Annotated in this window: 50 protein-coding genes, 1 rRNA gene and 1 riboswitch (1 of these 52 cut by a window edge); of the genes, 26 read left to right on the forward strand and 25 right to left on the reverse strand. The window is 56.3% G+C overall.

Features of this window, described 5'->3' with window-relative positions:
* On the reverse strand, positions 1-963 hold the 5' portion of the coding sequence (gene rhaB, locus ACOTXC_RS17995) for a rhamnulokinase (protein WP_421767875.1). Its footprint begins 507 nt before the window's first position; 963 of the gene's 1,470 nt are visible here — the first part of the coding sequence; the start codon lies at positions 961-963; the stop codon falls past the left edge of the window.
* 301 nt (positions 964-1,264) lie between these two features.
* Between rhaB and rhaS the strand changes: the two genes are divergently transcribed.
* Both rhaS and rhaR read left to right on the forward strand, forming a co-directional pair.
* A complete protein-coding gene (gene rhaS, locus ACOTXC_RS18000) occupies positions 1,265-2,101 on the forward strand; it encodes an HTH-type transcriptional activator RhaS (RefSeq protein WP_022649815.1) in 837 nt (278 codons plus the stop codon).
* A 73-nt stretch (positions 2,102-2,174) separates the two neighbouring features.
* Positions 2,175-3,023 (forward strand): HTH-type transcriptional activator RhaR, encoded by an 849-nt coding sequence (gene rhaR / locus ACOTXC_RS18005; protein WP_063146856.1) that lies wholly within the window; start codon positions 2,175-2,177, stop codon positions 3,021-3,023.
* On the opposite strand, the gene rhaT is transcribed toward rhaR, so the two are convergent.
* Positions 3,024-4,058, reverse strand: coding sequence for an L-rhamnose/proton symporter RhaT (gene rhaT / locus ACOTXC_RS18010; RefSeq protein ID WP_320680331.1), 1,035 nt, complete (start codon positions 4,056-4,058; stop codon positions 3,024-3,026).
* Positions 4,059-4,346: 288 nt separating this feature from the next.
* On the opposite strand from rhaT, the gene sodA reads away from it, so the two are divergent.
* Both sodA and yiiM read left to right on the forward strand, forming a co-directional pair.
* Positions 4,347-4,967, forward strand: a complete 621-nt coding sequence (gene sodA, locus ACOTXC_RS18015; RefSeq protein ID WP_003861999.1) for a superoxide dismutase [Mn] — start codon at positions 4,347-4,349, stop codon at positions 4,965-4,967.
* Between the two features lie 66 nt (positions 4,968-5,033).
* Positions 5,034-5,708: a 6-hydroxyaminopurine reductase gene (gene yiiM / locus ACOTXC_RS18020; RefSeq protein WP_038416933.1), complete on the forward strand. Its 675-nt coding sequence runs from the start codon at positions 5,034-5,036 to the stop codon at positions 5,706-5,708.
* 99 nt (positions 5,709-5,807) lie between these two features.
* Here yiiM and cpxA read toward each other — a convergent pair whose 3' ends face one another.
* Together cpxA and cpxR are read right to left on the reverse strand one after the other, a co-directional pair.
* Positions 5,808-7,181 (reverse strand): envelope stress sensor histidine kinase CpxA, encoded by a 1,374-nt coding sequence (gene cpxA / locus ACOTXC_RS18025; RefSeq protein WP_022649811.1) that lies wholly within the window; start codon positions 7,179-7,181, stop codon positions 5,808-5,810.
* On the reverse strand, positions 7,178-7,876 hold the full coding sequence (gene cpxR / locus ACOTXC_RS18030) for an envelope stress response regulator transcription factor CpxR (protein ID WP_421767876.1): 699 nt from the start codon (positions 7,874-7,876) through the stop codon (positions 7,178-7,180). The genes cpxA and cpxR overlap by 4 nt, the downstream gene beginning before the upstream one ends.
* A gap of 150 nt (positions 7,877-8,026) precedes the next feature.
* On the opposite strand from cpxR, the gene cpxP reads away from it, so the two are divergent.
* The 6 genes from cpxP to ACOTXC_RS18060 all read left to right on the forward strand — a co-directional run bounded on the left by cpxP (position 8,027) and on the right by ACOTXC_RS18060 (position 14,149).
* On the forward strand, positions 8,027-8,533 hold the full coding sequence (gene cpxP, locus ACOTXC_RS18035) for a cell-envelope stress modulator CpxP (RefSeq protein WP_023305089.1): 507 nt from the start codon (positions 8,027-8,029) through the stop codon (positions 8,531-8,533).
* A 153-nt stretch (positions 8,534-8,686) separates the two neighbouring features.
* Positions 8,687-9,571: a CDF family cation-efflux transporter FieF gene (gene fieF, locus ACOTXC_RS18040; protein ID WP_421767877.1), complete on the forward strand. Its 885-nt coding sequence runs from the start codon at positions 8,687-8,689 to the stop codon at positions 9,569-9,571.
* A 184-nt stretch (positions 9,572-9,755) separates the two neighbouring features.
* Positions 9,756-10,718 carry a 6-phosphofructokinase gene (gene pfkA, locus ACOTXC_RS18045; RefSeq protein ID WP_003862009.1) on the forward strand — a complete coding sequence of 321 codons (963 nt, stop codon included), beginning with the start codon at positions 9,756-9,758 and terminating at the stop codon, positions 10,716-10,718.
* Between the two features lie 208 nt (positions 10,719-10,926).
* Positions 10,927-11,916 carry a sulfate ABC transporter substrate-binding protein gene (locus ACOTXC_RS18050; protein WP_421767878.1) on the forward strand — a complete coding sequence of 330 codons (990 nt, stop codon included), beginning with the start codon at positions 10,927-10,929 and terminating at the stop codon, positions 11,914-11,916.
* 111 nt (positions 11,917-12,027) lie between these two features.
* The gene (locus tag ACOTXC_RS18055; protein WP_032626946.1) at positions 12,028-12,771 is read left to right on the forward strand and encodes a CDP-diacylglycerol diphosphatase; all 744 of its coding nucleotides are present in this window, start codon (positions 12,028-12,030) and stop codon (positions 12,769-12,771) included.
* Between the two features lie 73 nt (positions 12,772-12,844).
* On the forward strand, positions 12,845-14,149 hold the full coding sequence (locus ACOTXC_RS18060) for an SLC13 family permease (protein WP_421767879.1): 1,305 nt from the start codon (positions 12,845-12,847) through the stop codon (positions 14,147-14,149).
* Between the two features lie 47 nt (positions 14,150-14,196).
* Here ACOTXC_RS18060 and tpiA read toward each other — a convergent pair whose 3' ends face one another.
* Positions 14,197-14,964 carry a triose-phosphate isomerase gene (gene tpiA, locus ACOTXC_RS18065; protein ID WP_003862019.1) on the reverse strand — a complete coding sequence of 256 codons (768 nt, stop codon included), beginning with the start codon at positions 14,962-14,964 and terminating at the stop codon, positions 14,197-14,199.
* A 111-nt stretch (positions 14,965-15,075) separates the two neighbouring features.
* Positions 15,076-15,672: a DUF1454 family protein gene (locus ACOTXC_RS18070; protein WP_022649805.1), complete on the reverse strand. Its 597-nt coding sequence runs from the start codon at positions 15,670-15,672 to the stop codon at positions 15,076-15,078.
* 112 nt (positions 15,673-15,784) lie between these two features.
* Between ACOTXC_RS18070 and ACOTXC_RS18075 the strand changes: the two genes are divergently transcribed.
* Positions 15,785-16,204, forward strand: a complete 420-nt coding sequence (locus ACOTXC_RS18075) for a DUF805 domain-containing protein (protein WP_022649804.1) — start codon at positions 15,785-15,787, stop codon at positions 16,202-16,204.
* On the opposite strand, the gene fpr is transcribed toward ACOTXC_RS18075, so the two are convergent.
* The 4 genes from fpr to ACOTXC_RS18095 form a co-directional block, all read right to left on the reverse strand.
* Complete coding sequence (fpr, locus tag ACOTXC_RS18080) at positions 16,205-16,951, reverse strand: ferredoxin--NADP(+) reductase (RefSeq protein WP_022649803.1); 747 nt, start codon at positions 16,949-16,951, stop codon at positions 16,205-16,207.
* Between the two features lie 96 nt (positions 16,952-17,047).
* A complete protein-coding gene (glpX, locus tag ACOTXC_RS18085) occupies positions 17,048-18,058 on the reverse strand; it encodes a class II fructose-bisphosphatase (RefSeq protein ID WP_395036507.1) in 1,011 nt (336 codons plus the stop codon).
* Between the two features lie 136 nt (positions 18,059-18,194).
* Complete coding sequence (gene glpK, locus ACOTXC_RS18090) at positions 18,195-19,703, reverse strand: glycerol kinase GlpK (protein WP_022649801.1); 1,509 nt, start codon at positions 19,701-19,703, stop codon at positions 18,195-18,197.
* Positions 19,704-19,724: 21 nt separating this feature from the next.
* Entirely contained in the window at positions 19,725-20,570 is an 846-nt protein-coding gene (locus tag ACOTXC_RS18095; protein ID WP_022649800.1) for an MIP/aquaporin family protein, read from the reverse strand.
* Between the two features lie 400 nt (positions 20,571-20,970).
* Here ACOTXC_RS18095 and zapB point away from each other — a divergent pair, with 400 nt between their 5' ends.
* Positions 20,971-21,210 (forward strand): septal ring assembly protein ZapB, encoded by a 240-nt coding sequence (zapB, locus tag ACOTXC_RS18100; RefSeq protein ID WP_022649799.1) that lies wholly within the window; start codon positions 20,971-20,973, stop codon positions 21,208-21,210.
* Between the two features lie 584 nt (positions 21,211-21,794).
* Here zapB and rraA read toward each other — a convergent pair.
* From rraA to priA, 7 genes are all read right to left on the reverse strand, one after another.
* A complete protein-coding gene (rraA, locus tag ACOTXC_RS18105; protein ID WP_015569946.1) occupies positions 21,795-22,280 on the reverse strand; it encodes a ribonuclease E activity regulator RraA in 486 nt (161 codons plus the stop codon).
* Between the two features lie 92 nt (positions 22,281-22,372).
* Positions 22,373-23,299: a 1,4-dihydroxy-2-naphthoate polyprenyltransferase gene (gene menA, locus ACOTXC_RS18110; RefSeq protein WP_088581795.1), complete on the reverse strand. Its 927-nt coding sequence runs from the start codon at positions 23,297-23,299 to the stop codon at positions 22,373-22,375.
* 62 nt (positions 23,300-23,361) lie between these two features.
* The gene (gene hslU, locus ACOTXC_RS18115) at positions 23,362-24,696 is read right to left on the reverse strand and encodes an HslU--HslV peptidase ATPase subunit (RefSeq protein WP_022649796.1); all 1,335 of its coding nucleotides are present in this window, start codon (positions 24,694-24,696) and stop codon (positions 23,362-23,364) included.
* A gap of 9 nt (positions 24,697-24,705) precedes the next feature.
* Positions 24,706-25,236: an ATP-dependent protease subunit HslV gene (gene hslV / locus ACOTXC_RS18120; protein WP_022649795.1), complete on the reverse strand. Its 531-nt coding sequence runs from the start codon at positions 25,234-25,236 to the stop codon at positions 24,706-24,708.
* A 94-nt stretch (positions 25,237-25,330) separates the two neighbouring features.
* Positions 25,331-26,299 (reverse strand): cell division protein FtsN, encoded by a 969-nt coding sequence (gene ftsN, locus ACOTXC_RS18125; protein WP_017383099.1) that lies wholly within the window; start codon positions 26,297-26,299, stop codon positions 25,331-25,333.
* Between the two features lie 92 nt (positions 26,300-26,391).
* The gene (cytR, locus tag ACOTXC_RS18130; RefSeq protein WP_022649794.1) at positions 26,392-27,417 is read right to left on the reverse strand and encodes a DNA-binding transcriptional regulator CytR; all 1,026 of its coding nucleotides are present in this window, start codon (positions 27,415-27,417) and stop codon (positions 26,392-26,394) included.
* Between the two features lie 119 nt (positions 27,418-27,536).
* Entirely contained in the window at positions 27,537-29,732 is a 2,196-nt protein-coding gene (priA, locus tag ACOTXC_RS18135; protein WP_171936294.1) for a primosomal protein N', read from the reverse strand.
* Between the two features lie 200 nt (positions 29,733-29,932).
* On the opposite strand from priA, the gene rpmE reads away from it, so the two are divergent.
* A complete protein-coding gene (gene rpmE, locus ACOTXC_RS18140) occupies positions 29,933-30,145 on the forward strand; it encodes a 50S ribosomal protein L31 (RefSeq protein ID WP_003862040.1) in 213 nt (70 codons plus the stop codon).
* 48 nt (positions 30,146-30,193) lie between these two features.
* Here the strand turns inward: rpmE and metJ are convergent, their stop codons facing one another.
* Positions 30,194-30,511, reverse strand: a complete 318-nt coding sequence (metJ, locus tag ACOTXC_RS18145; protein ID WP_006179183.1) for a met regulon transcriptional regulator MetJ — start codon at positions 30,509-30,511, stop codon at positions 30,194-30,196.
* A gap of 275 nt (positions 30,512-30,786) precedes the next feature.
* Between metJ and metB the strand changes: the two genes are divergently transcribed.
* The 4 genes from metB (at position 30,787) to katG (ending at position 37,868) form a co-directional block, all read left to right on the forward strand.
* Entirely contained in the window at positions 30,787-31,947 is a 1,161-nt protein-coding gene (gene metB / locus ACOTXC_RS18150) for a cystathionine gamma-synthase (RefSeq protein ID WP_017383102.1), read from the forward strand.
* Between the two features lie 2 nt (positions 31,948-31,949).
* The gene (locus ACOTXC_RS18155) at positions 31,950-34,382 is read left to right on the forward strand and encodes a bifunctional aspartate kinase/homoserine dehydrogenase II (RefSeq protein WP_023298896.1); all 2,433 of its coding nucleotides are present in this window, start codon (positions 31,950-31,952) and stop codon (positions 34,380-34,382) included.
* Positions 34,383-34,652: 270 nt separating this feature from the next.
* Positions 34,653-35,543: a methylenetetrahydrofolate reductase gene (metF, locus tag ACOTXC_RS18160; RefSeq protein ID WP_022649792.1), complete on the forward strand. Its 891-nt coding sequence runs from the start codon at positions 34,653-34,655 to the stop codon at positions 35,541-35,543.
* Positions 35,544-35,687: 144 nt separating this feature from the next.
* Positions 35,688-37,868: a catalase/peroxidase HPI gene (gene katG, locus ACOTXC_RS18165; protein ID WP_023298895.1), complete on the forward strand. Its 2,181-nt coding sequence runs from the start codon at positions 35,688-35,690 to the stop codon at positions 37,866-37,868.
* Positions 37,869-37,959: 91 nt separating this feature from the next.
* Here the strand turns inward: katG and gldA are convergent, their stop codons facing one another.
* The 5 genes from gldA to argE form a co-directional block, all read right to left on the reverse strand.
* Positions 37,960-39,063, reverse strand: a complete 1,104-nt coding sequence (gene gldA / locus ACOTXC_RS18170) for a bifunctional L-1,2-propanediol dehydrogenase/glycerol dehydrogenase (protein WP_023307182.1) — start codon at positions 39,061-39,063, stop codon at positions 37,960-37,962.
* Between the two features lie 12 nt (positions 39,064-39,075).
* A complete protein-coding gene (gene fsa / locus ACOTXC_RS18175) occupies positions 39,076-39,738 on the reverse strand; it encodes a fructose-6-phosphate aldolase (RefSeq protein ID WP_317579383.1) in 663 nt (220 codons plus the stop codon).
* 128 nt (positions 39,739-39,866) lie between these two features.
* Complete coding sequence (locus ACOTXC_RS18180) at positions 39,867-40,631, reverse strand: helix-turn-helix transcriptional regulator (protein ID WP_023298892.1); 765 nt, start codon at positions 40,629-40,631, stop codon at positions 39,867-39,869.
* Positions 40,632-40,733: 102 nt separating this feature from the next.
* Positions 40,734-43,385 carry a phosphoenolpyruvate carboxylase gene (gene ppc / locus ACOTXC_RS18185; RefSeq protein WP_022649787.1) on the reverse strand — a complete coding sequence of 884 codons (2,652 nt, stop codon included), beginning with the start codon at positions 43,383-43,385 and terminating at the stop codon, positions 40,734-40,736.
* Between the two features lie 306 nt (positions 43,386-43,691).
* Positions 43,692-44,843 (reverse strand): acetylornithine deacetylase, encoded by a 1,152-nt coding sequence (gene argE, locus ACOTXC_RS18190; protein WP_015569956.1) that lies wholly within the window; start codon positions 44,841-44,843, stop codon positions 43,692-43,694.
* Positions 44,844-44,931: 88 nt separating this feature from the next.
* Between argE and argC the strand changes: the two genes are divergently transcribed.
* The 4 genes from argC to oxyR all read left to right on the forward strand — a co-directional run bounded on the left by argC (position 44,932) and on the right by oxyR (position 49,421).
* On the forward strand, positions 44,932-45,936 hold the full coding sequence (argC, locus tag ACOTXC_RS18195; RefSeq protein WP_023298889.1) for an N-acetyl-gamma-glutamyl-phosphate reductase: 1,005 nt from the start codon (positions 44,932-44,934) through the stop codon (positions 45,934-45,936).
* A gap of 6 nt (positions 45,937-45,942) precedes the next feature.
* Entirely contained in the window at positions 45,943-46,719 is a 777-nt protein-coding gene (gene argB, locus ACOTXC_RS18200; protein ID WP_094948456.1) for an acetylglutamate kinase, read from the forward strand.
* 105 nt (positions 46,720-46,824) lie between these two features.
* Positions 46,825-48,198, forward strand: coding sequence for an argininosuccinate lyase (gene argH, locus ACOTXC_RS18205; protein WP_126490455.1), 1,374 nt, complete (start codon positions 46,825-46,827; stop codon positions 48,196-48,198).
* Between the two features lie 305 nt (positions 48,199-48,503).
* Complete coding sequence (oxyR, locus tag ACOTXC_RS18210) at positions 48,504-49,421, forward strand: DNA-binding transcriptional regulator OxyR (RefSeq protein ID WP_022649783.1); 918 nt, start codon at positions 48,504-48,506, stop codon at positions 49,419-49,421.
* On the opposite strand, the gene sthA is transcribed toward oxyR, so the two are convergent.
* A complete protein-coding gene (sthA, locus tag ACOTXC_RS18215) occupies positions 49,404-50,804 on the reverse strand; it encodes a Si-specific NAD(P)(+) transhydrogenase (RefSeq protein ID WP_003862057.1) in 1,401 nt (466 codons plus the stop codon). The genes oxyR and sthA overlap by 18 nt on opposite strands.
* A 196-nt stretch (positions 50,805-51,000) precedes the next feature.
* Between sthA and fabR the strand changes: the two genes are divergently transcribed.
* Both fabR and ACOTXC_RS18225 read left to right on the forward strand, forming a co-directional pair.
* On the forward strand, positions 51,001-51,639 hold the full coding sequence (gene fabR, locus ACOTXC_RS18220; RefSeq protein WP_003862059.1) for an HTH-type transcriptional repressor FabR: 639 nt from the start codon (positions 51,001-51,003) through the stop codon (positions 51,637-51,639).
* A 9-nt stretch (positions 51,640-51,648) separates the two neighbouring features.
* Positions 51,649-52,008, forward strand: a complete 360-nt coding sequence (locus tag ACOTXC_RS18225) for a YijD family membrane protein (RefSeq protein WP_017383113.1) — start codon at positions 51,649-51,651, stop codon at positions 52,006-52,008.
* 90 nt (positions 52,009-52,098) lie between these two features.
* On the opposite strand, the gene trmA is transcribed toward ACOTXC_RS18225, so the two are convergent.
* Positions 52,099-53,199, reverse strand: coding sequence for a tRNA (uridine(54)-C5)-methyltransferase TrmA (gene trmA, locus ACOTXC_RS18230; protein WP_421767880.1), 1,101 nt, complete (start codon positions 53,197-53,199; stop codon positions 52,099-52,101).
* A gap of 104 nt (positions 53,200-53,303) precedes the next feature.
* Positions 53,304-53,479, forward strand: a riboswitch (cobalamin riboswitch).
* Positions 53,480-53,545: 66 nt separating this feature from the next.
* Between trmA and btuB the strand changes: the two genes are divergently transcribed.
* The 3 genes from btuB to ACOTXC_RS18245 form a co-directional block, all read left to right on the forward strand.
* Positions 53,546-55,393 carry a TonB-dependent vitamin B12 receptor BtuB gene (gene btuB / locus ACOTXC_RS18235; RefSeq protein ID WP_023330102.1) on the forward strand — a complete coding sequence of 616 codons (1,848 nt, stop codon included), beginning with the start codon at positions 53,546-53,548 and terminating at the stop codon, positions 55,391-55,393.
* Positions 55,338-56,189 (forward strand): glutamate racemase, encoded by an 852-nt coding sequence (gene murI / locus ACOTXC_RS18240; protein WP_023298885.1) that lies wholly within the window; start codon positions 55,338-55,340, stop codon positions 56,187-56,189. The genes btuB and murI overlap by 56 nt, the downstream gene beginning before the upstream one ends.
* A gap of 384 nt (positions 56,190-56,573) precedes the next feature.
* Positions 56,574-56,793: ribosomal RNA gene (locus ACOTXC_RS18245) — 16S ribosomal RNA — on the forward strand; the annotation flags it as partial.

Below are 56,793 nucleotides of genomic sequence, written 5' to 3' on the forward strand. Positions count from 1 at the left end.
TTCCGCGATAAGCGCGGGCAGGTCGGTGATGTTCTGCTCTTTCAGCACCCGCTGGAGCAGCCACAGCCCCATGATGTTCTTCAGCACCCGGTAGCGGCCTTCGGCACCGCCTTCGTTGGTGATGTTCGCCGCCATCGCGGCATCGCTGTTGTACGGGGTTTTGCTCTCGAAGCCCATCAGCGACCAGGTGCCGGAAGAGAGATAGGCCGCATCTTTGTCGGCGAGCGGCGAGGCAATGACCGCGCTCGCGGTGTCGTGACTGGCGACGGCGACAACAGGGATTTCATTCCCCTGCGGGCAAAGCCAGTGACCGATCACATTGCCCGGATGGGTTGGCGCGCCGAACCAGGACGGCGAGGCGCCCGTCCAGGCCAGCAGATGTTCATCCCAGTTATCGGTGTTGATGTTGACCAGCTGCGTGGTGGTGGCGTTGGTGTATTCCCAGTTCATATTGCCGGTCAGACGGTAGCTTAAGTAGTCCGGGATCAGCAGCGCATGCGCCACCTTTTCGACCAGCTCAGGCTGTTGCTCAACCAGCGCACGTAGCTGATACAGCGTGTTAAACGGCAGGAACTGGATGCCACTGCGACCATAGATGTTCTCCTTGCCAAGCTGCGCGATGGCGTGTGCCATCAGCCCATCGGTGCGGCTGTCGCGGTAGGAGACCGGCAGGCCGACGCGTTCGCCGTGACTGTCCAGCAGCACGTAATCCACACCCCAGGTATCAATGCCGATACTGTCGATGCGAATACCGTCTTCGCAGACGTTGTGAAGTCCGGTGCGGATCTCTGCTTCCAGGGCGTCGATATCCCAGGTAACAAAACCGTCCTGTTTTTGCAGACAATTGGCGAAACGGTGCATTTCGCGAAGCGTAAGGGTGTGCAGGTCGCAGTCCCAGGTGGCGAGCATTACACGGCCGCTGGATGCGCCTAAATCGACAGCCACACAATGGCGAAAAGTCATGGTCGGGTCCTTTCTTAAGTCATTAGCGAAGAGTGTAAGAAAGGGAAGAAATAGCCACCTTCTCGCCACTGACAGCCCAAATCTCGCGCTGGCAAGAAAGCAAAGATGAACGTGAGGGAGTTCACAGTTTCCAGTAATCGCGGGGTTTGCAGGCAGTGTGACGCTGACCGCATTTCCCGATCTTTCCGCCTGTTTCTTGAAAAACCGGCAGCTTTTGCGCGGTTTGCTGTCAAAAATTTAAGGTGAGCGGGGAAGGCCTTAATTACTATTTTGAGAACTTTTCTCATTGGTAGAGGCCGTTATGACCGTACTGCACAGCGTCGATTTTTTTCCTTCGGGGGCTTCGCCGGTTGCGATTGAGCCACGGCTGCCTCAGGCTGCGTTCCCGGAACATCATCATGATTTTCATGAAATTGTGATTGTTGAGCACGGAACGGGCATCCACGTGTTTAATGGTCAGCCGTATACCATCAGCGGCGGTACGGTGTGCTTCGTGCGCGATCACGACAGGCACCTGTATGAACATACCGATAACCTGTGCCTGACCAATGTGCTCTATCGTTCTCCGGATGCGTTTCAGTTTCTCTCCGGGCTGAATCAGCTGTTGCCGCAGGAGAAGGACGGCCACTACCCGTCGCACTGGCGGGTGAATCAGTCCACGTTGCAGCAGGTGCGTCAGCTGGTAAGCCAGATGGAGCAGAGCGAGGATGGACAGGAGACGCACGCCATTGCTACCCGCGAGATGCTGTTTATGCAGCTGCTGGTGCTGCTGCGGCGCAGCAGCCTGGTGGAAGGGCTGGAAAATAACGACGCGCGCCTGAATCAGCTGATGGCCTGGCTGGAAGATCATTTTGCCGAAGATGTCTGCTGGGAAACGCTGGCGGATGACTTTTCGCTCTCGCTGCGCACGCTGCATCGTCAGCTCAAGCAGCATACCGGGCTGACGCCGCAGCGCTACCTCAACCGTCTGCGCCTGATCAAAGCGCGTCACCTTTTAAGACACACGGATGAAAGCGTCACGGATATCGCCTATCGCTGCGGTTTCGGCGACAGTAACCACTTTTCAACGCTGTTTCGTCGGGAATTTAGCTGGTCGCCGCGCGATATCCGTCAGGGGAAAGACGCGTTGCTTCAGTAACGCGAGGGCAGTCACCGTTTTTTTACCGCAGAAAGGCTAATAATGTCCGGTTATTCGCCGTCGAGGTTGTGGTGTGGCTGCTCAGTTAATTCTTCGTAAAGATGATTTTTTTGCCTCCGCGAGTCAGGCCGTCGCGGTGGCGGACCGCTATCCGCAAAACGTCTTTGCCGAGCATACCCACGAGTTCTGCGAGCTGGTGCTGGTGTGGCGGGGCAACGGCCTGCACGTCCTCAACGACCGTCCCTACCGCATCACGCGCGGAGACCTGTTCTACATCCGCGCCGAAGATAAACACTCTTACGCCTCGGTTAACGATCTGGTGTTGCAGAACGTCATCTACTGCCCTGACAGGCTTAAACTGAATGTCGACTGGGCGGGCAATATCCCCGGTTTTCATGATGCCAGAGGCGAACCGCACTGGCGCTTAAGCAGCAACGGCATGGCTCAGGTGCGCCAGACGATTTCCCAGCTGGAGCAGGAGAGCCAGAAGAGCGATCCGGTGGCAAACCAGATGTCGGAGCTGCTTTTTGCCCAGCTGGTGATAACCCTGAAGCGCCATCGTTACGCTACGGATAATCCCTCTGCCACCACGCAGGAAGCGCTGCTGGATAAGCTCATCACCCGGCTTGCGGGCAGTCTTAACAAGAGTTTCGTGCTGGAAAAATTCTGCGAGCAGGAGCAGTGCAGCGAGCGCGCGCTGCGCCAGCAGTTCCGCACCCAGACGGGGATGACGGTAAACCACTATCTGCGCCAGCTGCGCATCTGCCACGCTCAGTATCTGTTACAGCATACGGAGCTGATGGTGAGTGAAGTGGCGATGCGCTGCGGCTTTGAGGACAGTAACTACTTTTCGGTGGTGTTTAACCGTGAGGTGGGGATGACGCCGGTTCAGTGGCGTCATCGCAGTCGAAAGGCAGCGTAATCAGTTCGCCATGCCTAGGCCGACGATATTGGCCGCAATAATAATCACCACGCAGCCCAGGCTCAGCACGCCAACCGGACGACGCCCGGCGTTGTTCCACTCTTTCAGCACCAGCCCAACCAGCCCGCCGCACAGCACGTAGAAGCTCATGTGCAGCATCCAGCTCATGTAGTCATACTGCGCCGGAATACTGGCGTGACCCCAGGCGTAAAAGAAGAATTGCAGATACCACATCAGACCGCCGAGGGCGGAAAGCAGGACGTTGGTGACGATCAGCGGTTTTGCCAGCGAGAAGTCGGCTTTTACCGACAGATTCTTCACTTTTGCCAGACGAATGAAGCAAAAGCCGAGGTTTACCAGTGCGCCGCCGCCCATGATCACCACGTAGCTTGGCAGGGCAACGTACAGCGGGTCGACGCCCAGCGCCGCAGCGGCGTCGTGCATCGGTTTGGCGGTGTTCATCGCGAACGACATGCCCGCCGAGAAGACGCCGCACATCACCGCCAGTAGCAGCCCTTTCTTCAGGTTGAACTCTTCGGCTTTGATGCCCATCTTGCGTTCTTTCAACTGGCCCGCGCGGGTGACAATTCCCACGCCGATCACCGCTACCAGCACGCCCAGCAGCGTCATTCGCCCACCCTGGGTGTTGATCAGCACATCGAAGTTGCCGTTGAGGATTGGCGTCATCAGGGTGCCAACAATCAGCGTAATGCCGATCGCGATGCCAATCCCCATCGACATTCCGAGGTAGCGCATGGTGAGGCCGTAGTTGATATTACCGATACCCCACATCGCGCCGAACAGGAATACCGGCAGCAGGGTGGAGGCGTTGAAGGAGGAGAAGTAGCCCCAGAAATCGGGCAGCAGCATGGCGCTGATTGTCCACGGCAAAATCAGCCAGGACACGGTACCGCCAACGGACCACATGGTTTCCCATGACCAGCCTTTCACCTTTTTAAACGGGGCATAGAAACAGGCTGCACTGGCCGCGCCTATCAAATGCCAGAAAATACCCATCGTAATCGCATGATTCATTTTTACATCCTCATCGTTTTTATAGCCGGAGGCTTCCCGCCGACTTGATGAGTGTAAAAATTAGGCGGTTTGGGAACCTTCAGAAGGTTGCCGCACTTTTGTTTTGAATGGCAATCAGCACGTTAACCGCGTGAGCAGACTCACAATTCCTTCATTTCTTAAAAACCGAATAACCTTATAAAAACTACGGCATTGATAATCATTTTCAATATCATTTAATTAACTATAATGAACCAACTGCTTACGCGGCATTAACAGCTGTGCCGCCCGACAATAATGGAGAGGATTATGAGTTATACACTGCCATCCCTGCCGTATGCCTACGACGCACTGGAACCGCATTTCGACAAGCAGACGATGGAAATCCATCACACTAAACATCACCAGACCTACGTGAATAACGCGAATGCTGCGCTGGAAAGCCTGCCAGAGTTCGCTAATCTGCCTGTTGAAGAGCTGATCACCAAACTGGACCAGCTGCCAGCAGACAAGAAAACCGTGCTGCGCAACAACGCGGGCGGTCACGCTAACCACAGCCTGTTCTGGAAAGGCCTGAAAACCGGCACCACCCTTCAGGGCGACCTGAAAGCGGCTATTGAGCGTGACTTCGGTTCCGTTGACAACTTCAAAGCGGAATTCGAAAAAGCCGCTGCAACCCGTTTCGGCTCTGGCTGGGCGTGGCTGGTCCTGAAAGGTGACAAACTGGCGGTCGTTTCAACCGCAAACCAGGACTCCCCGCTGATGGGTGAAGCTATCTCTGGCGCATCCGGCTTCCCAATTCTGGGTCTGGACGTGTGGGAACACGCTTACTACCTGAAGTTCCAGAACCGTCGCCCTGACTACATCAAAGCCTTCTGGGATGTAGTGAACTGGGACGAAGCAGCAGCGCGTTTCGCCGCTAAAAAATAAGGTTGCATTGACGCCTGTGAGAAGCGAGTCTGATGACTCGCTTTTTTTGTATCTGAAGGAGTGGAGATGCATTACCCGGTGAATGTGTTTACAGGCAAGGTAAGGGAGTACGAAGGCAGTCGCCCGAGCGCTATCGCCAAAGTGCAGGTCGACGGTGAGCTGACGCTTACCGAGCTTGGTCTGGCGGGCGATCAGCAGGCCGAAAAGAAAATCCACGGCGGGCCCGATCGCGCGCTGTGCCACTATCCGCGCGAGCACTATCAGCACTGGAAAACCGAATTTCCTGAACAGGCGGACCTTTTCGTCGCCCCCGCGTTTGGCGAAAATCTCTCAACGGAAGGGCTGACGGAGAAGAACGTCTTTATTGGCGATATTTATCGCTGGGGCGATGCTCTGATTCAGGTCACCCAGCCGCGCTCGCCGTGCTTCAAGCTTAACTACCATTTTGGCATTCAGGATATGTCGGCCCAGCTGCAAAACGCGGGTAAAACCGGCTGGCTGTATCGCGTTGTGCAGGCGGGACAGGTTTCGGCGGATGCGCCGATTGAGCTGGCTTCGCGCCTGAGTGAGGTGTCGGTATTCGAGGCCTGTGCCATTGCCTGGCATATGCCGTTCGACGATGAACAGTTTCACCGCCTGCTGTCAGCGGCAGGATTATCCACCAGCTGGACCAGAACGATGCAGAAGCGGCGGATAAGCGGCAAGATCGAGAGCAGTTCGCGGAGATTGTGGGGGAAATAATTGCCCCTCACCCCGGCCCTCTCCCCAAAGGGGCGAGGGTGAAAAGACCGCACCGAGCCGTCCCCTCTCCCCTATGGGGAGAGGGTTAGGGTGAGGGGATTACGAACGCTTATACAGCGGCAGCCACAGCGTTAGCCGCAGCCCGCCCAGCGGGCTGTCATCGGCTTTCACCCAGCCACGGTGCTGCTGCATGGCGGTTTCAACAATCGCCAGACCCAGCCCCGTACCGCCAGATTCACGGTCGCGCGCCTCGTCGGTACGGTAGAACGGACGGAAAATCTGCTCACGATCTTCCGGGCTGACGCCTGGACCGTCGTCGTCCACGATGATAGTGATCCCGTCTTTATCCACCGAAAACGCCACTTCAATCTTCGTGTGCGAGTAGCGCAGGGCGTTACGCACGATATTCTCCAGCGCGCTTTCCAGCGTGTTGGGGTTACCGTACAGCGGCCACGGGCCCGGCGGGAAATTGACGGTGAAGGATTTGCCCATCTGTTCCGCTTCGAAGGCCGCGTTGTCCAGCACCTCATGCCAGAGGTGATTGGCTTTCACCGTTTCGCTCACCAGCGCGTTTTTCTGCTGATTGCGCGACATCACCAGCAGATCGTTGATCATGCTGTCCAGGCGATGCGCTTCCGTCTCAATACGCTCCAGCTCCTTGCTCTCACCGCTGCGACGGCGCAGCAGGGCGGTACCCAGCTGTAAACGCGTGAGCGGCGTTCGCAGCTCGTGGGAGATATCCGACAGCAGACGTTGCTGGGCCGTCATCATTCGATCAAGCGCGCTCACCATCTGGTTAAAACTGGTTCCGGCGGCCAGGAACTCCTGCGGCCCGGATTCCAGCTCCGGATGCTGCCTCAGGTTGCCCTGCGCCACTTCGTCCGCCGCGTTTTTCAGCTTACGCGCCGGTTTCGCCAGGCTCCACGCCAGCCATAACAGCAGCGGGGAACTAACCAGCATGGTGACAATCAACAGCAACAGCGGACGGTCAAACAGCAGGTTGATGAAGTCGGACTGGGAACTGCTCGCGGGGCGAATCAGGTAGAGCTGGTAGTTATCTTCCCCATCCCGCACCGAGAAAGGGCCCACCATTTCTACCCGACCATATTTCTTTTTCTGCGGGTGATCGGCGTTATCCGCCTGGCCAATAAAGTTGCGGATAATCTGCATTTCATTGCGATCGGCCCCAATCACGCGGCCTTCACTGGTGACCAGTAAAAGACGTTGTCCGGGGGGCGCCCACTTGTCGATAGCGCGAAACAGCCTGCGCCACCACATTAAATCGTTCGGCGGATCGTTTGCCAGCTCCGCTTCCACGTGCTGCTCGATCATCACGCCCTGACGTTGCTCGCTGTCGAGCAGCTCCGTCATCTGGCGTGAGTCGAGTTTTGGCAACATCAAAACGAGCATTAAAACCAGTGCCAGCGTCAGCCAGAAGATGGCGAAGATGCGGGCGGTTAAGCTGCCTATCATGAAGCGGAAACCATCAGATAACCGCGACCACGCAGGGTTTTAAACCAGGGGTGACCGTCTTTACGCTCCGGCAGCTTACGGCGCAGGTTCGAGATATGCATATCGATGGCGCGGTCAAACGGGGTAAGGCGTTTGCCCAGCACTTCCTGGCTCAAGTGTTCACGCGACACCACCTGGCCGAGATGCTGCGCCAGCAGATACAGCAGGGTGAACTCGGTGCCGGTTAGCTCCAGCGTTTCACCGTCGAAGCTCGCTTCCTGGCGGCCCGGGTTCAGGCTCAGGGAGTCCACTTCCAGCGTAGGTGAGCTGTTGTCGGTATTCTGCTGCTGCTCGCTCCAGTGAGAGCGGCGCAGGATCGCGCGAATACGGGCCACCAGTTCACGGTCGTTGAACGGCTTAGGTAAATAGTCATCCGCACCCAGCTCAAGGCCGAGTACGCGGTCAAGCTCGCTGCCGCGTGCGGTCAGCATAATGACGGGGGCCTGGTGTGTCTGGCGAAGCTCTTTCAACGTATCAATACCATTTTTCTTCGGCATCATGACGTCGAGCAAAAGTAAATCGATGCTGTCGTCAAGGAGACTCAGCGCCTGTTCCCCATCATGGGCAACCAGGACGTTGAAACCTTCCATGTCGAGCAACTCCTTTAAAAGAGATGTGAGCTCTCGGTCATCATCAACTAACAGGATTTTATTCATTGTTTAAATACCTCCGAGGCAGAAATTACGACATCAAGGCTATCTAATCCATGACTTTACGTTGTTTTACACCCCCTGACGCATGTTTGCAGCCTGAATCGTAGACTGTCTCTCGTTGAATCGCGACACGAAAGATTTTGGGAGCAAGTGATGCGCAAAGTTACCGCTGCCGTCATGGCCTCAACGCTGGCCTTCTGTGCGTTTAGCCAGGCTGCTGTAGCTATCAACAGCGATAACGGTTCCTCAGCAGAGGGCGCAACGCAGCACAGCAGCCAAAGCCATATGTTTGACGGCATAAGTTTAACCGAACATCAGCGTCAACAGATGCGAGATCTGATGCAGAGGGCACGACACGACCAGCCCCCTGTTAATGTTAGCGAAATGGAGACAATGCATCGCCTTGTCACCGCAGAAAATTTTGACGAAAGCGCTGTACGCGCTCAGGCAGAAAAAATGGCGCAGGAACAGGTTGCCCGCCAGGTAGAAATGGCGAAGGTACGCAACCAGATGTTCCACCTGCTAACGCCCGAGCAGCAAGCGGTTTTGAATACCAAACATCAGCAACGTATGAACCAGTTGCGTGAGGTTGCACGGATGCAGCGAAGCTCAGATATGACGCTTTTCAGTAGCAATAGCAGTACCCGTAGTAACCAGTAAACCCTGTTTTCCTTGCCATAGACACCATCCCTGTCTTCCCCCACATGATGTGGGGGTTTTTTTTGCCCATCGTTCAGTGTTGTTAACGCTTTATTCATCCTTTCACTCCACCGCCATCCGTTATACTAGCGCCATGGCATGACAGGAGTGTTTATGAATCAAACCTATGGACGGCTGGTAAGCCGGGCCGCAATAGCCGCGACGGTGACGGCGTCGTGTTTGCTGATCATTAAAATTTTCGCGTGGTGGTACACCGGGTCGGTTAGTATTCTGGCGGCGCTGGTGGATTCACTGGTGGATATTGCCGCCTCGCTGACCAACCTGCTGGTGGTGCGCTATTCGCTGCAACCGGCAGATGAAGAGCATACGTTTGGCCACGGCAAAGCGGAATCGCTGGCCGCGCTGGCACAAAGTATGTTTATTTCTGGCTCCGCGCTTTTCCTGTTTTTGACCGGCATTCAGCATCTTATTTCGCCTTCTCCGATGAACGATCCGGGCGTTGGTGTGGTCGTAACCGTAGTTGCACTTATAAGCACACTTGTTCTTGTAACGTTCCAGCGCTGGGTTGTACGCAAAACACAAAGCCAGGCTGTACGGGCCGATATGCTTCATTATCAGTCTGATGTTATGATGAATGGGGCAATTCTTATTGCGCTCGGTCTGGCCTGGTATGGCTGGCATCGTGCCGATGCGTTGTTTGCGTTAGGGATAGGGATCTATATTTTATACAGCGCGTTGCGGATGGGGTATGACGCGGTACAGTCGCTTCTTGACCGTGCGCTTCCGGATGCAGAACGTGATGAAATTTATGCCATCGTGACCCACTGGCCTGGCGTCAGTGGTGCTCACGATCTTCGTACGCGGCAGTCAGGGCCGACCCGCTTTATTCAGATTCATTTGGAAATGGAAGACAACCTGCCACTGGTTCAGGCGCATATGGTCGCTGAACAGGTGGAGCAGGCGATTTTGCAGCGTTTCCCTGGGTCAGACGTCATTATTCACCAGGATCCGTGCTCTGTCGTCCCCAGGGCGTTTTGAGCTTTCGTAATTCGTTGTAAAAAAGTGAGCCAGACCAGCATTTTGTGGATAAATTACCACCATATGGCCTGACCTGAATCAATTCAGCTGGAAGGGATTGATATACTATTTGCAGTATTCGACGGTTGAACAGTTTCTTCCGGCAGCAGATTTCAATTTTGCATTCCTAAGTTCAGAGGTAGTCATGATTAAGAAAATCGGTGTGTTGACAAGCGGCGGTGATGCGCCGGGCATGAACGCGGCAATCCGTGGGGTTGTCCGTGCAGCGCTGACGGAAGGTCTGGAAGTTTTTGGTATCTATGACGGTTACCTGGGTCTGTATGAAGACCGCATGGTTCAGCTCGACCGCTACAGCGTGTCTGACATGATCAACCGTGGCGGTACTTTCCTCGGTTCCGCGCGCTTCCCGGAATTCCGTGACGAACACATCCGTGAAGTGGCTATCGAAAACATGAAAAAACGGGGTCTGGATGCGCTGGTGGTTATCGGCGGCGACGGCTCGTACATGGGTGCAAAACGTCTGACTGAAATGGGCTTCCCGTGCATCGGCCTGCCTGGCACCATCGACAACGACATCAAAGGCACTGACTACACCATAGGTTACTTCACCGCGCTGGGTACCGTTGTGGAAGCGATTGACCGCCTGCGTGACACCTCTTCCTCTCACCAGCGTATTTCCATTGTTGAAGTGATGGGCCGTTACTGCGGTGACCTGACCCTGGCAGCGGCCATTGCCGGTGGCTGTGAGTTCGTGGTAGTTCCGGAAGTAGAGTTCAGCCGTGAAGATCTGGTCGCAGAGATCAAAGCCGGCATCGCGAAAGGTAAGAAACACGCCATCGTTGCTATCACCGAGCACATCTGTGACGTTGACGAGCTGGCGAAGTACATCGAAACCGAAACCAAACGCGAAACCCGCGCGACCGTTCTGGGTCACATTCAGCGTGGCGGTTCCCCAGGCCCGTACGACCGTATCCTGGCGTCCCGCATGGGTGCGTACGCGATCGAGCTGCTGCTACAGGGCCACGGCGGCCGCTGCGTCGGTATTCAGAACGAGAAACTGGTTCACCATGACATCATCGACGCCATTGAAAACATGAAGCGTCCGTTCAAAGGTGACTGGCTGGACTGCGCGAAAAAACTGTACTGATCGGCTCTGTTGCCCGGTGGCGCTGCGCTTACCGGGCCTACAAAAGCACGGATCGTAGGCCGGGTAAGGCGTAGCCGCCACCCGGCTTTTTTGTGCCCATCCTTTTTTTATTCCTCCACGTTATAGCCAATCTTTTTTTATTCTTTAATCATCGGTTAGCTTTCTGGCACGCTGCATTAATCAAAACACTACACAAGAGAGCCGGGCGATGAATAAATGGGGCGTGGGGTTAACATTATTGCTGGCATCGACCAGCGTTCTGGCAAAGGACATTCAGTTACTGAACGTGTCGTACGATCCGACGCGTGAACTGTACGACCAGTACAACAAAGCTTTTGCGGGGCACTGGAAACAGGAAACCGGCGATAACGTGGTGGTTCGCCAGTCTCACGGCGGTTCAGGTAAGCAGGCGACATCGGTGATCAACGGCATTGAAGCCGATGTGGTTACCCTGGCGCTGGCTTATGACGTAGACGCGATCGCGGAGCGTGGCCGTATCGACAAAAACTGGATCAAGCGCCTGCCGGACAACTCTGCGCCATACACCTCGACCATTGTCTTCCTGGTGCGCAAAGGCAACCCGAAACAGATTAAAGACTGGAACGACCTGATTAAGCCGGGCGTGTCTGTCATCACGCCGAACCCGAAAAGCTCCGGCGGCGCACGCTGGAACTACCTGGCGGCCTGGGGCTACGCCCTGCACCACAACAACGGTGACCAGGCTAAAGCGCAGGAATTCTTGAAAGCGCTGTTTAAAAATGTCGAAGTGCTGGACTCCGGCGCGCGCGGCGCAACTAACACCTTCGTCGAGCGCGGTATCGGCGACGTGCTGATTGCCTGGGAAAACGAAGCCCTGCTGGCGACTAACGAGCTGGGTAAAGACAAATTCGAGATCGTGACCCCGAGCGAATCCATCCTGGCTGAGCCGACCGTCTCCGTCGTCGATAAGGTTGTTGATAAGAAGGGCACCAAAGCGGTGGCGGAAGCCTACCTGAAGTACCTCTACTCACCGGAAGGGCAGGAAATTGCGGCGAAAAACTTCTACCGCCCGCGCGATGAGGCCGTCGCGAAGAAATACGAAAACGCCTTCCCGAAACTGAAGCTGTTCACTATCGATGATGTTTTTGGCGGCTGGACCAAAGCGCAGAAAGAGCACTTCTCTAACGGCGGCACCTTCGACCAGATCAGCAAGCGCTAGGCGTTTCATAAAGCACGACACGGTAACCCGGTGTGAGAAATCCGCCGGGTTTTTTATTTGGTCATCATTTTGCGTTACTCTTTTGCCTTTACTGAAAACAGGGAACGCGTTGTGAAAAAAATTATCTTACTGATTCTGATCGTTATCGCCCTTGCCGCAGGCGGCGTGTACTGGATGAAAGCGGGTAATCCGAATGCGTTGCGTCATATCGTTCTCGACCAGTGTGTGCCCAACCAGCTGCATAACCGTAACCCGGCACCGTGTGCGCAGGTGAAGCCAGATGCGGGCTACGTGGTGTTCAAGGACCGCAACGGACCGCTGCAATACCTCCTGATGCCCACGTACCGTATCAACGGCACCGAAAGCCCGCTGCTGACCGAGCCTCAGACACCGAATTTCTTCTGGCTGGCATGGCAGTCTCGTCATTTTATGAGCATGAAACGGGGAGCCGACGTGCCTGACAGCGCTATTTCGCTGACCATCAACTCCCCGACCGGGCGCACGCAAAACCATTTCCATATCCACATCTCCTGCCTGCGCCCGGACGTGCGCGAGAAGCTGAACGCGGCGCAGGGGCAAATCAGCACCCAGTGGCTACCGCTTCCGGGCGGGCTGGAAGGGCATGAGTACCTTGCCCGTCGGGTGACGGAGAACGAACTGGTGCAGCGCAGCCCGTTTATGATGCTGGCGGAAGAGCTGCCGGAAGCGCGCGACCATATGGGACGCTTCGCGCTGGCGATGGCGCAGCAGTCAGACGGCTCGTTTGTACTGCTGGCGACAGAGCGTAACCTGCTTACCTTTAACCGCGCGTCGGCTGAGGAATTGCAGGATCATCAATGCGATATCCTGAAGTGACCCCACCATAAATAGCGTTTACTCGCCCTGCCTGTCGCCGTAGACTTGCTGAAAAATTCTACAGGAGACAGGTATGTCGCTCTGGTTAACGCATCCTCTGCTGCTTCCCTCGCTGATCGTCGGCGTCACCATCGTGCTGTGGGCGACGTCGCTGTTGCCGGAATTTATCACCGCGCTGCTGTTCTTTACGGCGGCGATGACCGCCAGAATCGCCCCGCCGGAAGTGATCTTTGGCGGCTTCGCCTCGTCTGCCTTCTGGCTGGTGTTCAGCGGCTTTGTGCTGGGCGTGGCGATTCGGAAAACCGGCCTGGCGGACAGGGCCGCCCGGGCGCTGTCGGCAAAGCTTACCGACTCCTGGGTGCTGATGGTGGCAAGCGTTGTGCTGCTGAGCTATGCCCTGGCATTCGTGATGCCGTCGAACATGGGACGTATTGCGCTGCTGATGCCGATTGTCGCCGCGATGGCGAAGCGGGCCGGCATTCCTGATGGCTCGCGGGCCTGGTTTGGCCTGGCGCTGGCGGTCGGGTTTGGCACCTTCCAGCTCTCGGCCACTATTTTGCCCGCTAACGTGCCAAACCTTGTGATGAGCGGCGCGGCGGAAGGCTCATACGGTATCCACCTCAACTATGTCCCGTATCTGCTGCTGCACACGCCGGTGCTGGGTATTCTCAAAGGCCTGATTCTGATTGGCCTGATCTGCTGGCTGTTCCCCGGTAGCCCGAAACCAGCGAAGGATCTGACGCCGTCTGAACCGATGGGGCGTGACGAAAAACGACTCGCCTGGCTGCTGGCGGTGGTGTTGACGATGTGGGTAACGGAGAGCTGGCACGGCGTGGGCCCAGCGTGGACAGGGCTGGCGGCCTCGGTCATCGTCATGCTCCCGCGCATTGGTTTTATCACCGGTGAGGAGTTCTCGGCGGGGGTGAATATGCGCACCTGTATTTACGTCGCGGGTATACTCGGGCTGGCCATTACGGTGACGCAGACCGGTATCGGTGCGGCCGTAGGCGAGGCGTTGCTCCATATCATGCCGCTGGATGCAGACCGCCCGTTTACCAGCTTCCTGGCGCTGACGGGGATCACCACGGCGCTCAACTTCATTATGACCGCCAACGGCGTTCCGGCGCTGTACACCACGCTGGCGCAGAGCTTCTCCGACGCGACCGGCTTCCCGCTGATGTCGGTGATCATGATTCAGGTGCTGGGGTATTCCACGCCGCTGCTGCCGTATCAGGCGTCGCCGATTGTGGTGGCGATGGGCTTAGGGAAAGTGCCTGCGAAGGCGGGGATGCTGCTCTGCCTGGCGCTGGCGATTGTGACGTATCTGGTGCTGCTGCCGCTGGATTATTTGTGGTTTAGCGTATTAGGACGTTTGTAGTGGTTTTGTAGGGCGGATTAGCGAAGCGCCACCCGCCCCAAAGGCAATTACGCCTGCTTAGCCGCTTCTGCCGCTTTAACGATCACCGCGAAAGCGTCTGCTTTCAGGGATGCGCCGCCAACCAGCGCGCCATCGATGTCTGGCTGGGTGAACAGCTCAGCTGCGTTTGATGCGTTAACGGAACCGCCGTACTGGATGATGACCTGCTCAGCCACTTTCGCGTCTGCTTTTGCAATGTGGTCACGGATGAACTTGTGCACCGCCTGTGCCTGCGCTGGAGTTGCAGATTTGCCGGTACCGATCGCCCAGACTGGCTCGTAAGCGATAACCGCGCCTTCGAACGCTGCCGCACCCTGGGTTTTCAGCACAGCGTCGATCTGACGTGCGCACACTTCTTCGGTTTTACCCGCTTCGTTTTCTGCTTCGGTTTCACCGATGCACAGAACCGGGATCAGACCCTGCTCTTTCAGCACAGCGAATTTCTTCGCGATGAACTCGTCAGATTCTTTATGGTAGGTGCGACGCTCAGAGTGGCCGATGATGATGTATTTCGCGCCGATGTCTTTCAGCATTTCAGCGGAGGTTTCACCGGTAAACGCGCCAGACAGGTTAACGTCAACGTTCTGCGCGCCCAGAATGATGTGGCTGCCGTCAGCGGCACGTTTAGCCAGATCCAGGTACATATCCGGCGGAGCGATAGCAACCGCGCAGCCGGTCACGCCAGCCAGCTCTTTACGCAGGTTAGCAACCAGTTCGTTTACCATGTGGCGGCTGCCGTTCAGTTTCCAGTTACCCATCACTAAAGGATGTCGCATTTCAATTCTCCACGCTCAATAAGCGAATTAAGGAATATGGCCACCCTTAAGGGCAGCATGGTCTGTGAATCAGTATAGAGATTTTCCCTCGAAAGGCTTTGCTTTTTGTCATTAATTCGCCCCCTCGAGTGCGTCTGATAGGGCCAGCTTAATCGGTTCAACCGCGAAGGTCAGTCCCTTTTCGCCGTTATCTGCGACGACATAGCGAACGGCACCTTCCGTATCCGCGTAATAGCGTTTGTTTTTCCCGGCGGTAAGCAGTTTTTGCAGCTTTTGCTGGCTTTGCGCTTTCGTGAAGGTGGGGGTAAAGGCGCGCAGAATAGCGCTCATATACTCCAGCGCTTTCGCTTTCGCCGCTTTCTGCTCTGGGCCCTGAATCGGCAGCCAGGTGATCTGCATGCTTTTGATTTTTAACGTTCCGCGCTCAAGGGCAGTGGAAGCATATAGATTCTCGTTAATTTTGCTGGCAGCGCGGGTCAGGGTTGGCGTATCGCGGGCACCGTCAATCGCACGGAACTCTCCCAGCGCAAGCGAGGGGTTTTCTTTATTGAAGGCTTCGCGGAACTGGCTGATAGATTGATCGAAAGAGGGGGCGCCCGCCAGAAGGTAGGGGGCGGTGACCGGGGAAGCCGGTTCCGCGGCGTGCAGAGAAAAACTGGCGCTCAGCATCGCTAAACACAAATAAAGAGAGTGTGCCGAACTTTTCATCAACATTGCCCCTGGCCGTTATTGCCCATGATTAAAACGATATCTGGTCGGCTTGTCAAAAGGTCACAACTCCAGGGTAAAATGCGGGCTAAACAATAATAAGGAACCTTACATGACCATACAGCAGTGGTTGTTTTCATTCAAAGGGCGTATTGGACGCCGTGACTTCTGGATCTGGATGGCAGCGTGGGTTGTCGCCATGCTGCTTCTGTTTTTTGTTGCCTATAACGCCTGGCTGAGCACGCAAACTGCGGCTTTTGCGCTGGTCTGTTTACTGTGGCCAACCGCCGCCGTGGTGGTGAAACGTCTGCACGATCGCGGTCGCTCCGGCGCTTGGGCTTTTCTGATTATTCTGGCGTGGATGCTGGTGGCGGGGAACTGGTCAATGCTGCCCTCCATCCTCCCGTGGGTGGTGGGCAGACTGCTGCCGACGGTTATCTTTGTGATGATGGTTGTCGAACTGGGTGCGTTTATTGGCACCCAGAGCGAGAACAAATACGGAAAAGATACCCTTGAGGTGAAGTACCGCTGATCACCAGTAGTGTTCGGCGGTCATATGGCCCGGTCGGCGACGAAGGTGTTTCGTCATCTGCCGGGTATCCTTCAGCAGTTGCTGCGTATCGCGCACCATTTGCGGGTTACCGCACAGCATCACGTGGCTGGTTTCGGTATTCATCGGTAAACCCACCGCCTCTTCCAGCGCGCCGCTTTCAATCAACGCCGGAACGCGGCCGGTTAACGAGCCAGCTGCGGTTTCGCGGCTGACCACCGTCTGAATTTTTAACTTCCCGCCATATCGCTGTTCCAGCGCCTGCATCTGCGGCAAATAGCTCAGGTCTGCGGCGTAGCGCGCGGCGTGGACCAGCACGATATTCTTAAAGCGCTCCAGATCTTTGCCGTACTCCAGGATAGAGAGATACGGGCCGATGGCCGTGCCGGTCGCCAGCATCCAGAGCGTGTCACAGTCGGGGATTTCATCCAGCACGAAGAACCCCGCCGCGTCGGAGACAATCTGCACCTCATCGCCCGGTTTCAGCGCGGCGAGGCGCGGGCTGAGCTTACCGTCCGGGACGGTGACCAGATAGAACTCGAGATCCGGGTTATCAGGCGCGTTAACGTAAGAGTAGGCGCGCTGTACGCGTTCACCGTCGATATCCAGCCCGAGCTTGGCAAACTGCCCGGCGGTAAACGGATGAACGGGCGCGTGCAGCGTGAGGCTAAATAGCGCATCGGTCCAGAACTGTACCTTTGTGACTTTACCTGTTACCCAGTCCGCCATGATCTTCTCCTGTGCTGTTTCTCTCTTCTATCTTCCGTACTTGTGGGAAACATTTCCAGCCCATTCGGGCCGGAAAGCTCTATCGATCAAACGGTTTTACAGAATGTGCGTCTGTACGTCCGGGTCTTTGCGGTCGAGATAATGAATGGACTGAATGCGGCGAATGGTGCGGGATTTGCCGCGGATCAGCAGGGTTTCAGTGGTGGCCATGTTTCCCTTGCGGGTGATGCCATCCAGCAGATCGCCTTTGGTGATGCCGGTTGCGGAGAAGACCACGTTATCGCTGCGAGCCATCTCGTTCAGCGCGAGCACTTTATTGGCCTCGATGCCCATCGCCGCACAGCGCGCCAGTTCGTCTTCACCAATGCGAAGGTTCTCGTCGCTGTCGCCTTTGACCTCATGGCGTGGCAGCAGACGCGCCTGCATATCGCCGTCCAGCGCGCGGATCACTGCCGCAGAGACCACACCTTCCGGCGCGCCGCCGATGCCGTAAAGCACGTCGACCTCGCTGTCCGGCATGCAGGTCAGAATAGAGGCGGCAACGTCGCCATCAGGAATGGCAAATACGCGCACGCCGAGTGCTTGCAGATAAGCGATGGTGGCGTCGTGGCGCGGTTTCGCCAGGATGGTCACGGTGAGTTCGTTGAGCGGTTTGTTCAGCGCGCTGGCGACGTTACGCAGGTTCTCTTCCAGCGGCAGGCTGAGGTCGATTGCGCCTTTTGCGCCAGGACCGACAATCAGCTTTTCCATGTACATATCCGGCGCGTTAAGGAAGCAGCCTTTATCGCCTACGGCCAGCACCGCCAGGGCGTTGGCCTGACCCATTGCGGTCATGCGCGTGCCTTCTATCGGGTCGACCGCGATATCCACCGCATCGCCTTTGCCCGTCCCGACTTTTTCACCGATGTAGAGCATCGGGGCTTCGTCGATTTCGCCTTCGCCAATGACGATAGTGCCATCGATATTGACCTGATTAAGCACAATGCGCATGGCGTGGACGGCTGCGCCGTCTGCGGTATTTTTGTCGCCACGGCCCAGCCACTTGTAGCCTGCGAGGGCGGCAGCTTCGGTGACGCGGGAAAACTCGATAGCAAGTTCACGTTTCATGAGGTACTCGTACAATCAAAAGGAATTGCACGAAGTTTATCACAGAGTGGGGAGGGGGAGGGGTGGTGCGGTCTGAGCCCCTCACCCCGGCCCTCTCCCCAAAGGGGAGAGGGTTAGGGTGAGGGGTGAGTCTGTCTTACTCGTCGTGCTCTTCCCATGCCAGGGCACGTTTCACCGCTTTCTTCCAGCCGCTGTAGCGGTAGTTGCGCTCGGTGGTTTCGATGCCTGGACGGAATTCGCGTTCGATCACCGCTTTTTCCTGAAGCTCGTCAAGGTTTTGCCAGAAGCCAACCGCCAGACCTGCCAGATACGCCGCGCCCAGCGCCGTTACTTCTCGCACCTCAGGACGTTCAACGCGGGTACCCAGAATGTCGGACTGGAACTGCATCAGGAAGTTGTTGGCTACCGCACCGCCGTCCACGCGCAGGGCGTGCAGACGAATGCCGGAGTCCGCCTGCATCGCTTCCAGCACGTCGCGCGTCTGGTAGGCGATGGATTCCAGGGTCGCACGAATAATGTGGTTTGAGTTCACACCGCGCGTCAGGCCGAAAATCGCGCCGCGGGCGTACGGATCCCAGTACGGTGCGCCCAGACCGGTAAACGCTGGCACCACGTATACGCCGTTGGTGTCTTTCACTTTGGTCGCGAAGTATTCGGAGTCAAACGCATCGCTGATCAGCTTCATCTCGTCGCGCAGCCACTGAATGGAGGCACCCGCCATGAATACCGCCCCTTCCAGGGCATAGTTCACTTCACCGCGTGGGCCGCAGGCGATGGTGGTCAGCAGACCGTTTTCTGATTTCACCGCTTTCTCCCCGGTGTTCATGAGCATAAAGCAGCCGGTGCCGTAAGTGTTCTTCGCCATCCCTTCCTTGACGCACAGCTGGCCGAACAGCGCCGCCTGCTGGTCACCGGCAATACCGGCGATAGGAATACGGGTGCCGCCTTTACCGCCGATGTTGGTCTGGCCGTATACTTCTGAAGATTTGCGCACGTCTGGCAGCATCGCACGCGGAATGTCCAGCGCGTCCAGCATCTTGTCATCCCACTCCAGAGTGTTGATGTTGAACAGCATGGTGCGCGAGGCGTTGGTGTAGTCGGTGACGTGAACGCGTCCCTGAGTCATCTTCCAGATAAGCCAGGTATCGACGGTGCCAAACAGCAGCTCGCCGCGTCGTGCACGTTCGCGTGAACCTTCCACGTGATCGAGGATCCACTTCACTTTGGTGCCGGAGAAATACGGGTCAATGACCAGACCGGTTGTACTGCGCACGTACTCTTCCATTCCGTCGCGCTTCAGTTTTTCGCAGATCTCTGAGGTGCGGCGGCACTGCCAGACAATGGCGTTGTAGATGGGCTTACCGGTTTCGCGCTCCCAGACAACGGTGGTTTCACGCTGGTTGGTGATTCCGATAGCGGCAATCTCGTCAGAACTGATGTCGGCTTTCGCCAGCACTTCCACCAGCGTGGAGCTTTGTGACGCCCAGATCTCCATCGGGTCGTGTTCAACCCAGCCTGGACGCGGATAGATTTGCTCAAATTCGCGTTGAGACACGCTGACAATGTTCGCGTCATGATCCATTACGACAGCGCGGGAGCTGGTAGTGCCCTGGTCGAGCGCAACGATATATTTTTTTTCGGTCATGGTATGTGTCCCGTAGTCAGATTACAGCGAAGCTTTTTGTTGTGTGGTGGAAGTCGACTCTTTTTCCTCTTCCACACAGGTGTCGCACGGTAAGTGGCGACCAATTAATTTGCGATAGCCGAATGCGCCCAGCGCCGCCCCTACGATTGGCCCGAACAGCGGAACCAGGAAGTAAGGAATGTCTTTGCCGCCGGTAAAGGCGACATCGCCCCATCCTGCAAAGAAGGCGAAGGTTTTTGGACCCAGGTCACGCGCCGGATTCATCGCAAAGCCGGTCAGCGGACCCATGGATGCGCCAATTACCGCAATCAGAAGGCCAATCAAAAGTGGTGCCAGCGGGCCGCGCGGAATGCCGTTTCCGTCGTCGCCCAGCGCCATAATGACGCCCATCAGAATAGCGGTAATCACCATTTCAACTGCGAACGCCTGCACAAAATTAATATGCGGATTCGGATACGTTGAGAAAATGCCTGCCAGATCCAGACTTTCGACACTGCCACGCACCATATGATGCGTCTGTTCGAAGTCGGTGAAAAGATTGTAATAAAGCCCGTAAACTAACGCCGCTGCGCAAAAGGCGCCGGCAAATTGTGAAATGATGAAAGGGACAACTTTGCGTCCGTCAAAGCACGCGAATAGCCACAACGCGATGGTCACCGCCGGGTTAAGATGTGCGCCGGAAACCCCTGCGGTCAGGTAGATGGCCATCGCCACGCCCAAACCCCAGATAATACTGATTTCCCACTGACCAAAACTGGCACCCGCCACTTTCAGTGCAGCGACACAGCCTACTCCGAAGAATATCAACAACCCGGTACCCAGGAACTCGGCAATGCACTGGCCTTTTAAGGTTGATGTCTGACTCATAATCGGAATCCTGCAAAAGAGTAATGTTTATTGTTTGCGTGACCGCCCGTGACAGCCACGATGCCCTGTAGACATAGTGTTAATTTATCGTTAACGAGCACAAACGAGAAATATCGAAATCAAAATGTGTGGTCTGTGTCAATAAAATGAGCGTTTTCGCGCCATAAAGCGCGTTTTTGCATCAACGGTATAATGTGAGCTGAATCATTTCATTAACTAAAGAGTTAACAATTTAGGGGTATATGCCGCGAACGCACCAGGACCAGACCTAAAAGTGTTGCAAACCGCGATCTGCGCGGTGTGTCGCTGGACACAGAGCGCCGCGCTCCATACAATCGACGGTATATGTCGTGCGCGTTTACGTTAAAGCGTCGCCTTGCAATTCAGGAGAGGTAGCATCATGTCTTTAGAAGTGTTTGAGAAACTGGAATCGAAAGTACAGCAGGCGATCGACACCATCACCCTGCTGCAGATGGAAATTGAAGAGCTGAAAGAGAAAAACAACTCCCTGTCCCAGGAAGTTCAGAATGCTCAGCACAGCCGTGAAGAACTGGAGCGCGAAAACAACCAGCTGCGCGAACAGCAGAACGGCTGGCAGGATCGCCTGCAGGCACTGCTGGGACGTATGGAAGAAGTCTGATTTCCTTTGGGAATGAATTGAGTAGGCCGGGTAAGGCGAAGCCGCCACCCGGCTTTTTTATGGTTATTGCTCACGGATTTCAACCATAAAAAAGGCCGCCAGAGGCGGCCTTAACGCTACTTGTCCTGCGCTGTCATAGCATAAGCAACAAACCCACTCGGTTCATCACTCTTTACCACGAGTACGCTGGCGACAATGAACGCGATACATAAATAGCATTTCATTATGCGGTCCCTGCTGCTTACCGCTCCACCGTTCACCACCGGTGATAAGTCGGTGGACACAAGCCCGGTTAAAGGTTGCTTTACGGTTGTGAATACACCTTTCCCTGGACCGGCGCCCATTTGCGAGATGGCGGAAAGGGACACAGCATCATAATGAGCAACAGCTGCGGAGTTAAGGTTCCCACACATAATTAGGAATTCATAAAGGGTCGACAGGGGTTACCTGAGGAATGAATCAGGGTAAGATAAAAATCCTGGTTAAAGGTTGCAATATCACCCAACGGACCGCGAATCCCGAGGGACAAAAAAACCGCCACATTGCTGTTGGCGGTTTTTTTATGCATCTCGCTTATCGATTAACTACTCAATGTCCAGCGCATCCTCGGAAAGGATAATGCCGGTATTGTCAGCATAAAGGTGGTCGCCCGAGAAGAAGGTCACGCCGCCGAAATTGACGCGCACGTCGCTTTCGCCGATGCCGTCGCCCGCTGCGCCTACCGGTATGGCCGCGATGGCCTGAATCCCGATATCCAGGTCTTCGAGATCGTCCACCTGACGCACGGAGCCGTACACCACAATGCCTTCCCACTCGTTCTGGACGGCAATTCCCGCCAGTTCAGCATCAATCAATGCACGGCGCACGGAACCGCCGCCGTCGACCACCAGAACGCGGCCACGGCCGTTCTCTTCGAGCAGATCGTACAGCAACCCGTTGTCCTCGAAACATTTCACCGTGATGATTTGTCCGCCAAACGACGACCGTCCACCAAAGTTGGAGAACAGGGGTTCAACGACGTTGACATCTTCCTGGTAGATGTCACAAAGCTCGGAGGTATCGTATTTCATAGGTTTAACGCTCTGTTGCTGCGAATGTGTTCAGTATATCGTGCGAAATGCCTTGTTGGCAAAATCATCAATTGTTAATTGATATTTGTCAGCTAACTCAGCGTCTGGCTTAAGACAATCCCGATGACGAACAGCAGGTTAGTCAGCAACGCGCCTTTTACCGTGCGCTCCAGCATCGGCGGCATGGCAGCCGGGCTGAGTTCACGCATGACATAGCGGGCCTGCTTAACCAGCAGCGGTGCGGCGAGCACAAACAGCCAGCCCCACAGGCTGTGCAGAGAGATCAGATTGAACAGTGCCAGGCAGACCAGCGCGCCGATGAGCAGGCAGGCGTGATAGCGGCGGGCATTCACCGGGCCCAGACGCACGGCCAGCGTGTTCTTACCGTTCTCACGGTCGCTGTCGATGTCGCGCAGGTTATTGATATTCAGCACCGCCGTCGCCAGCAGACCGCAGGCGGTCGCGGGCAGGAACAGGGCGGGGATCACCGTATGCGCCTGCAAGTACCAGCTTCCCATGACGCTCAGCCAGCCGAAGAACACCAGTACGGAGATGTCGCCCAGACCAATATACCCGTAAGGACGCGTCCCGACGGTATAGGTAATTGCTGCAATAATGGCGAGCAAGCCCAGCACCAGGAAGCCAATGAAATCGCTGGTGGTTTTCGAGGCGACCGTCACCAGCGCCAGGCCGGACAGGCAAATCAACACCACGGTGATAATCAGCGCCCGCTTCATCTGTGCCTGGGTAATCACCCCTTTTTGCATCCCGCGCAGCGGCCCGATACGATCAGGTTTATCGCTGCCTTTTACCGCATCGCCGTAATCATTGGCGAGATTAGAGAGGATTTGCAGTAGCCCGGCGGTGACAAGCGCCAGACCAGCCACCAGGGGATCGAAATGCCCCTGCCACCAGGCAAGTGCGGTACCGACGATAATGGCGGCAAAAGCCAGAGGAAGCGTTTTTGGACGCAGACTTTCGAGCCACGCCTGCGTACGGCTGATATCAGTCATAGTTATTTAGCCAATAAAAATGGGGGCCATAGCCCCCATCAACAGTGATGAAAATGCATTGAACGCGATTATAGAATAAAACGGCTCAGATCTTCATCTGCCACTAACGCATCCAGGTGTTTGCCCACATACTCTGCGTCAATGGTAATGGTTTGACCGTTAAGGTCGCTCGCATCGTAAGAGATATCTTCCACCAGGCGTTCCAGCACGGTGTGCAGACGACGCGCACCGATGTTTTCGGTGGTTTCGTTGACCTGCCATGCGGCCTGAGCGATGCGTTTGATCCCATCGTCGGTGAACTCGATATTCACGCCTTCGGTCGCCATCAACGCTTTGTACTGTACGGTCACAGAAGCGTTTGGCTCAGTCAGGATACGTTCGAAATCTTCAGTGGTCAGCGCCTGCAGCTCAACGCGGATTGGCAGACGACCCTGCAGTTCCGGAATGAGATCGGATGGGCTGGCAACCTGAAACGCACCTGACGCGATAAACAGAATGTGGTCAGTTTTCACCATGCCGTGCTTGGTAGAGACGGTGCAACCTTCCACCAGCGGCAGCAGGTCGCGCTGAACGCCTTCGCGGGAAACATCCGGGCCGGAGCTGTTGCCGCCGCGCTTACAGATTTTGTCGATTTCGTCGATAAACACGATACCGTGCTGCTCAACCGCGTCGATAGCGTCCTGTTTCAGCTCTTCCGGGTTAACCAGCTTCGCGGCTTCTTCTTCAATCAGCAGCTTCATCGCGTCTTTGATTTTCAGCTTACGCGCTTTCTGTTTCTGCCCGCCCAGGTTCTGGAACATGGACTGCAACTGGCTGGTCATCTCTTCCATGCCCGGAGGGGCCATGATTTCAACGCCCATTGGCGCGGCAGCGAGATCGATCTCAATCTCTTTGTCGTCCAGCTCGCCTTCGCGCAATTTTTTGCGGAATGCCTGACGCGCAGCAGAAGGTTCAGGCTGCTGTTCAGCCTGTCCCCAGTTATTTTTTGCCGGTGGGATCAGCACGTCGAGAATACGCTCTTCGGCCATCTCTTCGGCGCGATAGCGGTTTTTCTCAATCGCCTGGACACGCACCATCTTAATCGCTGAATCGGTCAGATCGCGGATGATGGAGTCCACTTCTTTACCCACATAGCCCACTTCGGTGAACTTGGTGGCTTCAACTTTGATGAACGGCGCGTTAGCCAGTTTGGCCAGACGACGGGCGATTTCGGTTTTACCCACCCCGGTCGGGCCGATCATCAGAATATTTTTTGGCGTCACTTCATGGCGGAGCTCTTCGTCGAGCTGCATGCGACGCCAGCGGTTACGTAGTGCGATAGCCACGGAGCGCTTGGCGTTGTCCTGGCCGATAATGTGTTTGTTCAGTTCGCTGACAATTTCGCGTGGGGTCATTTCAGACATGGGCGATCCTTACGCTTTGGAGGTCAATTCTTCGATGGTGTGATTGTGGTTGGTATAGATGCAGATATCACCTGCAATATCCAACGCTTTCACCGCGATATCGCGCGCGTTCATGTCGGTATTTTCCAACAGCGCACGGGCTGCGGCCTGGGCGTACGGGCCGCCAGAGCCGATGGCAATCAGGTCGTTTTCAGGCTGAACCACGTCGCCGTTACCGGTGATGATCAGCGAGGCGTTTTCGTCAGCCACGGCCAGCAGTGCTTCGAGCTTGCGCAGCATGCGGTCGGTACGCCAGTCTTTTGCCAGCTCAACGGCGGCTTTCACCAGATGACCCTGATGCATTTCCAGTTTGCGTTCAAACAGTTCAAACAGCGTGAAGGCATCAGCCGTGCCGCCTGCGAAACCGGCGATCACTTTGTCGTTATAAAGACGACGTACTTTCTTCACGTTGCCTTTCATGACGGTATTACCCAGCGTGGCCTGGCCATCACCGGCAATTACCACCTGGCCGTTACGGCGTACACTTACTATTGTTGTCACGAGCAGACCCCCTGGTTACAGATTCGGGAAACAGAAGCCCTGAGCCTGTGCTCAGGGCTGAATTAAATGATAGATGGGGGGGATTTTGGGGGTTTCAACCCCCGGAGGCGAGTCGAATGCAGTTTGTGTGGCCAGCCACTTTCAAACGGGAAATGGTGCCGTCTGCGTTTTCTTTGCCTTTGACCGGTCCAATCACCACGCGATTCCAGCCGTTATTGGTGGTAATGCGTGAGTCAAATCCTTCAAATGCCAGCTGAGCTCGCACCGTTTCTGCCTGCTCAGCGCCTTTAAACGAACCGCACTGAACCATCCAGCGGCGTTCATCTTTTTTCTCAGCCGTCTGCTTTGGTGCCTCGGTCTCTTTAGTGACCGGCGCAGCCTGCTGCGTTTTTGGCTGTTGCGCAGTGGTATGTGCAGGCGTCTGCAACAGATCCTGATACGGCTGTGCTGTTTGCTTCTGCGGCTGGGCTTTCGGCTGCTGCTGAACAGGCTGCGTTTGTACAGTACGCGTCTGCTGCTGCGGTTGTGTACGCGGCTGTTGTACCGGCTGCGTCTGCGTCCACTGCTGCTGTTGCGTTTGCTGCTGTGCCTGACGCTGGCGCTGCAACGTTTGCTGACGCTGCGCCGGGGTTTGTTCGTTCCACGGTACTTCGTTCAACTGCGTAGGCTGCTGGCGCATGTCCGCCTGCATCTGAGCGAGCAACTGGCGCTGTTCGTCCGTCAGCTGATCGGCATTCTTCACTTCACCCCCGGCAGAAGGCTCGGTAGGCGCACGTACGCCAGGCTGGCGGCTTTCCAGCTCTTTAATGTAGCGCCAGCGCTCTTCAGGCTTCGGAGGAAGGCCGTTGCCGACGACCTTGTTACCCTGAAGGGCTTCAGACTCTTCTTTTTTATGATGCGTAATGAAGTAGAGGCCGCCAATAAAGGCCACCAGCACAGCCGCAGCAATGGCGACCATGGCTGGGGAGACAGCAGACAGGCTACGTTGCTTGCTTTTTGAACTACTCTTTTTGCGTCGCGAAGGTGCCGGCTGGCCGCGACGTACATAATCTCGTTGTGCCACTATCGTTTCGCTGTATTTATTCGTTCGTCAGCCCGCCATGTTACTTAAGCGACGGGGCTTTGACCAGATAAGGGTGTCGAAAGGTATTTACTTTAAGTTAATGCCTGGGTAGAGCCGCGCACAATCAGCTCACAATCCAGTAGTCGTGACCCACTGCTAACTGTTTGACCGTGCAGCTGATCCAGCAAAAGCAGCATCGCTTCCCGGCCAATGTCATACCGCGGCTGCGAAACAGTCGAAAGCGGCGGATCGCAAAACTCCGAAAGCGAAATATTATCAAAACCGATTATCGACAGGTCCTTTGGCACGCGCAGGCCGTGACGTTTGGCGTAGGATAACGCCCCCAGCGCCATCACGTCGCTGTGGCAGAAGACCGCGGTAGGCGGTTCTGGCAAGGCAAGCAATTTTTCCAGCGCCTGCCCGCCCGCTTCAAAGGTGAAATCACCGCGCGCAATGTAGTGCGGATCGACAACAGCCCCGGTACGGCGAAGCGCCTGAACGTAGCCCTGCAACCGGTAATGACACAGCGGCATCTCTTCTGGTCCGGCAATACAACCGATACGCTTATGCCCCAGCTCCTGAAGATAGTTCACGGCGTTGAACGCGGCGGTGAGGTTATCGATATGAACGGTCGGCAGCTCCAGCTCCGGCGCGAATTCGTTCGCCATGACCATTGGCGGTAAATTGCGCTGTTCTTCAATGCTGGCATCAAACGGCAGGCGTGAGCCAAGCAGCAGCATGCCATCAATCTGCTTGGTGATGATCAGGTCGATGAACGTTTTTTCCTGCTGGTTCTGGTGGGCACAATCACCAATCAGCACCAGATAGCCCTGGGCGGCGGCCGTGACCTCAATGCCGCGGATGATTTCGCTGAAGAAGGGATCGCAGATGTCCGGCACGATCACCAGGATGGTGCGGGATTCGTTGCGTTTAACGTTGCGCCCCATGGCTTGCGGGAAATAACCGACCTCAAGCGCCGCCTTTTCAACCCGGTTTCGGGTCGCCTGGGAGACTTTGTCAGGGTTCATCAATGCGCGGGACACGGTTGCTGTTGAGACTTGTGCTTTCTCGGCAACGTCTTTCATGGTCGCCGAGGCAACCTCTTTCCTGGACTTCAACGTCTTCTCCTCGCCTGAACACCGAACTGCGGACCGCACCATTTTTACAGATAGTTAATGGAATCGGTTACAGAATTTTCATAAAAAGTGTGAGGCGCATTAAATTTTTCGATCCGTCTTCAGCCTTCAATCGGATCGACGTCCAGAACCCACTTCACTTTTCGCGCTTCCGGCAGGGTATTAATCAGCGCCAGCGTGCCGCTGACGATCTGCTGTAAACGGATACGCGAAGGGTGCTGAAGTAAGAGTTGCCAGCGGAAACGGCCGCCGCGTTTCGGGGCGAGCGCGGGTACCGGGCCTAAAATCCACAGCTGATTATCCACCAGTGGGCTGGCCTGCAGGAGATTTCTCAGCTGTTGCAGGAACAGCGGCGCCTGCTGATTGTTATGATCTTCCGCACGGATGATGACGTGGCTGGTCCACGGAGGAAGCTGCATCGTCTGACGTTCGGCCAGCGCCTGGTCCGCGAAGGCGTCATAGCCTTTGTGCAGCAGCGTTTGCAGCAGCGGGTGCTCAGGATGGTGCGTTTGCAGCACTACTTCGCCCTGCTTACCCGCTCGACCGGCGCGACCAGCAACCTGGGTATAAAGCTGTGCGAAACGCTCGGCGGAGCGAAAATCCGCGGAGAACAGCGCGCCGTCGACGTCCAGCAGGGCGACCAGCGTCACGTCCGGGAAGTGATGCCCTTTCGCCAGCATTTGAGTGCCAATCAGGATGCGCGCGCCGCCGCGATGCACTTCCGCCAGCTGCTGCTCCAGTGCCCCTTTGCGGCTGGTGGTGTCCCTGTCGATACGCGAAATGGGCACATCAGGGAAGAACGGTGCCAGCGCCTGTTCGAGCTGCTCCGTCCCCAGACCCACCGGCACGATGTGCGTTGAGCCGCAGGACGGGCACTGACGGGGTACCGGACGCTGGCTGTCGCAGTGGTGGCAGCGTAAATGGCGCTGAGCCTGGTGGAAGGTGTAGTAGTGATCGCAGCGCGGGCACTCGGCAATCCAGCCGCAGTCGTGGCACAGCAACGCAGGCGCGAAGCCGCGGCGGTTCAGAAACAGGATCACCTGGTTGCCCGCCTGCAAATGTTGGCGCATGCGGCTAATCAGCGCAGGCGCTAACCCGGCCTGCACCTGTTGGCCTTTCAGATCCAGCACATGCTGAATGGCCGGACGGGCATTCCCCGCGCGGCGCGTCAGGCGCAGCATGTGGTATTTACGCTGGCGAACGTTGTGCAGCGTTTCAAGCGCGGGGGTGGCGGACCCCAGAATAATGGGGATTTGCTCGCTGTGGGCGCGGTACACGGCTAAGTCGCGGGCGTGATAGCGCCAGCCTTCCTGCTGTTTATAGGAGCTGTCATGCTCTTCATCGATCACGATAACGCCGAGATTTTTAAACGGCGTAAAGAGTGAGGAACGGGTGCCAATCACAATCGCCGCTTCGCCGTTTTTCGCTTTCAGCCAGGCGCTGAGGCGCTCGCTGTCGTTCAGGCCGGAGTGCAGAACCTCAACGGGCGCATTAAAGCGTTCACGGAAACGGGCGATGGTTTGCGGCGTCAGGCCGATTTCCGGCACCATTACCAGCGCCTGTTTGCCCTGCGCGAGCACATTTTCCAGTACGCTCAGATACACTTCGGTTTTACCGGAGCCGGTGACGCCCGCCAGCAGCCAGGCGGAGAAACGATCGGCGGCGCTGTGAATCGCGCCCACGGCGGTGGCCTGCTCGGTATTCAGACGCAGGCGATCGCCCGAGACGGAAAAGCCGTCGCGCCAGTCGTGAAGGGCAGGTGCTTCGCTGGCCAGCTCGCTCAGCCCTTTCTTCCTTAATGCCTGCAACGCGGTTTCGCTCACCTCGAGCTCGTCGACCTGATAGCGCCAGATTTTCCCCTGGCGTAGCGCGGCCAACGCCTGCTGTTGTTTTTGCGAGCGCTTCAGGCTGTTAATGTCGACCGCCTGACCCTGCTCGGTGGCAAACCAGTACCACATTGGCGCATGGCTGGCGCGCTTACCCTGACGCAGCATAATCGGCAGGGCGTGGAACAATACGTCGCCAATAGGATGGTGATAATAATCTGCCGCCCACAGTAGCAGTCGCCAGGTGCTGTGAGAGTAAACAGGTTCATCGTCCAGCACTTCAACGATCGATTTCAGCTCGGTAAGCGGCAGCTCGCTTTTATCGCTGACGGAGACGACGATCCCCACGCGCTGCTGTTTACCGAACGGCACGGTCACGCGACAGCCCGCTTTGGCGCTCATGCTGTCGGGCAGCAGGTAGTCAAAGGTGCGGGGAAGCGGAACGGGCAGGGCAACGTGAGCGACGGGCATCGAATCTTCCTGACTTGAAAAGTGGCGCGTTAGTATACACATTAGTGAAAGCGGCGTGCGGATCAGTTTGCATACGTTGGTTAAATTCTGTATGATTCGCCGCCTTTGGTGTACTTTACGCCAAAGAACTTACATTCAACATCGCGTGGTGTCTGGCGTTAGGGCTGGAAGAGCGACGCGGCCTTAACTGAGGTTCTCCCATGAAAAAAGATATTCACCCGAAATACGAAATGATTACTGCAAACTGCTCTTGCGGTAACTCTATCCAGATCCGCTCTACCGTGGGTCACGATCTGAACCTGGACGTGTGCGGCAAATGCCACCCGTTCTACACTGGTAAGCAGCGTGATGTTGCAACCGGTGGCCGTGTTGACCGCTTCAACAAGCGTTTCAGCATCCCGGGCGCTAAATAAGTTTCCCGAAAAAAAGGCACCGCAAGGTGCCTTTTTTGTATCCGCTTATCAGTATTCCCACGTATCCGGGTCGATACCCAGTTCACGCATGATCACCTTCGCCTCTTCTGGAATTTCGTCACTGCGCTCTTTGCGCAGATCGTCATCGTTCGGCAACGGTTGGCCGGTAAACGCATGCAGGAACGCTTCGCACAGCAGTTCGCTGTTAGTGGCGTGACGCAGGTTGTTCACCTGACGACGCGTACGTTCATCGGTGAGGATCTTCAACACCTTCAGAGGAATGGACACCGTGATTTTCTTGACTTGCTCACTCTTCTTACCGTGCTCAGCGTATGGGCTGATATATTCGCCGCTCCATTCAGCCATGAGATACCTTTAATCCTCTCAGTCATTAATCTAAAGGTGCAAAACCGGTAACCATCAGTTTTGAACCGTAATCTTGCGTAGTTTACCGTAGAGACGATACCGAGGCACGGATATTGCCGCTGTAGCGTGTCCTAAAGCATATAATTTTAACGGCTATTTGCGCATTGCTCAATCTATACGCAAAGAAGTTTAGATGTCCAGATGTATTGACGTCCATACTTTCAATGTTTACTCTGGTGCCTGACTTTTCACCTCATTCGCCAGGAAGCCTCACCATGACGCGTAAACAGGCCACCATCGCAGTGCGTAGCGGATTGAATGATGACGAGCAGTACGGCTGCGTTGTCCCGCCAATTCATCTCTCCAGCACCTATAATTTCACCGGATTTAATGAACCTCGCGCGCATGACTACTCGCGTCGCGGCAATCCTACGCGTGACGTTACCCAGCGCGCGCTGGCGGAACTGGAAGGCGGCGCAGGGGCGGTATTAACCAATACCGGCATGTCTGCCATTCACCTGGTAACCACGGTGTTCCTGAAACCTGGCGATCTGCTGGTGGCGCCGCACGACTGCTACGGCGGCAGCTATCGTCTGTTTGATAGCCTGGCGAAACGTGGCTGCTACCGCGTGTTGTTTGTCGATCAAAACGACGAACAGGCGCTGAAACAGGCGTTAGCCGAACAGCCAAAGCTGGTTCTGGTGGAAAGTCCAAGCAATCCATTGTTGCGCGTAGTCGATATTGCGAAAATTTGTCAGCTCGCAAGGGATGCGGGAGCGATAAGTGTAGTGGATAATACGTTCCTCAGTCCGGCCCTTCAGAACCCACTGGCACTGGGTGCCGATCTGGTGTTGCATTCATGCACGAAATATCTGAACGGCCATTCTGACGTGGTAGCGGGTGTGGTGATTGCCAAAGATCCTGATGTTGTCACTGAACTGGCATGGTGGGCCAATAACATTGGCGTCACCGCGGGCGCGTTCGACAGCTATTTGCTGCTGCGTGGTATCCGCACCCTGTCACCGCGTATGGACGTGGCGCAGCGTAATGCCCAGGCGATCGTGGATTTCCTGAAAACCCAGCCGCTGGTGAAGAAGCTTTATCACCCGTCGCTGCCGGAAAACCAGGGGCACGAGATTGCCGCGCGCCAACAGAAAGGATTTGGCGCGATGTTAAGTTTTGAACTGGACGGTGACGAGCAAACGCTGCGTCGCTTCCTGAGCGGGTTGTCATTGTTTACGCTGGCGGAATCCTTAGGGGGAGTTGAAAGCTTGATCTCCCACGCCGCAACCATGACGCACGCAGGTATGGCACCCGAAGCACGTGCCGCCGCCGGGATTTCCGAGACGCTGCTGCGTATCTCGACCGGTATTGAAGATTCTGAAGATTTAATTGCCGATCTGGAAAATGGCTTCCGGGTCGCAGCCAAGGGGTAATCATGAGTGTGATAGCGCAGGCAGGGGCGAAGGGTCGTCAGCTGCACAAGTTTGGTGGTAGTAGTCTTGCTGATGTGAAATGTTATCTGCGTGTCGCAGGGATCATGACCGAGTATTCACAGCCGGGGGACATGATGGTTGTCTCTGCGGCGGGCAGCACCACCAACCAGCTGATTAGCTGGCTGAAACTGAGCCAGACCGATCGCCTCTCTGCGCATCAGGTGCAACAGTCCTTACGTCGTTACCAGAGTGAACTGATTGCCGGTTTGCTGCCTGCAGACGTGGCGGACGGACTGATAAGCGCCTTTACTCACGACCTTGAGCGTCTGGCAGCTCTGCTGGACAGCGGCATTACCGATGCGGTGTATGCGGAAGTGGTTGGCCATGGTGAAGTGTGGTCTGCACGCCTGATGGCCGCCGTGCTGCAACATCTTGGCGTGGAAGCCGCCTGGCTCGACGCGCGTGATTTCCTGCGTGCCGAACGCGCCGCACAGCCGCAGGTGGACGAAGGGTTGTCCTACCCGCTGCTGCAACAGCTGCTGGTGCAACATCCGGGTAAACGTATTGTGGTGACCGGCTTTATCAGTCGCAGCAACGCAGGTGAAACCGTACTGCTGGGCCGTAACGGCTCTGACTACTCGGCAACGCAGATTGGCGCCCTGGCGGGCGTGTCCCGCGTCACCATCTGGAGCGACGTGGCCGGTGTCTACAGCGCGGACCCGCGCAAAGTGAAAGATGCCTGCCTGCTGCCGCTGCTGCGTCTCGACGAAGCGAGCGAGCTGGCGCGTCTGGCGGCACCAGTGCTGCACGCGCGCACGCTACAGCCGGTTTCCGGCAGCGACATCGACCTGCAACTACGCTGTAGCTACACGCCGGATCAGGGTTCCACTCGCATCGAGCGCGTGCTGGCATCCGGTACGGGCGCGCGCATTGTCACCAGCCACGATGACATCTGCCTGATTGAGTTCCAGGTGCCTGCGGGCCAGGATTTCAAACTGGCGCACAAAGATATCGACACCATCCTGAAACGTGCCCAGGTGCGTCCGCTGGCCGTTGGCGTGCATAACGATCGCCAGCTGTTGCAGTTCTGCTATACCGCTGAAGTAGTGGACAGCGCCCTGAAGATTCTGGATGAAGCGGGACTGCCGGGCGAGCTTCGCCTGCGTCAGGGACTGGCGCTGGTGGCAATGGTGGGCGCGGGCGTCACCCGTAACCCGCTGCACTGCCACCGCTTCTGGCAGCAGCTGAAAGGGCAGCCGGTGGAGTTCACCTGGCAGTCGGAAGAGGGCATCAGCCTGGTTGCCGTTCTGCGCAAGGGGCCAACCGAAAGCCTGATTCAGGGCCTGCACACCTCCCTGTTCCGCGCGGAAAAACGCATCGGCCTGGTACTGTTCGGGAAAGGGAACATCGGTTCCCGCTGGCTTGAGTTGTTCGCCCGCGAGCAGGTGACGCTTTCGGCGCGTACCGGATTTGAGTTTATTCTGGCAGGCGTGGTGGACAGCCGCCGCAGCCTGTTGAACTACGAAGGGCTGGACGCCAGTCGGGCGCTGGCCTTCTTTAACGATGAAGCGGTTGAGCAGGACGAAGAGTCGCTGTTCCTGTGGATGCGCGCGCACCCGTACGACGATCTGGTGGTGCTGGACGTTACCGCCAGCGAGCAACTGGCCGATCAGTATCTGGATTTTGCCAGCCACGGGTTCCACGTCATCAGCGCCAACAAGCTGGCAGGCGCGAGCAGCACTGACAAATATCGCCAGATCCACGACGCGTTCGAAAAAACGGGTCGTCACTGGCTGTATAACGCCACCGTTGGCGCAGGTCTGCCGGTTAACCATACCGTGCGCGATCTGATTGATAGCGGCGACAGCATTCTGGCGCTGAGCGGGATCTTCTCCGGCACGCTCTCCTGGCTGTTCCTGCAATTTGACGGCACCGTGCCGTTCACCGACCTGGTGGATCAGGCGTGGCAGCAGGGCTTAACCGAGCCGGATCCGCGCGTTGACCTTGCCGGTAAAGACGTGATGCGCAAGCTGGTGATCCTGGCGCGTGAAGCGGGCTACGACATTGAGCCGGGTCAGGTACGCGTTGAGTCTCTGGTGCCTGCGGGCTGCGAGGAAGGATCTGTCGATCACTTCTTTGAGAACGGCGACGAGCTGAACGAGCAGATGGTGCAACGTCTCGAAGCGGCAAACGAGATGGGCCTGGTGCTGCGTTACGTGGCGCGCTTCGAGGCGAACGGTAAAGCGCGCGTGGGCGTGGAGGCGGTACGTCCTGAACATCCGCTGGCGGCGCTGCTGCCGTGCGATAACGTCTTCGCCATCGAAAGCCGCTGGTACCGCGATAACCCGCTGGTGATCCGTGGCCCGGGTGCGGGGCGCGATGTGACCGCCGGAGCCATTCAGTCCGACATTAATCGCCTGGCTAAGCTACTGTAACCCCTCACCCTAACCCTCTCCCCTTAGGGGAGAGGGGACTGCTCGGTGCGGTCTTTCCCCCCTCGCCCCTTTGGGGAGAGGGCTGGGGTGAGGGGCCTTCTCACCCCCCATCATGAACGCCCTTCATCTTCCCTGAACAAACCTCACCGTTAATGTTGATTATTTCTGTTGACGTCATCCCGCTTTTCCGTCATTTTTACATCTGGACGTCTAAACGTATAGAAGTTCACAACACAACAAACAATGACACGCGAAAGATAGAGGTAAGGTATGAGCTTTTTTCACGCCAACCAGCGGGAAGCCCTGAATCAGAGCCTGGCCGAGGTAAACGGCCAGATTAACGTCTCTTTTGAATTTTTCCCGCCGCGCACCAGTGAAATGGAGCAAACCCTGTGGAGCTCTATCGATCGCCTGAGCAGCCTGAAGCCGAAGTTCGTCTCCGTAACCTACGGCGCCAACTCCGGTGAGCGTGACCGCACGCACAGCATCATTAAGGGCATTAAAGACCGAACCGGTCTGGAAGCGGCACCGCACCTCACCTGTATCGACGCCACCCCTGATGAACTGCGCGCGATTGCTCAGGACTACTGGAACAACGGCATTCGTCATATCGTTGCCCTGCGCGGCGACCTGCCGCCGGGGAGCGGTAAGCCGGACATGTACGCCACCGATCTGGTTGCCCTGCTGAAAGACGTTGCTGACTTTGATATTTCCGTTGCCGCTTACCCGGAAGTTCACCCGGAAGCGAAAAGCGCCCAGGCGGATCTGCTTAACCTGAAGCGTAAGGTGGACGCAGGTGCCAATCGCGCCATTACTCAGTTCTTCTTTGATGTGGAAAGCTATTTACGCTTTCGCGACCGCTGCGTCTCGGCGGGTATTGATGTCGAAATCATCCCTGGCATTCTGCCGGTCTCGAACTTCAAACAGGCGAAGAAATTCGCGGATATGACCAACGTGCGCATTCCGCTGTGGATGTCCAAAATGTACGAAGGTTTGGACGATGACCCGGAAACACGCAAGCTGGTGGGGGCCAATATCGCGATGGATATGGTGAAGATTTTAAGCCGTGAAGGGGTGAAGGATTTCCACTTCTATACGCTTAACCGCGCGGAGATGAGTTACGCCATTTGCCATACGCTGGGTGTCCGCCCGGCGTTATAAAGTAAAAATCCCTCATAAAGTGAGGGTTTTTTACTCGAACAGAAAGTTAAAAGGTATTAGCTATCGAATCTGTGGATTAATTCAACTATCTCTTATCGCTAGTGGTGTATATCGTAACGGTAACACTGTAAAGGGAGCATAGCGATGAGCATGTCAGACGAGACCAATAACGCGGCATCCGCCGGCAAATGTCCGTTCCACCAGGGCGGCGTCGATCACAGCGCGGGTGCAGGTACCGGCAGCAAAGAGTGGTGGCCTAAACAACTCCGCATCGATTTACTTAATCAACACTCCAGCCGTTCAAACCCTCTGGGTGAAGACTTCGACTACCGCAAAGAATTCAGTAAGCTCGACTATTCCGCCCTAAAGGGCGATCTCAAAGCACTGTTAACCGACTCACAACCGTGGTGGCCTGCCGACTGGGGCAGCTATGCGGGCCTGTTTATCCGTATGGCCTGGCACGGTGCGGGTACCTATCGCTCCGTTGATGGTCGCGGCGGTGCCGGTCGCGGTCAGCAGCGTTTTGCGCCGCTGAACTCCTGGCCTGATAACGTCAGCCTGGATAAGGCTCGCCGTCTGCTGTGGCCAATTAAGCAAAAATACGGACAAAAAATCTCCTGGGCCGACCTGTTTATCCTCGCGGGTAACGTGGCGCTGGAGAACTCCGGCTTCCGCACCTTTGGTTTCGGTGCCGGGCGTGAAGACGTCTGGGAACCGGATCTGGACGTGAACTGGGGCGATGAAAAAGCCTGGCTGACTCACCGTGACCCGGAAGCGCTGGCGAAGCGCCCGCTGGCCGCCACAGAAATGGGCCTGATTTACGTTAACCCGGAAGGGCCAAACGCCAGTGGTGAACCGCTGTCTGCGGCGGCGGCGATCCGCGCTACATTTGGCAACATGGGCATGAATGACGAAGAGACCGTTGCGCTTATTGCAGGCGGCCATACGCTCGGTAAAACGCACGGTGCAGGCGAAGCCACGCACGTGGGCACTGACCCTGAAGCGTCGCCTATTGAAGCGCAGGGCCTGGGCTGGGCCAGCACGCACGGCACCGGTATTGGCGCTGACGCCATCACCTCCGGGCTGGAAGTTATCTGGTCTCAAACCCCAACCCAGTGGAGCAACTATTTCTTCGAGAACCTGTTCAAATACGAATGGGTGCAGACGCGTAGCCCGGCGGGCGCAATTCAGTTTGAAGCCGTGGATGCGCCGGAAATTATGCCTGACCCGTTCGACCCGTCGAAAAAACGCAAGCCAACCATGCTGGTCACCGACCTGACGCTGCGTTTTGATCCGGAATTCGAGAAAATTTCCCGTCGTTTCCTGAACGATCCGCAGGCCTTCAACGAAGCCTTTGCGCGCGCGTGGTTCAAGCTGACCCACCGCGATATGGGGCCAAAAGCGCGGTACATCGGCCCGGAAGTACCGAAAGAAGATCTGATTTGGCAGGATCCGCTGCCTCAGCCGGTGTTCCATCCGACGCAGGAAGATATTGAAAGCCTGAAAGCGGAAATCGCGGCCTCGGGTCTCTCCGTGAGCGAGCTGGTTTCCGTGGCCTGGGCGTCGGCATCGACCTTCCGCGGCGGCGACAAGCGTGGCGGCGCTAACGGCGCGCGTCTGGCGCTGGCACCTCAGCGCGACTGGGACGTTAACGCCGCGGCGGTGCGGGCATTACCGGCTCTGGAAGCGATCCAGCGCACCACCAACAAAGCGTCACTGGCCGATATCATTGTGCTGGCGGGTGTCGTGGGCGTTGAGCAGGCGGCGAAAGCGGCAGGCGTTTACGTCAACGTACCGTTCACTCCAGGTCGTGTGGATGCGCGCCAGGATCAGACGGATATCGAGATGTTTAACCTGCTCGAACCGATTGCCGACGGTTTCCGTAACTATCGCGCACAGGTGGATGTGTCCACCACGGAGTCGCTGCTGATCGACAAAGCCCAGCAGTTGACCCTGACCGCGCCGGAACTGACGGTGTTGATCGGCGGTTTGCGCGTACTGGGTGCAAACTTCGATGGCAGCAAGAATGGCGTGTTTACTAACCGCGAGGGCGTGCTGAGCAACGACTTCTTCGTCAATCTGCTGGATATGAACACCCAGTGGAAAGCGACCGACGACTCAAACGAGCTGTTTGCCGGTAGCGATCGCGCCAGCGGGGAAGTGAAATATACCGCCACCCGCGCCGATCTGGTCTTCGGTTCCAACGCTGTCCTCCGCGCGCTGGCTGAAGTTTACGCCAGCAGCGATGCACAAGAGAAGTTCGTCCGCGACTTCGTTGCCGCATGGGCGCGAGTGATGGATTTGGATCGGTTTGACGTGAAGTAACCCTTGTGCCGGGTGGCGGCTACGCCTTACCCGGCCTACAAATTAAAGTGCCATGTAGGCCGGGTAAGCGCAGCGCCACCCGGCTTTTCTATTACTCCCACTCCTGCAAGAATCGCTGTCCATACTGGTCCGCCACCAGCAGCGCCGCATAGACCTGATCCGGCGTTACGCCGCCAGGCATGTTGTGAATGGTTTCCCCTTCGGCACAGGACGCCTCCGCGATCAGCCGCATTTTAGCCGGAATATCCTCTTTGATATTCAGCTGCGCCAGCGTAATTGGCAGCCCGACGCTATGGCACAGCGCCGCAACGGTTTCGATTTCTTCTACCGGCGCGTTCTCCAGTACCAGTTGCGTCAGCGTACCAAATGCCACTTTTTCACCGTGGTAGAAATGGTGCGCATCCGGCACCGCCGTCATGCCATTGTGAATGGCGTGTGCCGCCGCCAGCCCGCCACTTTCAAAGCCCACGCCGCTCAGATAGGTGTTGGCTTCAATAATGCGTTCCAGAGCAGGCGTCACCACGTGTTGTTCCGCCGCCAGCATCGCTTTCTCGCCCTCTTCAACCAGCGTGTTGTAGCACAGCTCAGCCAGCGCTAACGCTGCCTGCGTGCACTTGCCACCCGCCATGGTCGTGGCGCCGCTACGCGAACAGGCGCGCGCTTCAAACCAGGTTGCCAGGGCATCGCCAATCCCGGCGGCCAGCAGGCGCGCAGGTGCGCCCGCCACCACCCTGGTATCGACAATCACCATGTTCGGGTTGTGCGGCAGCATCAGGTAGCGATCGAACTCGCCGCTGTCGGTATAAATCACGGAAAGGGCACTGCACGGCGCATCGGTGGAGGCAATGGTCGGGGCAATAGCCACCGGCACGTCCATAAAGTGCGCCAGCGCTTTGGCGGTATCCAGCGTTTTTCCGCCCCCGATACCCAGCACCGCCAGGCAGTCGGTACTGTCGGCCAGTTTTTTCAGGCGATCGATTTCATTTTGCGAACATTCGCCGCCAAACGGTGCAATTTCGGCATGGAGTCCGGCTTTTTTAAAACTCTGACGCAGGGTTTCTTCGGTAAAACCCAGCACAAATTTATCGCCTACCACCAGCCAGCGAGCCGCCAGCGGCTTCAGGTAGTCGCCGAGACGAGTAAGAACATCAGCGCCCTGGATGTACTTCCCCGGCGATTGAATGATACGGTCCATAACATTTCTCCCTTAGAGGTTGAGGTTACCAAACGCGTTTTTCCAGTCCTGCTCGAACTTCTCTATGGCTGACTCTACCGCTGGCGTGCCGAGCATTTGTTGCGCTACGTCTAAGGGAAGCGTAATTGCCTCACATCCTGCCAACAGGCAATCCAGCGCCTGGCGCGGCGTTTTAAAGCTGGCAGCCAGCACCATGCTCTCTGGCGCATGCTGTTCCAGCAGGGATTGCAGTTCCTGTACCGTGCGAATGCCGTCACAGCCCTGCGCATCGACGCGGTTTACATACGGTGCGACATATTTCGCTCCTGCCAGCGCGGCCAGTAACCCCTGAGCGGCGCTGTAAACGGCGGTTCCCAGCGTGGTAATTCCCTCTTTCTTCAGCGCTTTAATCGCGATGAGCCCCTGTGCAGTGACGGGAATTTTTACCACGATGTCCGGCAGGGCATTGTTCAGCCGTTTTGCTTCCGCCACCATTCCTTCGGCGTCGCGGCTCATGGTTTGGGCAAACAGCCTGCCCTCCGGGCCGATAGCATGCTGCAGGCGCGGCAACACCTCCCAGACAGATTCGCCGCTGGCGGCTACGATGCTTGGGTTGGTGGTCACGCCCGCAATGGGAAAAATGCGCGCCAGGCGTTCAACTTCTGCCACGTTGGCGGTATCCAGGTACAGTTCCATTATTTTTCCTTAAGTCAGAAAGGTTGAATAAAGGATACGGCGCACCCAGTCGCGGCGAATACAGGTCAATTTTGCCAAATACTGGATAAATGTAATGTCCCTGGCGAAGTGAGAGAGCGATCACAATGCTACTTTTTGGCGATCAGCTGGCTGTGATACTGGCGTCGATATTCGGAAGGGGAACGTTCAGTGTGCTTGCGAAAGAGACGGCAAAAGTAGTTACTGTCCGTAAATCCGCAGCTTGCAGCGATATCTTTGATTTTGAACTCGTAGCCTTTAAGAAGCTGACGCGCGTGCTCGAGGCGTGTTTGCGTAAGATATTCGTTGAACCCCACGCTGCCTGTTTTTTGAAAAAGATGAGAAAGGTAGTTCGGTGAAATATAAAACGCCTGCGCCACCGATTCACGGGTCAGTGCAGAGGCGTGATGTTCTTCGATGTAGTGACGAATCGCTTCAAATAATGCACGGCTGCGGCTGGCGGTATGGATATCGCTGCCCAGCAGATCGCGACAGTGGCTGAGCAAACTTAATACCACCAGTCTGGCCGTTTCCCGATCGTCTGGCTGCATTTGCAATTCAGCGAGCGTCTGCAAAAGGAATGCGCCCACTCGCGGCCCGCGTCTGGCAACCTGTTGCTGTTGCAAAAGCGTGTTGTCGCGCTCGAGCTGAAGAGTCAGTTGTTGCTTGCCGAAGCTGATGTTGAGCGAAAAGGCGGGTTGAAGCGGAATATTACCGGATGAAAAAAATAACGCTTCGCAGGCCGTATCAAAGCTAAGCACGAGGCAAGGTGACGTTCGGGGGAGCGGTTTAGCCGAAGGGGGGAAATGCACCTGACGCAGCGGCAAGGTGCCGTTGATCAGGTCATTCAGGATGTGGGGGATATCGTGGTGCATGGTGTGGATACCAGGGTATTGCCCGGCGACGCTGGCGCTTGCCGGGCCTACGAAAAGCCTATTGTAGGCCGGGTAAGCGTAAGCGCCACCCGGCAAAACCGATCAACCGGTGTTACGCATCCCCGCCGCAACGCCCGCAATCGTCACCATCAGCGCCTGTTCAACGCGCGGATCCGGCTCTTTACCTTCCTCTTCCGCCAGACGCGAACGGTGCAGCAGTTCAGCCTGTAAAACGTTCAGCGGGTCGGTGTAGATGTTACGCAGTTGGATAGACTCGGCGATCCACGGCAGGTCTTCCATCAGGTGGGAGTCGTTAGCGATATCCAGCACCACTTTGATGTCGCCTTCCAGCAGCTCGCGTAGCTCTTTACCCAGCGCCCACAGCTCGGGTTTCACCAGACGCTGATCGTAGTATTCCGCCAGCCACAGGTCGGCTTTCGAGAAGACCATCTCCAGCATGCCCAGACGGGTAGAGAAGAATGGCCAGTCGCGGCACATGGTTTCCAGTTCGCTCTGCTTACCGTCTTCCACCACTTTTTGCAGCGCCGCACCGGCACCCAGCCAGGCTGGCAGCATCAGACGGTTTTGCGTCCAGGCAAAGATCCACGGAATGGCGCGCAGGGATTCAACGCCGCCAGTAGGACGACGCTTGGCCGGGCGCGAGCCGAGCGGCAGTTTACCCAGCTCCTGCTCAGGCGTGGCTGAGCGGAAGTAAGGCACAAAGTCTTTGTTTTCACGCACGTAGCCGCGATACAGATCGCAGGAGATGTCAGACAGCTCGTCCATAATCCGGCACCAGGATTCTTTTGGCTCCGGCGGCGGCAGCAGGTTGGCTTCCAGGATCGCACTGGTATAGAGCGACAGGCTGCTGATGGTCACTTCCGGCAGGCCGTACTTGAAGCGGATCATCTCGCCCTGCTCGGTCACGCGCAGGCCGCCTTTCAGGCTTCCTGGTGGTTGAGAGAGCAGCGCTGCGTGTGCAGGCGCACCGCCACGGCCAATGGAGCCGCCGCGTCCGTGGAACAGGGTCAGTTCAATACCGGCTTTTTCGCAGGTTTTGATTAGCGCATCCTGCGCCTGATACTGCGCCCAGGAGGCTGCCATCACGCCCGCATCTTTCGCGGAGTCGGAATAGCCAATCATCACCATCTGCTTGCCCTGAATAAAGCCGCGATACCAGTCGATGTTCAGCAACTGGGTCATCACGTCGTTGGCGTTGTTCAGGTCGTCGAGAGTCTCAAACAGCGGTGCTACCGGCAGTGCGTAGTCGATGCCCGCTTCTTTCAGCAGAAGGTGAACGCCCAGCACGTCGGACGGGGTTTTCGCCATGGAGATCACATAGGCGGCCACCGATCCTTTCGGGGCATCCACGATCGCTTTACAGGTGTTGAGCACTTCGCGGGTGTCATTGCTTGGCTCCCAATTGCGCGGCAGCAGCGGGCGCTTGGAGTTCAGCTCGCGGATCAGGAACGCCTGTTTGTCGGCTTCGGACCAGCTTTCATAGTCGCCAATGCCGAGATAACGGGTCAGCTCGCCCAGCGCTTCGGTATGACGGGTGCTTTCCTGACGGACGTCGATACGCACCAGCGGCACGCCGAAACACTTCACGCGGCGCAGGGTGTCGAGCAGCTCGCCATTGGCAATGATGCCCATCCCGCAGGCCTGAAGCGATTTATAACAGGCGTACAGCGGTTCCCAGAGCTGTTCGTTCTGGCTCAGCAGACCTTCCGGCTTCGGCAGGCGCTGGCCTTTCAGGCGCGCTTCCAGCCAGGCCTGCGTGGCCATCAGCTGACCGCGCAGTTTTTTCATCAGGAAACGGTACGGCTCACTGGCACCTTCTTCACCGGCCAGCGCGCGCAGTTCCGGCGTCGCTTCTACCATCGACAGCTCGGAGATCAGCACCTGAATATCTTTCAGGAACAGATCGGTTGCTTTCCAGCGGCTCAACAACAGGACGTGACGGGTGATTTCCGCCGTCACGTTCGGGTTGCCGTCGCGGTCGCCGCCCATCCAGGAAGTGAAGCGAACCGGCACAAAGTCGACCGGCAGGCGATAGCCCAGATTTTCTTCCAGCTGTTCGTTAAGCTCGCGCAGGTAGTTTGGCACCCCTTCCCACAGGCTGTTTTCCACCACCGCAAAGCCCCATTTGGCTTCGTCGACCGGGCTTGGGCGATGCTTACGAATTTCATCGGTGTGCCAGGACTGAGCAATCAGCTGGCGCAGGCGGCGCATAAGCTGGTTACGTTCGTAGTCGGCAATGTCTTTGTTATCCAACTGCTTCAGACAGTTGTTCACTTCCACCATTTTGTGGATCAGCGTACGACGTGTGATTTCGGTTGGGTGTGCGGTCAGCACCAGCTCCAGCGAAAGGGATTCCACCGCTTTTTTGATGGTCGCTTCGTTGAGGTTGGGCTGATCTTTGAGTTTACGAAGGGTGCGGGCAATGACTTCCGGGTTGCTGGCCGCTTCGCCTTTTGGCGAAATGCTGTGGTATTGCTCAGCGGTGTTTGCCAGGTTCAGAAACTGGCTGAAGGCGCGGGCAACGGGCAGTAGCTCATCATTAGAGAGGTTCTGCAAGGTGGTGAGCAGCTCCTGACGATTGGCCTCGTTACCGGCGCGGGAAGATTTGGACAGCTTGCGGATGGTTTCAACACGGTCGAGGATGTTCTCCCCCAACGCATCTTTGATGGTATCTCCAAGCACTTTGCCGAGCATACTGACATTACTACGCAACGCGGAATATTGTTCGTTCATAAAAACCCAGTCACCCCATCATTTTTGTTTATGCCCAGGCGAAAATTTTCTGGACATTATTTTGTCATCTCCCTTTATAAAGCCACGTAAAACCCCCGTCGTCAATTGCTGCGAAAACGGTTCAGCAGATGAATAAATGCGGGCAATTTACGAAATTTAATTCGTATTGCGTCAGATAAGAGATGCTTATGGGAATGTGACGGAGATCGCGGGATTTACTCCCCTCACCCTAACCCTCTCCCCAAAGGGGAGAGGGAACTTGAACACCCTCTCCCCTTTGGGGAGAGGGCAGGGTGAGGGGCCGTTTTAATGCCAGCAGAAGTGATGCACAACCTGGGTAATGAGTTCGCGGGTGGGCTTGATGAAGCGGGTTTCGAGATATTCGTCCGGCTGGTGGGCCTGGTTGATGGAGCCAGGGCCCAGAACCAGCGTCGGGCACAGGGTCTGAATAAACGGCGCTTCGGTACAGTAGTTCACCACGTCGGTTTTCTCTCCGAGCAGTTTTTCCACCACCTGAACCAGCTGGTGGTCAGGCGGGCATTCGTAGCCTGGAATCGGCGGATGCAGTTCGGAGACCGTCAGACGTCCCGGCCAGCGCTCGCTGACCGGGGCCAGCGCTTCGTTCAGTAAGCCATCCAGATCGCTCAGCGTCATGCCCGGCAGAGGACGGATATCCATATGCAGTTCGCAGCAGGCGCAGATACGGTTGGACGCATCACCGCCGTGCAGGCTGCCGAGGTTCAGCGTCGGATACGGCACGGTGAACGCCTCGTAGTGATAGCGCTCTTTCAGATCGTCGCGCAGGGTCATGATGCGGCCAATCGCGTCATGCATCAGCTCAATGGCGTTCACGCCGCGCGCCGGATCGCTGGAGTGACCAGACTGGCCCAGCACGCGCACTGCGGTAGAAATATGGCCTTTGTGCGCCCGAATCGGTTGCAGAGAGGTAGGTTCACCGATGATCGCGCAGTCCGGGCGAATCGACGTGTTTTCAGAGAAATACCGTGCGCCCGCCATGCTGGTCTCTTCATCGGCGGTCGCCAGAATGTAGAGCGGCTTTTTCAGCGTTGTCACGTCCACGTCACGCAGCGCGTCGAGGATAAAAGCAAAGAAGCCTTTCATGTCCGCCGTGCCGAGACCGTAGAGCTTGTTGTCGTGCTCTGTCAGGGTGAACGGATCGCGGGTCCAGCGGCCATCGTCAAACGGCACGGTGTCAGTGTGACCAGCCAGCAGCAGGCCGCCAGCGCCATGTCCGGTGCTGGCGAGCAGGTTAAATTTGTGACGTGTTCCGGGGACGGGCTGAACCTCAACGTTAAACCCAAGATCGCTAAACCAACCCGCCAGCAGATTGATTAAAGACTCATTGCTCTGATCCAGCGCTTCTTCCGTTGCGCTGATGGACGGTGTGGCAATCAGGGCGCGGTAAATCTCGATAAATGGCGGTAAGTTCATTTTCATTGTTGACACACCTTAGGTCGTGATAGTATCAATATTCATGCAATAAATGTGAATAAAAATACATTAACGTTGAGCATAAAGGAACCCGATGTTGAATACGCTGATTGTAGGCGCTAGCGGTTATGCGGGCGCAGAGCTTGTAAGCTACGTGAATCGCCACCCACATATGACCATAACCGCTTTGACCGTGTCAGCGCAAAGCAATGATGCCGGAAAGTTAATTTCCGATTTGCATCCACAACTTAAGGGCGTGGTTGATTTGCCTTTGCAGGCTATGTCTGACATCAGCGAGTTTACCGACGGCGTTGACGTGGTGTTTTTAGCCACCGCACACGAGGTCAGTCACGACCTGGCGCCGCAGTTTCTGGCAGCCGGTTGCGTGGTCTTCGATCTCTCCGGCGCGTTTCGCGTTAACGACAGCGCGTTCTACGAAAAATATTACGGTTTCACCCATCAGCACCCGGATCTGCTCGAAAAAGCGGTGTACGGCCTGGCGGAGTGGAGCGCAGATAAACTGAAAGAAGCGAATCTGATTGCCGTGCCTGGCTGTTACCCGACGGCGGCGCAGCTCTCCCTTAAGCCGCTGATCGACGCGGGTCTGCTGGATCTTGACCAGTGGCCGGTGATCAACGCCACCAGCGGCGTGAGCGGCGCCGGGCGCAAGGCCGCGATCTCCAACAGCTTCTGCGAAGTGAGCCTTCAGCCGTATGGCGTGTTTAATCACCGTCATCACCCTGAAATCACCACCCATCTGGGCGCGGAGGTGATCTTCACCCCGCACCTCGGTAGCTTCCCGCGCGGGATCCTTGAAACCATTACCTGTCGCCTGAAGCCGGGCGTGACCAAAGACCAGGTGAGCGAAGTCTTCACGCAGGCGTATGCGGATAAACCACTGGTGCGTCTGTATGACAAAGGCGTACCAGCGCTAAAAAACGTGGTCGGCCTGCCGTTCTGCGACATCGGCTTTGCCGTGCAGGGCGAGCACCTGATTGTGGTCGCCGCAGAAGATAACTTACTCAAAGGCGCTGCCGCACAGGCAATGCAGTGTGCAAATATTCGTTTCGGCTTCCCTGAAACGCAGGCTCTTATTTAAGGTGTGATGATGAACCCATTAATTATCAAACTCGGTGGTGTACTGCTGGACAGCGAAGAAGCGCTGGAGCGCCTGTTTACCGCGCTGGTGAACTATCGTGAATCACATCAACGTCCGCTGGTGATTGTCCACGGCGGCGGCTGTGTGGTGGACGAGCTGATGAAAGGGCTCAACCTGCCGGTGATTAAGAAAAATGGCCTGCGCGTCACGCCTGCCGACCAGATTGACATTATTACTGGTGCGCTGGCGGGGACGGCGAACAAAACGCTGCTGGCGTGGGCGAAGAAGCACCACATCGCGTCCGTTGGCCTCTGTCTTGGCGATGGCGATAGCGTGAAAGTGACCCAGCTCGACGAAGCGCTTGGCCATGTTGGACTGGCGCAGCCAGGTTCGCCTAAGCTGATTAACACCCTGCTGGAAGGTGGTTTCCTGCCGGTGGTGAGCTCAATCGGCGTGACCGAAGAGGGCGAGCTGATGAACGTCAATGCGGACCAGGCGGCAACCGCGCTGGCGGCCACGCTGGGCGCAGACCTGATCCTGCTCTCCGACGTGAGCGGTATTCTGGACGGCAAAGGCCAGCGTATAGCGGAAATGACCGCCGCAAAAGCCGAACAGCTGATCGATCAGGGCATTATCACCGACGGCATGATCGTTAAGGTGAACGCGGCGCTGGATGCCGCGCGCACGCTGGGTCGTCCGGTGGATATCGCCTCCTGGCGTCACGCGGAGCAACTCCCGGCGCTGTTTAACGGTACGCCGATTGGTACGCGTATTCTGGCTTAAGATTCTGTGCCGGATGGCGCTTCGCTTATCCGGCCTACGTGAATTTTGTAGGCCCGGTAAGCGCAGCGCCACCGGGCAAAAATATCATCATTAAGGAAATTCGTTATGGCACTTTGGGGTGGGCGTTTTACACAGGCAGCGGATCAGCGGTTCAAACAGTTCAACGACTCTTTGCGCTTCGACTACCGCCTGGCCGAACAGGATATTGTCGGCTCTGTGGCCTGGTCCAAAGCGCTGGTGACCGTGGGCGTGCTGACCGCAGAGGAACAGCAGCAGCTGGAAGAGGCGCTGAATAATCTGCTGGAAGAGGTGCGTCTGGATCCGCAGCAAATCCTCCAGAGCGATGCCGAAGATATTCACAGCTGGGTGGAAGGCAAACTTATCGACAAAGTCGGCCAGCTGGGTAAAAAGCTCCATACCGGGCGTAGCCGTAATGACCAGGTGGCGACCGACCTGAAGCTGTGGTGTAAAGAGACCGTCGGCGAACTGCTGGCGGCGAATCGTCAGCTGCAGAGCGCGCTGGTGGACACTGCGCAGAACAATCAGGATGCGGTGATGCCGGGTTATACCCACCTGCAACGCGCACAGCCGGTGACCTTTGCGCACTGGTGTCTGGCCTACGTTGAGATGCTGGCGCGTGATGAGAGCCGTTTACAGGATACCTTAACGCGTCTGGACGTCAGCCCGCTGGGCAGCGGCGCGCTGGCCGGTACGGCTTATGAAATCGACCGTGAGCAGCTGGCAGGCTGGCTGGGCTTTGCTTCCGCCACCCGCAACAGCCTGGACAGCGTCTCTGACCGTGACCATGTGCTGGAGCTGCTGTCGAATGCCTCTATCGGGATGGTGCACCTGTCGCGCTTTGCCGAAGACCTGATCTTCTTTAACTCTGGCGAAGCCGGGTTTGTGGAGCTGTCCGACCGTGTGACGTCCGGCTCCTCCCTGATGCCGCAAAAGAAAAACCCGGATGCGCTGGAGCTGATCCGCGGTAAGTGTGGCCGCGTGCAGGGCGCGCTGACCGGCATGATGATGACCCTGAAAGGGCTGCCGCTGGCATACAACAAAGATATGCAGGAAGACAAAGAGGGGCTGTTCGACGCGCTCGACACCTGGCTGGACTGTCTGCATATGGGCGCGCTGGTGCTGGACGGCATTCAGGTGAAACGTCCGCGCTGCCAGGAAGCGGCGCAGCAGGGGTATGCTAATTCTACCGAGCTGGCGGACTACCTGGTGGCGAAAGGCGTACCGTTCCGCGAGGCACACCATATTGTGGGTGAAGCGGTAGTGGAAGCGATTCGTCAGGGTAAAGCCCTTGAAGAGCTGGCGCTTGCCGACCTGCAAAAATTCAGCGCGGTTATCGGGGATGATGTCTACCCGATTCTGGCCCTGCAATCCTGCCTGGATAAGCGTGCAGCGAAAGGTGGAGTCTCGCCGAAGCAGGTAGCGCAGGCGATTGCGGACGCGAAAAACCGGTTGGTTTGATTTGTGCGGGCTGGTGCCCTCACCCCGGCCCTCTTCCACAGGGAGAGGGAGAAAAACGGAGCCTGGCTTAGTGCCGGGCTTTTTTATACGCAAAAAAAAGCGGACCACGGGGTCCGCAAAAGTTCACGTTGGCTTTAGTTTTTCGAGTTTTGAGAGAAACTCGCTGACGGTGCGGGGGCGTTTTGGGTCAAACACGTGCCGCCTCGTCTATGTGATGTATTATTCAACAGAATGCTTGATAGGGATAATCGTTCGTTGCTATGCTATCTATCGCCATGAACTATCGTGGCGACGGAGGATGAATAATGAATATTCGTGATCTTGAATACCTGGTAGCGTTAGCTGAGCATCGCCATTTTCGCCGCGCGGCAGACTCCTGCCATGTCAGCCAGCCAACGCTGAGCGGTCAGATCCGCAAGCTGGAAGATGAGCTGGGCGTGATGCTGCTGGAGCGCACCAGTCGTAAGGTACTGTTCACGCAGGCAGGTCTGCTGCTGGTGGATCAGGCGCGCACCGTACTGCGCGAGGTCAAAGTGCTCAAGGAAATGGCAAGCCAGCAGGGGGAGGCGATGTCCGGCCCGCTGCATATTGGCCTGATCCCAACCGTTGGCCCGTATCTGTTGCCGCAAATCATTCCGCTGCTGCACCAGACGTTCCCGAAACTCGAAATGTACCTGCATGAAGCGCAAACCCATCAGCTGCTGGCGCAGTTAGACAGCGGCAAGCTCGACTGCGCGATCCTGGCGCTGGTCAAAGAGAGTGAAGCGTTTATTGAAGTACCGCTGTTCGATGAGCCGATGATGCTGGCGATCTATGAAGATCACCCGTGGGCGAACCGCGATCGCGTGCCGATGGCCGATCTGGCCGGAGAAAAGCTGCTGATGCTGGAAGACGGCCACTGTCTGCGCGATCAGGCGATGGGCTTCTGCTTCGAAGCAGGTGCAGATGAAGATACCCATTTCCGCGCAACCAGCCTGGAAACGCTGCGTAACATGGTCGCGGCGGGAAGTGGCATTACGCTGCTGCCTGCGCTGGCCGTGCCGCGCGAGCGTAAGCGTGATGGCGTGGTCTATCTGCCGTGTATTAAGCCAGAGCCGCGTCGCACGATCGGCCTGGTTTATCGTCCGGGTTCACCGCTGCGCAGCCGCTATGAGCAGCTGGCAGAGGCCATCCGTGGTGCAATGGATGGCCATTTCGACAACGCGTTAAAACAGGCGGTTTAAGCCGTTCAGCGCAGCTACCCGATAGGCTTCCGCCATGGTCGGGTAGTTAAAGGTGGTGTTAACGAAGTACTCGATGGTGTTGCCACCACCTTTTTGCTCCATGATCGCCTGGCCGATATGAATGATTTCCGCGGCACGTTCACCAAAGCAGTGAATACCGAGGATCTCTTTCGTCTCGCGATGGAACAGGATCTTCAGCGTACCCACGCTCATCCCCACAATTTGTGCGCGCGCCAGGTGTTTAAACTGGGCACGACCCACCTCGTAAGGCACCTTCATGGCCGTCAACTGCTGCTCGGTTTTGCCGACAGAACTGATTTCCGGGATGGTGTAGATGCCCGTCGGGATGTCCTCGATCAGATGCGCCGTCGCTTCACCTTTCACCAGCGCCTGTGCGGCGATGCGGCCCTGATCGTAAGCAGCGGAGGCCAGACTTGGGTAACCAATAACGTCGCCGACCGCGTAAACGTGCGGCAGCGCAGTCTGGTACATGCTGTTGACCTTGAGCTGACCGCGGCTGTCGGTTTCAAGCCCGATATTCTCCAACTGCAATGAATCCGTGTTGCCGGTACGGCCGTTGGCATACAGCAGGCAGTCCGCCTTCAGCTTCTTACCAGATTTCAGGTGCATGATCACACCGTCGTCGCAGCCTTCGATTTTCTCGTACTCTTCGTTGTGGCGAATCACCACGCCACTGTTCCAGAAGTGGTAGGAGAGGGAATCTGACATCTCCTGATCGAGGAACGCCAGCAGCCGGTCGCGGGTGTTGATCAAATCAACTTTGACCTCCATTCCCCGGAAAATCGACGCATATTCACAGCCAATCACGCCCGCGCCATAGATGATCACATGGCGTGGCTCGTGGTGCAGGCTGAGGATGGAGTCGCTGTCGTAAATGCGTGGATGAGAGAAGTCCACGTCTGCCGGATGATATGGGCGCGATCCGCAGGCAATCACAAATTTTTCAGCGGTGAGCGTCTCAACCGAACCGTCGTGGCACTCCAGCGCCAGGGTGTGTTCATCTACAAAATGCGCGTTACCCTGCAGAATTTCACAGTGGTTGCGCTCATAGAAACCCTGACGCATGCGCGTCTGCTGGTTAATGACCGTGTCTGCGTGATTCAGGATATCGGCAAAAGAAGAACGAAGAAGTCGGGAGTGGTCGCTGTAAAGAGGGTTCTGGTTAAATTCGATAATGCGGCTAACGGCGTGGCGGAGGGCTTTCGAAGGGATGGTGCCCCAGTGGGTGCAACCGCCGCCGACATTATGGTAGCGCTCAATAACCGCTACTCTGGCTCCCTGTTTTACCAGACCCATAGCAGCACCTTCGCCGCCGGGGCCGGAACCAATAACTATTGCGTCGTAATCGTAGGAATGTGGCATGGCAAGGCTTACCTGTTCTTATACATAAAAGCAACAGAATCATAACATCATTGCCTGGGTAACCCAATTATCGTTGTGCATTTTTCGGGCAGTGGAGCACAAACCGCGCGTAAACAATCATTCACAAAGCCAGGTAAACAGATTAATTTTATTCTCTGGTATAGTGCCAACGGGCCTTTGGAAGGATTCAACTATCGTGATGGGCGTAAGAGCACAACAAAAAGAGAAAACCCGGCGTTCGCTGGTGGAAGCCGCATTCAGTCAACTGAGTGCTGAGCGGAGTTTTGCCAGTTTAAGCCTGCGCGAAGTGGCGCGCGAGGCCGGGATTGCGCCAACGTCCTTCTATCGTCATTTCCGTGATGTGGATGAACTGGGCCTGACCATGGTCGACGAGAGCGGTTTGATGCTGCGCCAGCTTATGCGTCAGGCGCGTCAGCGTATTGCCAAAGGCGGCAGCGTGATCCGCACCTCCGTGTCGACATTTATGGAATTTATCGGCAATAACCCTAACGCGTTTCGCCTTTTGCTGCGCGAGCGCTCTGGCACGTCGGCGGCGTTTCGTGCCGCCGTCGCGCGTGAAATTCAGCATTTCATCGCGGAACTTGCCGACTATCTTGAACTCGAAAACCATATGCCGCGTGCGTTTACTGAAGCACAGGCCGAGGCGATGGTGACCATTGTTTTCAGTGCGGGTGCCGAAGCGCTGGATGTCAGCATTGAACAACGTAAGCAACTCGAAGAGCGACTGGTATTGCAGCTGCGAATGATTTCTAAAGGTGCGTACTACTGGTATCGCCGTGAACAAGAGAAGTTGGCACATCAAAACGATGAGTGAAGGTGAGTAATGAAACAGTCAGGTCAGGATAAAGGAACGCTGTTGCTGGCATTGATCGCTGGCTTATCCATTAACGGTACGTTTGCGGCGGTTTTCAGCTCAATTGTACCGTTCTCGATTTTCCCGATTATCGCGCTGGTGCTGACGGTGTATTGCCTGCATCAACGTTATCTGAACCGCACCATGCCGGTTGGGTTACCGGGGCTGGCCGCAGCCTGTTTTATTCTGGGTGTACTGTTGTACAGCACCGTGGTGCGTGCAGAGTATCCGGATATCGGTTCTAACTTCCTGCCTGCGGTGCTGTCTGTGGCGCTGGTGTTCTGGATTGGCTCGCGCATGCGTAGCCGCAAGAGCCAGTTACCAGAGTAAAGGGTTTTGTCATTGTAGGCCGGATAAGCGAAGCGCCATCCGGCTTTTTTGGCAGGTGGCGCTTCGCTTACCTGCCCTACAAGGCCCACATTACTTCGCCGTGAGCAGTACGCCGCACTCCATATGGTGCGTATATGGGAACTGATCGAACAGCGCCAGACGTTCAACCTTGTGCGTCTGGCTTAATGTTTCCAGATTCTTGCACAGCGTCTCCGGGTTACAGGAGATGTACAAAATACGCGGGTACGCCTGCACCATCTTCTCGGTTTCGCTGTCCAGGCCACTGCGCGGCGGATCGACAAAAATTGTCTCACACTGGTAGCTCTTCAAATCAATCCCTTGCAGGCGGTTAAACTCACGTACGCCGTTCATCGCCTGGGTAAACTCTTCTGCCGCCATACGAATGATCTGCACATTATCAATATGGTTAGCGGCGATGTTGTACTGCGCGGCGGCCACCGATGGTTTGGCGATTTCCGTCGCCAGCACGCGTTCGAAGTTACGCGCCAGCGCCAGCGAGAAGTTGCCGTTACCGCAGTAGAGCTCCAGCAGATCGCCCGTCGACCCTTCCGTCGCATTCAGCGCCCACTCCAGCATCTGCACGTTCATTGCCGCATTCGGCTGGGTGAAGCTGTTCTCCACCTGACGGTAAACCATCTCTTTTCCTGCCACCGCCAAACGCTCGTCGATGTAATCCTGGTCCAGCATGATTTTGGTTTTGGTCGCGCGGCCAATCAGGTGCACGTTGATGTTCTGCGCGCGCAGCGCATCGCGCAGGGCTTCTGCCTGCTCGCGCCACTCGTCGGTCAGCGCTTTGTGATAGAGCAGAGAGACAATGGCCTGATTGCTTTGGGTGGTCAGGTAGTCAATCTGGAACAGCTTGTTGCGCAGCACCGGATTAGTGCGCACACCGTCGATCATCAGCGTCATTAGCTGGTTGATAAGCTCACTCGCCGCCGGGAAACTGTCTACGCGAATCCGGGATTTCGTCTGCTGATCGAAAATGATGTGGTACAGGTCATCGCCATCGTGCCAGATGCGAAACTCAGCGCGCATACGGTAGTGGCTGACCGGAGAACGAAACACCTCGGGAACGGGCGCGTTGAAAGGCGTCATCATACTTTGCAGGCGGACAACTTTTTCTGCCAGCTGTGCGTCGTACTGTTCTGTCGGGAGGTGTTCGGGGGTCATGATGCGTCCTGAGTGATAAAGAATTACGCGGGGATTGTAGGGATTGTGCAGTGGATGTCCAGATTTAATGGCTAATAGCTATCTGGACATCTATACGTGTCTAATTGTAGCATTCTGTTTCCGGTCTCCTGAGAGTGAAAAGGGAATCCAGTGCAAATCTGGAGCTGACGCGCAGCGGTAAAGACTGGCGGGATGAGAGTTGTAGACACTGTGAAAACGGGAAGTCTTCATCCGTATAACGCCACCCAGCCCGAAGACCTGCCGGGATCACGTCGCATTTGGTTTCATCATCGCGTGCTATCGATGAGGCCTGCGGCATCCTTCTTATATTGTGGATGCTTTAACAATGATTAAAAAAGTATCGCTGTTGACGGCGTTTTCCGTCACGGCATTTTCGGGCTGGGCGCAGGAAAGCGCCGACTCGTTGGTGGTGACAGCAAACCGTTTCGAACAACCTGAAAAATCTGTTCTGGCTGCGACTTCTGTCGTGACGCGGGCCGATATCGACCGCTGGCAATCCACCACGGTTCTGGATGTCATGCGTCGCCTGCCTGGCGTAGATACGGCACAAAATGGCGGGATGGGGCAGCTCTCTTCTCTCTTTATACGCGGTACGAACTCCAGCCATGTCCTGATTCTCGTCGACGGGATCCGCCTTAACCAGGCGGGCGTCACGGGGTCGTCCGATCTCAGCCAGTTTCCGATCTCCCTGGTGCAGCGCATCGAATATCTTCGTGGACCGCGTTCGGCGGTGTACGGCTCGGATGCGATCGGTGGTGTAGTCAACATTATCACTACGCGTGCGAAGGATGGCACAACGCTGAATGCTGGCGTTGGGACACACGGCTTCCAGAATTATGGTGGCAGCACCCAGCAAACATTGGGTGAAAGTACGCGCGTTACGCTGGCGGGGGATTACACCTACACAAAAGGCTTTGACGTCGTTGCTGACGGTAATAACGGCGGCCTTGCCCAGACCGATCGCGACGGCTTTATGAATAAAACGCTCTACGGCGCACTGGAGCATGCTTTCTCTGAGCAATGGAGTGGTTTCGTTCGCGGCTATGGTTACAGCAACCGTACCGCCTATGACGGCTATTACAGTTCATTTACCCCTGATGTGCTGGTTGATACCCGCCAACTCTATAGCCAGACCTGGGATGCCGGATTGCGGTTTAACCGGGATGTTTTCCATTCACAGTTGCTCTCCAGCTACAGTCACAGCAAAGACTACAATTACGATCCGCACCTTGGACGCTATGACTCCACAGCAACCCTGGATGAAATCAAACAGTACAATGTTCAGTGGACCAACTCAGTTGACGTGGGGCATGGCAACATCGGCGCGGGCGTTGACTGGCAGAAACAGAGCACCGAGCCGGGTACCAACTACGTAACCAACGCCTATGACCTGCGTAACACTGGCGTCTACCTGACTGGGTTGCAGCAGTTTGGAGATTTCACTCTGGAGGCGGCGGCCCGCAGCGATGACAACTCTCAGTTTGGTCGCCATGGTACCTGGCAAAGTAGCGCAGCCTGGGAGTTCGTTGACGGTTACCGCTTCATAGCCTCTTATGGCACGGCCTATAAAGCGCCGAATCTGGGTCAGCTCTATGGCTTCTACGGCAATACCCATCTTGATCCTGAAGAGAGCAAGCAGTGGGAAGGGGCGTTTGAAGGCCTGACGGCAGGCGTAAGCTGGCGCGTATCCGGCTATCGTAATGACGTTGATAATCTCATCGACTTCAACAATAACCTGCAGCAATATTACAATGTCGGCAAAGCACGCATTAAAGGTGTAGAAGCGACAGCGTCATTTGATACGGGTCCGTTGACGCATACTGTGGGCTACGACTATGTGGATGCCCGCAATGCGGCAACCAATCAACTTCTGGACCGTCGTGCTAAACAGCAGGTGAAATATCAGCTTGATACGCAGATCTATGATGTTGACTGGAGCCTGACGTATCACTATCTCGGCACGCGCTACGACACCGACTTTGGAACCTATCCGTCAGAGAAAGTTAAAATGGGCGGCGTCAGCCTGTGGGACGTCGCGGTTTCATATCCTGTCACCTCACATCTCACAGTTCGTGGTAAAATAGCCAACCTGTTCGATAAAGATTACGAGACAGTTTATGGCTACCAAACTGCAGGACGGGAATACACCTTGTCTGGCAGCTACACCTTCTGATCCGCGTCCCACCGTGCTGGTGTTTGATTCCGGCGTCGGTGGGCTTTCGGTCTATGATGAGATTCGGCAGCTCCTGCCGGATCTCCATTACATCTACGCCTTCGATAACGTCGCGTTCCCGTATGGGGAAAAGAGTGAAGACTTTATCGTTGAGCGTGTGATTGAAATCGTCACTGCGGTACAAAAGCGCTATCCCCTGGCGCTGGCGGTTATTGCCTGTAATACGGCAAGCACGGTCTCTCTTCCTGCCCTGCGCGAAAAATTCCCGTTCCCGGTTGTGGGCGTTGTCCCGGCAATCAAACCTGCGGCGCGTCTGACGGCGAACGGTATCGTGGGGTTGCTGGCGACACGCGGTACGGTAAAACGTCCTTATACGCGTGAGCTTATTGAGCGCTTTGCCAATGAATGCCAGATCGCCATGCTCGGCTCCGCGGAGCTGGTGGAAATGGCGGAAGCGAAACTGCACGGCGAGACGGTATCGCTTGAAGAGCTGCGTCGCATTCTGCGTCCATGGCTGCGGATGCAGGAACCACCGGATACGGTTGTTCTCGGCTGCACCCATTTCCCGCTATTACAGGAAGAGCTGTTAAAGGTTTTGCCTGAAGGGACCCGGCTGGTGGATTCCGGTGCTGCGATTGCGCGTCGGACGGCCTGGCTACTGGAGCACGAGGCGCCGGATGCGAAATCAGCGGATGCGAACATCGCTTTCTGTATGGCGATAACAAAAGAAACCGAACAACTTTTGCCCGTTTTACGTCGTTATGGCTTCGAAACGCTCGAAAAACTGGCGCTGTAGCACGGTTTTGAGCAAAAAAGAGACGGTTGAACGTTTTTTTTCAAAGAGGGGTTGTCAACGTCTGAGAACTCCCTATAATGCGCCTCCACTGACACGGAACAACGGCTTACAAGCCGCCGGGACAGCGGGGTTCAGAGATGAACGCCAACAGAGAAAAGTGAAAATAATTGCTTGACTCTGAATGAGGAAAACGTAATATACGGGACCTCGCAACGGTGAGCGAAAGCCGCGTTGCACTGCTCTTTAACAATTTATCAGACAATCTGTGTGGGCACTCAAAGTGACATGGATTCTTAATGTCCTCGGACACTAAATGAATACCAAGTCTCAACGAGTGAACACGTAATTCATTACGAAGTTTAATTCATTGAGCATCAAACTTTTAAATTGAAGAGTTTGATCATGGCTCAGATTGAACGCTGGCGGCAGGCCTAACACATGCAAGTCGAACGGTAACAGGAAGCAGCTTGCTGCTTCGCTGACGAGTGGCGGACGGGTGAGTAATGTCTGGGAAACTGCCTGATGGAGGGGGATAACTACTGGAAACGGTAGCTAATACCGCATAACGTCGCAAGACCAAAGAGGGGGACCTTCGGGCCTCTTG

This window comes from Enterobacter cloacae complex sp. IR5428 (assembly GCF_049238585.1).
Lineage (GTDB): Bacteria > Pseudomonadota > Gammaproteobacteria > Enterobacterales > Enterobacteriaceae > Enterobacter > Enterobacter intestinihominis.

Coding starts and splice junctions, on each gene's coding strand:
- rhaS (WP_022649815.1), top strand. CDS start 1,265: ATGACCGTACTGCACAGCGTCGATTTTTTTCCTTCGGGGGCTTCGCCG.
- rhaT (WP_320680331.1), bottom strand. CDS start 4,058: ATGAATCATGCGATTACGATGGGTATTTTCTGGCATTTGATAGGCGCG.
- sodA (WP_003861999.1), top strand. CDS start 4,347: ATGAGTTATACACTGCCATCCCTGCCGTATGCCTACGACGCACTGGAA.
- yiiM (WP_038416933.1), top strand. CDS start 5,034: ATGCATTACCCGGTGAATGTGTTTACAGGCAAGGTAAGGGAGTACGAA.
- cpxA (WP_022649811.1), bottom strand. CDS start 7,181: ATGATAGGCAGCTTAACCGCCCGCATCTTCGCCATCTTCTGGCTGACG.
- cpxR (WP_421767876.1), bottom strand. CDS start 7,876: ATGAATAAAATCCTGTTAGTTGATGATGACCGAGAGCTCACATCTCTT.
- cpxP (WP_023305089.1), top strand. CDS start 8,027: ATGCGCAAAGTTACCGCTGCCGTCATGGCCTCAACGCTGGCCTTCTGT.
- fieF (WP_421767877.1), top strand. CDS start 8,687: ATGAATCAAACCTATGGACGGCTGGTAAGCCGGGCCGCAATAGCCGCG.
- pfkA (WP_003862009.1), top strand. CDS start 9,756: ATGATTAAGAAAATCGGTGTGTTGACAAGCGGCGGTGATGCGCCGGGC.
- ACOTXC_RS18050 (WP_421767878.1), top strand. CDS start 10,927: ATGAATAAATGGGGCGTGGGGTTAACATTATTGCTGGCATCGACCAGC.
- ACOTXC_RS18060 (WP_421767879.1), top strand. CDS start 12,845: ATGTCGCTCTGGTTAACGCATCCTCTGCTGCTTCCCTCGCTGATCGTC.
- tpiA (WP_003862019.1), bottom strand. CDS start 14,964: ATGCGACATCCTTTAGTGATGGGTAACTGGAAACTGAACGGCAGCCGC.
- ACOTXC_RS18070 (WP_022649805.1), bottom strand. CDS start 15,672: ATGAAAAGTTCGGCACACTCTCTTTATTTGTGTTTAGCGATGCTGAGC.
- ACOTXC_RS18075 (WP_022649804.1), top strand. CDS start 15,785: ATGACCATACAGCAGTGGTTGTTTTCATTCAAAGGGCGTATTGGACGC.
- fpr (WP_022649803.1), bottom strand. CDS start 16,951: ATGGCGGACTGGGTAACAGGTAAAGTCACAAAGGTACAGTTCTGGACC.
- glpX (WP_395036507.1), bottom strand. CDS start 18,058: ATGAAACGTGAACTTGCTATCGAGTTTTCCCGCGTCACCGAAGCTGCC.
- glpK (WP_022649801.1), bottom strand. CDS start 19,703: ATGACCGAAAAAAAATATATCGTTGCGCTCGACCAGGGCACTACCAGC.
- ACOTXC_RS18095 (WP_022649800.1), bottom strand. CDS start 20,570: ATGAGTCAGACATCAACCTTAAAAGGCCAGTGCATTGCCGAGTTCCTG.
- zapB (WP_022649799.1), top strand. CDS start 20,971: ATGTCTTTAGAAGTGTTTGAGAAACTGGAATCGAAAGTACAGCAGGCG.
- rraA (WP_015569946.1), bottom strand. CDS start 22,280: ATGAAATACGATACCTCCGAGCTTTGTGACATCTACCAGGAAGATGTC.
- hslU (WP_022649796.1), bottom strand. CDS start 24,696: ATGTCTGAAATGACCCCACGCGAAATTGTCAGCGAACTGAACAAACAC.
- priA (WP_171936294.1), bottom strand. CDS start 29,732: ATGCCCGTCGCTCACGTTGCCCTGCCCGTTCCGCTTCCCCGCACCTTT.
- rpmE (WP_003862040.1), top strand. CDS start 29,933: ATGAAAAAAGATATTCACCCGAAATACGAAATGATTACTGCAAACTGC.
- metJ (WP_006179183.1), bottom strand. CDS start 30,511: ATGGCTGAATGGAGCGGCGAATATATCAGCCCATACGCTGAGCACGGT.
- metB (WP_017383102.1), top strand. CDS start 30,787: ATGACGCGTAAACAGGCCACCATCGCAGTGCGTAGCGGATTGAATGAT.
- ACOTXC_RS18155 (WP_023298896.1), top strand. CDS start 31,950: ATGAGTGTGATAGCGCAGGCAGGGGCGAAGGGTCGTCAGCTGCACAAG.
- metF (WP_022649792.1), top strand. CDS start 34,653: ATGAGCTTTTTTCACGCCAACCAGCGGGAAGCCCTGAATCAGAGCCTG.
- katG (WP_023298895.1), top strand. CDS start 35,688: ATGAGCATGTCAGACGAGACCAATAACGCGGCATCCGCCGGCAAATGT.
- gldA (WP_023307182.1), bottom strand. CDS start 39,063: ATGGACCGTATCATTCAATCGCCGGGGAAGTACATCCAGGGCGCTGAT.
- fsa (WP_317579383.1), bottom strand. CDS start 39,738: ATGGAACTGTACCTGGATACCGCCAACGTGGCAGAAGTTGAACGCCTG.
- ACOTXC_RS18180 (WP_023298892.1), bottom strand. CDS start 40,631: ATGCACCACGATATCCCCCACATCCTGAATGACCTGATCAACGGCACC.
- ppc (WP_022649787.1), bottom strand. CDS start 43,385: ATGAACGAACAATATTCCGCGTTGCGTAGTAATGTCAGTATGCTCGGC.
- argE (WP_015569956.1), bottom strand. CDS start 44,843: ATGAAAATGAACTTACCGCCATTTATCGAGATTTACCGCGCCCTGATT.
- argC (WP_023298889.1), top strand. CDS start 44,932: ATGTTGAATACGCTGATTGTAGGCGCTAGCGGTTATGCGGGCGCAGAG.
- argB (WP_094948456.1), top strand. CDS start 45,943: ATGATGAACCCATTAATTATCAAACTCGGTGGTGTACTGCTGGACAGC.
- argH (WP_126490455.1), top strand. CDS start 46,825: ATGGCACTTTGGGGTGGGCGTTTTACACAGGCAGCGGATCAGCGGTTC.
- oxyR (WP_022649783.1), top strand. CDS start 48,504: ATGAATATTCGTGATCTTGAATACCTGGTAGCGTTAGCTGAGCATCGC.
- sthA (WP_003862057.1), bottom strand. CDS start 50,804: ATGCCACATTCCTACGATTACGACGCAATAGTTATTGGTTCCGGCCCC.
- ACOTXC_RS18225 (WP_017383113.1), top strand. CDS start 51,649: ATGAAACAGTCAGGTCAGGATAAAGGAACGCTGTTGCTGGCATTGATC.
- trmA (WP_421767880.1), bottom strand. CDS start 53,199: ATGACCCCCGAACACCTCCCGACAGAACAGTACGACGCACAGCTGGCA.
- btuB (WP_023330102.1), top strand. CDS start 53,546: ATGATTAAAAAAGTATCGCTGTTGACGGCGTTTTCCGTCACGGCATTT.
- murI (WP_023298885.1), top strand. CDS start 55,338: ATGGCTACCAAACTGCAGGACGGGAATACACCTTGTCTGGCAGCTACA.